Source organism: Pseudomonas sp. 05N432, from assembly GCF_056396945.1.
The window spans coordinates 1-56,661 of record NZ_JBFTMM010000021.1 but is presented as its reverse complement, the minus strand read 5'-3'; the positions used below and the strand labels follow the sequence as shown (position 1 = coordinate 56,661).

General features: G+C 59.6%; 57 protein-coding genes (1 of these 57 only partly in view). 36 read left to right on the top strand and 21 right to left on the bottom strand.

From position 1 onward, the window contains the following. From AC1DHT_RS24265 to AC1DHT_RS24245, 5 genes are all read left to right on the top strand, one after another. Nucleotides 1-685 carry the 3' portion of an MFS transporter gene (locus AC1DHT_RS24265; RefSeq protein WP_427528996.1) on the top strand. Its footprint begins 608 nt before the window's first position, so the window shows 685 of its 1,293 coding nt (coding positions 609-1,293); its start codon lies off the left edge, out of view; it ends in the stop codon at nt 683-685. A 13-nt stretch (nt 686-698) separates the two neighbouring features. Further along, nucleotides 699-2,174, top strand: coding sequence for a glycoside hydrolase family 32 protein (locus AC1DHT_RS24260; protein ID WP_427544885.1), 1,476 nt, complete (start codon nt 699-701; stop codon nt 2,172-2,174). Nucleotides 2,175-2,279: 105 nt separating this feature from the next. Further along, a complete protein-coding gene (locus tag AC1DHT_RS24255) occupies nt 2,280-3,278 on the top strand; it encodes a LacI family DNA-binding transcriptional regulator (RefSeq protein ID WP_427544883.1) in 999 nt (332 codons plus the stop codon). 64 nt (nt 3,279-3,342) lie between these two features. Continuing rightward, nucleotides 3,343-3,732 (top strand): c-type cytochrome, encoded by a 390-nt coding sequence (locus AC1DHT_RS24250; protein ID WP_427544882.1) that lies wholly within the window; start codon nt 3,343-3,345, stop codon nt 3,730-3,732. A gap of 111 nt (nt 3,733-3,843) precedes the next feature. Further along, nucleotides 3,844-4,179, top strand: coding sequence for a hypothetical protein (locus AC1DHT_RS24245; RefSeq protein ID WP_429538690.1), 336 nt, complete (start codon nt 3,844-3,846; stop codon nt 4,177-4,179). A gap of 14 nt (nt 4,180-4,193) precedes the next feature. Here the strand turns inward: AC1DHT_RS24245 and AC1DHT_RS24240 are convergent, their stop codons facing one another. Beyond that, complete coding sequence (locus tag AC1DHT_RS24240; RefSeq protein WP_427544878.1) at nt 4,194-5,561, bottom strand: hypothetical protein; 1,368 nt, start codon at nt 5,559-5,561, stop codon at nt 4,194-4,196. Between the two features lie 281 nt (nt 5,562-5,842). On the opposite strand from AC1DHT_RS24240, the gene fabV reads away from it, so the two are divergent. Beyond that, nucleotides 5,843-7,039 (top strand): enoyl-ACP reductase FabV, encoded by a 1,197-nt coding sequence (gene fabV / locus AC1DHT_RS24235; RefSeq protein WP_427544876.1) that lies wholly within the window; start codon nt 5,843-5,845, stop codon nt 7,037-7,039. Between the two features lie 59 nt (nt 7,040-7,098). On the opposite strand, the gene AC1DHT_RS24230 is transcribed toward fabV, so the two are convergent. From AC1DHT_RS24230 to AC1DHT_RS24220, 3 genes are all read right to left on the bottom strand, one after another. Continuing rightward, entirely contained in the window at nt 7,099-7,764 is a 666-nt protein-coding gene (locus AC1DHT_RS24230; RefSeq protein ID WP_427544874.1) for a helix-turn-helix transcriptional regulator, read from the bottom strand. Between the two features lie 19 nt (nt 7,765-7,783). Continuing rightward, nucleotides 7,784-8,413 (bottom strand): hypothetical protein, encoded by a 630-nt coding sequence (locus AC1DHT_RS24225; RefSeq protein ID WP_477761495.1) that lies wholly within the window; start codon nt 8,411-8,413, stop codon nt 7,784-7,786. A gap of 142 nt (nt 8,414-8,555) precedes the next feature. Then, a complete protein-coding gene (locus AC1DHT_RS24220) occupies nt 8,556-8,885 on the bottom strand; it encodes a DHCW motif cupin fold protein (protein WP_427544870.1) in 330 nt (109 codons plus the stop codon). 194 nt (nt 8,886-9,079) lie between these two features. Between AC1DHT_RS24220 and AC1DHT_RS24215 the strand changes: the two genes are divergently transcribed. Further along, nucleotides 9,080-9,280: a hypothetical protein gene (locus tag AC1DHT_RS24215; RefSeq protein ID WP_427544868.1), complete on the top strand. Its 201-nt coding sequence runs from the start codon at nt 9,080-9,082 to the stop codon at nt 9,278-9,280. Between the two features lie 69 nt (nt 9,281-9,349). Here the strand turns inward: AC1DHT_RS24215 and AC1DHT_RS24210 are convergent, their stop codons facing one another. Then, entirely contained in the window at nt 9,350-9,634 is a 285-nt protein-coding gene (locus AC1DHT_RS24210; RefSeq protein ID WP_427544866.1) for a hypothetical protein, read from the bottom strand. Nucleotides 9,635-9,912: 278 nt separating this feature from the next. Here AC1DHT_RS24210 and AC1DHT_RS24205 point away from each other — a divergent pair, with 278 nt between their 5' ends. Beyond that, nucleotides 9,913-10,500: a LysE family translocator gene (locus tag AC1DHT_RS24205; protein ID WP_054597111.1), complete on the top strand. Its 588-nt coding sequence runs from the start codon at nt 9,913-9,915 to the stop codon at nt 10,498-10,500. Between the two features lie 10 nt (nt 10,501-10,510). Here AC1DHT_RS24205 and AC1DHT_RS24200 read toward each other — a convergent pair whose 3' ends face one another. Together AC1DHT_RS24200 and AC1DHT_RS24195 are read right to left on the bottom strand one after the other, a co-directional pair. Continuing rightward, on the bottom strand, nt 10,511-11,344 hold the full coding sequence (locus AC1DHT_RS24200) for an AraC family ligand binding domain-containing protein (RefSeq protein WP_427544864.1): 834 nt from the start codon (nt 11,342-11,344) through the stop codon (nt 10,511-10,513). A 37-nt stretch (nt 11,345-11,381) separates the two neighbouring features. Continuing rightward, nucleotides 11,382-11,885 carry a VOC family protein gene (locus AC1DHT_RS24195; protein WP_427544862.1) on the bottom strand — a complete coding sequence of 168 codons (504 nt, stop codon included), beginning with the start codon at nt 11,883-11,885 and terminating at the stop codon, nt 11,382-11,384. Between the two features lie 340 nt (nt 11,886-12,225). Here AC1DHT_RS24195 and AC1DHT_RS24190 point away from each other — a divergent pair, with 340 nt between their 5' ends. The 4 genes from AC1DHT_RS24190 (at nt 12,226) to AC1DHT_RS24175 (ending at nt 16,779) form a co-directional block, all read left to right on the top strand. Beyond that, entirely contained in the window at nt 12,226-13,380 is a 1,155-nt protein-coding gene (locus AC1DHT_RS24190; protein WP_427544860.1) for an NnrS family protein, read from the top strand. Nucleotides 13,381-13,566: 186 nt separating this feature from the next. After that, nucleotides 13,567-14,028 (top strand): (2Fe-2S)-binding protein, encoded by a 462-nt coding sequence (locus AC1DHT_RS24185; RefSeq protein ID WP_427544934.1) that lies wholly within the window; start codon nt 13,567-13,569, stop codon nt 14,026-14,028. A 2-nt stretch (nt 14,029-14,030) separates the two neighbouring features. Further along, nucleotides 14,031-16,199, top strand: a complete 2,169-nt coding sequence (locus AC1DHT_RS24180; RefSeq protein WP_427544858.1) for a xanthine dehydrogenase family protein molybdopterin-binding subunit — start codon at nt 14,031-14,033, stop codon at nt 16,197-16,199. A gap of 1 nt (nt 16,200) precedes the next feature. Continuing rightward, nucleotides 16,201-16,779: a hypothetical protein gene (locus AC1DHT_RS24175; protein ID WP_427544856.1), complete on the top strand. Its 579-nt coding sequence runs from the start codon at nt 16,201-16,203 to the stop codon at nt 16,777-16,779. A 36-nt stretch (nt 16,780-16,815) separates the two neighbouring features. Here the strand turns inward: AC1DHT_RS24175 and AC1DHT_RS24170 are convergent, their stop codons facing one another. Next, nucleotides 16,816-17,241, bottom strand: coding sequence for a VOC family protein (locus tag AC1DHT_RS24170; RefSeq protein ID WP_427544854.1), 426 nt, complete (start codon nt 17,239-17,241; stop codon nt 16,816-16,818). 114 nt (nt 17,242-17,355) lie between these two features. Here AC1DHT_RS24170 and AC1DHT_RS24165 point away from each other — a divergent pair, with 114 nt between their 5' ends. Then, a complete protein-coding gene (locus tag AC1DHT_RS24165) occupies nt 17,356-18,222 on the top strand; it encodes a LysR family transcriptional regulator (RefSeq protein WP_427544852.1) in 867 nt (288 codons plus the stop codon). A gap of 176 nt (nt 18,223-18,398) precedes the next feature. On the opposite strand, the gene fabI is transcribed toward AC1DHT_RS24165, so the two are convergent. The 8 genes from fabI to gloB form a co-directional block, all read right to left on the bottom strand. After that, the gene (gene fabI / locus AC1DHT_RS24160; RefSeq protein ID WP_135845057.1) at nt 18,399-19,193 is read right to left on the bottom strand and encodes an enoyl-ACP reductase FabI; all 795 of its coding nucleotides are present in this window, start codon (nt 19,191-19,193) and stop codon (nt 18,399-18,401) included. Nucleotides 19,194-19,212: 19 nt separating this feature from the next. Beyond that, entirely contained in the window at nt 19,213-20,823 is a 1,611-nt protein-coding gene (locus AC1DHT_RS24155) for an ABC transporter ATP-binding protein (RefSeq protein WP_429538696.1), read from the bottom strand. A 1-nt stretch (nt 20,824) separates the two neighbouring features. After that, on the bottom strand, nt 20,825-21,844 hold the full coding sequence (locus AC1DHT_RS24150; RefSeq protein ID WP_054597120.1) for an ABC transporter permease: 1,020 nt from the start codon (nt 21,842-21,844) through the stop codon (nt 20,825-20,827). A 1-nt stretch (nt 21,845) separates the two neighbouring features. Next, entirely contained in the window at nt 21,846-22,919 is a 1,074-nt protein-coding gene (locus AC1DHT_RS24145) for a microcin C ABC transporter permease YejB (RefSeq protein ID WP_477761494.1), read from the bottom strand. A 1-nt stretch (nt 22,920) separates the two neighbouring features. After that, nucleotides 22,921-24,762, bottom strand: a complete 1,842-nt coding sequence (locus tag AC1DHT_RS24140; protein WP_427537600.1) for an extracellular solute-binding protein — start codon at nt 24,760-24,762, stop codon at nt 22,921-22,923. Further along, nucleotides 24,759-26,585, bottom strand: coding sequence for an extracellular solute-binding protein (locus tag AC1DHT_RS24135; protein ID WP_477761496.1), 1,827 nt, complete (start codon nt 26,583-26,585; stop codon nt 24,759-24,761). The genes AC1DHT_RS24140 and AC1DHT_RS24135 overlap by 4 nt, the downstream gene beginning before the upstream one ends. Nucleotides 26,586-26,853: 268 nt before the next feature. Beyond that, a complete protein-coding gene (locus AC1DHT_RS24130; RefSeq protein ID WP_427537594.1) occupies nt 26,854-28,287 on the bottom strand; it encodes a transglycosylase SLT domain-containing protein in 1,434 nt (477 codons plus the stop codon). A gap of 99 nt (nt 28,288-28,386) precedes the next feature. Further along, nucleotides 28,387-29,154, bottom strand: coding sequence for a hydroxyacylglutathione hydrolase (gloB, locus tag AC1DHT_RS24125; protein ID WP_427537591.1), 768 nt, complete (start codon nt 29,152-29,154; stop codon nt 28,387-28,389). Between the two features lie 65 nt (nt 29,155-29,219). Between gloB and AC1DHT_RS24120 the strand changes: the two genes are divergently transcribed. Both AC1DHT_RS24120 and rnhA read left to right on the top strand, forming a co-directional pair. After that, on the top strand, nt 29,220-29,978 hold the full coding sequence (locus AC1DHT_RS24120; RefSeq protein WP_123580423.1) for a class I SAM-dependent methyltransferase: 759 nt from the start codon (nt 29,220-29,222) through the stop codon (nt 29,976-29,978). Nucleotides 29,979-30,070: 92 nt separating this feature from the next. Then, nucleotides 30,071-30,523 carry a ribonuclease HI gene (gene rnhA / locus AC1DHT_RS24115; RefSeq protein ID WP_019690633.1) on the top strand — a complete coding sequence of 151 codons (453 nt, stop codon included), beginning with the start codon at nt 30,071-30,073 and terminating at the stop codon, nt 30,521-30,523. A 33-nt stretch (nt 30,524-30,556) separates the two neighbouring features. On the opposite strand, the gene AC1DHT_RS24110 is transcribed toward rnhA, so the two are convergent. Further along, nucleotides 30,557-30,871, bottom strand: a complete 315-nt coding sequence (locus tag AC1DHT_RS24110; protein WP_427537588.1) for a DUF2388 domain-containing protein — start codon at nt 30,869-30,871, stop codon at nt 30,557-30,559. A gap of 107 nt (nt 30,872-30,978) precedes the next feature. After that, nucleotides 30,979-31,869, bottom strand: coding sequence for a LysR family transcriptional regulator (locus tag AC1DHT_RS24105; RefSeq protein WP_427537585.1), 891 nt, complete (start codon nt 31,867-31,869; stop codon nt 30,979-30,981). Nucleotides 31,870-31,996: 127 nt separating this feature from the next. Between AC1DHT_RS24105 and AC1DHT_RS24100 the strand changes: the two genes are divergently transcribed. The 11 genes from AC1DHT_RS24100 (at nt 31,997) to AC1DHT_RS24050 (ending at nt 43,593) form a co-directional block, all read left to right on the top strand. Next, the gene (locus AC1DHT_RS24100; protein WP_427537582.1) at nt 31,997-33,145 is read left to right on the top strand and encodes a muconate cycloisomerase family protein; all 1,149 of its coding nucleotides are present in this window, start codon (nt 31,997-31,999) and stop codon (nt 33,143-33,145) included. A 10-nt stretch (nt 33,146-33,155) separates the two neighbouring features. Next, nucleotides 33,156-33,446 (top strand): muconolactone Delta-isomerase, encoded by a 291-nt coding sequence (catC, locus tag AC1DHT_RS24095; RefSeq protein WP_054597129.1) that lies wholly within the window; start codon nt 33,156-33,158, stop codon nt 33,444-33,446. A 51-nt stretch (nt 33,447-33,497) separates the two neighbouring features. After that, entirely contained in the window at nt 33,498-34,427 is a 930-nt protein-coding gene (gene catA / locus AC1DHT_RS24090) for a catechol 1,2-dioxygenase (protein WP_427537579.1), read from the top strand. Between the two features lie 155 nt (nt 34,428-34,582). Further along, complete coding sequence (locus tag AC1DHT_RS24085; RefSeq protein WP_427537576.1) at nt 34,583-35,539, top strand: AraC family transcriptional regulator; 957 nt, start codon at nt 34,583-34,585, stop codon at nt 35,537-35,539. Between the two features lie 233 nt (nt 35,540-35,772). Continuing rightward, complete coding sequence (gene benA / locus AC1DHT_RS24080; protein ID WP_054597132.1) at nt 35,773-37,137, top strand: benzoate 1,2-dioxygenase large subunit; 1,365 nt, start codon at nt 35,773-35,775, stop codon at nt 37,135-37,137. Further along, nucleotides 37,134-37,622 carry a benzoate 1,2-dioxygenase small subunit gene (gene benB / locus AC1DHT_RS24075; RefSeq protein WP_427537570.1) on the top strand — a complete coding sequence of 163 codons (489 nt, stop codon included), beginning with the start codon at nt 37,134-37,136 and terminating at the stop codon, nt 37,620-37,622. The genes benA and benB overlap by 4 nt, the downstream gene beginning before the upstream one ends. Nucleotides 37,623-37,632: 10 nt before the next feature. Then, nucleotides 37,633-38,646 carry a benzoate 1,2-dioxygenase electron transfer component BenC gene (gene benC, locus AC1DHT_RS24070; RefSeq protein ID WP_427537567.1) on the top strand — a complete coding sequence of 338 codons (1,014 nt, stop codon included), beginning with the start codon at nt 37,633-37,635 and terminating at the stop codon, nt 38,644-38,646. Nucleotides 38,647-38,793: 147 nt separating this feature from the next. Then, nucleotides 38,794-39,567, top strand: coding sequence for a 1,6-dihydroxycyclohexa-2,4-diene-1-carboxylate dehydrogenase (locus AC1DHT_RS24065; RefSeq protein WP_427537564.1), 774 nt, complete (start codon nt 38,794-38,796; stop codon nt 39,565-39,567). Between the two features lie 111 nt (nt 39,568-39,678). Beyond that, complete coding sequence (gene dnaQ, locus AC1DHT_RS24060; protein ID WP_427537561.1) at nt 39,679-40,437, top strand: DNA polymerase III subunit epsilon; 759 nt, start codon at nt 39,679-39,681, stop codon at nt 40,435-40,437. A 271-nt stretch (nt 40,438-40,708) separates the two neighbouring features. Beyond that, nucleotides 40,709-42,964 carry an Orn/Lys/Arg family decarboxylase gene (locus AC1DHT_RS24055; RefSeq protein WP_477761493.1) on the top strand — a complete coding sequence of 752 codons (2,256 nt, stop codon included), beginning with the start codon at nt 40,709-40,711 and terminating at the stop codon, nt 42,962-42,964. Between the two features lie 14 nt (nt 42,965-42,978). Then, nucleotides 42,979-43,593, top strand: coding sequence for a GNAT family N-acetyltransferase (locus AC1DHT_RS24050; RefSeq protein ID WP_427537555.1), 615 nt, complete (start codon nt 42,979-42,981; stop codon nt 43,591-43,593). Here AC1DHT_RS24050 and AC1DHT_RS24045 read toward each other — a convergent pair. Together AC1DHT_RS24045 and AC1DHT_RS24040 are read right to left on the bottom strand one after the other, a co-directional pair. After that, complete coding sequence (locus tag AC1DHT_RS24045) at nt 43,559-44,452, bottom strand: LysR substrate-binding domain-containing protein (protein WP_427537552.1); 894 nt, start codon at nt 44,450-44,452, stop codon at nt 43,559-43,561. The two genes, AC1DHT_RS24050 and AC1DHT_RS24045, sit on opposite strands and share 35 nt — an antisense overlap. A gap of 88 nt (nt 44,453-44,540) precedes the next feature. Continuing rightward, nucleotides 44,541-44,777, bottom strand: coding sequence for a hypothetical protein (locus tag AC1DHT_RS24040; RefSeq protein WP_427537549.1), 237 nt, complete (start codon nt 44,775-44,777; stop codon nt 44,541-44,543). 184 nt (nt 44,778-44,961) lie between these two features. Here AC1DHT_RS24040 and AC1DHT_RS24035 point away from each other — a divergent pair, with 184 nt between their 5' ends. From AC1DHT_RS24035 to AC1DHT_RS24020, 4 genes are all read left to right on the top strand, one after another. Further along, entirely contained in the window at nt 44,962-45,519 is a 558-nt protein-coding gene (locus AC1DHT_RS24035; RefSeq protein WP_427533675.1) for an NADPH-dependent FMN reductase, read from the top strand. A 99-nt stretch (nt 45,520-45,618) separates the two neighbouring features. Then, the gene (locus AC1DHT_RS24030) at nt 45,619-46,722 is read left to right on the top strand and encodes a DUF2855 family protein (RefSeq protein WP_427537546.1); all 1,104 of its coding nucleotides are present in this window, start codon (nt 45,619-45,621) and stop codon (nt 46,720-46,722) included. Nucleotides 46,723-46,853: 131 nt separating this feature from the next. Then, the gene (locus AC1DHT_RS24025) at nt 46,854-47,201 is read left to right on the top strand and encodes a metalloregulator ArsR/SmtB family transcription factor (protein ID WP_427537543.1); all 348 of its coding nucleotides are present in this window, start codon (nt 46,854-46,856) and stop codon (nt 47,199-47,201) included. Nucleotides 47,202-47,235: 34 nt separating this feature from the next. After that, nucleotides 47,236-48,519, top strand: a complete 1,284-nt coding sequence (locus AC1DHT_RS24020; protein ID WP_427537540.1) for an arsenic transporter — start codon at nt 47,236-47,238, stop codon at nt 48,517-48,519. A gap of 105 nt (nt 48,520-48,624) precedes the next feature. Here the strand turns inward: AC1DHT_RS24020 and AC1DHT_RS24015 are convergent, their stop codons facing one another. Next, on the bottom strand, nt 48,625-49,575 hold the full coding sequence (locus AC1DHT_RS24015; RefSeq protein ID WP_427537537.1) for a DUF1853 family protein: 951 nt from the start codon (nt 49,573-49,575) through the stop codon (nt 48,625-48,627). Between the two features lie 120 nt (nt 49,576-49,695). Between AC1DHT_RS24015 and AC1DHT_RS24010 the strand changes: the two genes are divergently transcribed. The 6 genes from AC1DHT_RS24010 to pepN are packed head-to-tail and all read left to right on the top strand — an operon-like array spanning nt 49,696 to nt 56,231. Further along, nucleotides 49,696-50,586 carry an NAD(+) kinase gene (locus tag AC1DHT_RS24010; RefSeq protein ID WP_019690613.1) on the top strand — a complete coding sequence of 297 codons (891 nt, stop codon included), beginning with the start codon at nt 49,696-49,698 and terminating at the stop codon, nt 50,584-50,586. Continuing rightward, nucleotides 50,583-51,557 (top strand): metallophosphoesterase, encoded by a 975-nt coding sequence (locus tag AC1DHT_RS24005; protein ID WP_427537615.1) that lies wholly within the window; start codon nt 50,583-50,585, stop codon nt 51,555-51,557. Before AC1DHT_RS24010 ends, AC1DHT_RS24005 begins: the two co-directional genes overlap by 4 nt. Continuing rightward, a complete protein-coding gene (locus tag AC1DHT_RS24000; RefSeq protein WP_427537534.1) occupies nt 51,554-52,429 on the top strand; it encodes a rhomboid family intramembrane serine protease in 876 nt (291 codons plus the stop codon). Before AC1DHT_RS24005 ends, AC1DHT_RS24000 begins: the two co-directional genes overlap by 4 nt. Before the next feature lie 44 nt (nt 52,430-52,473). Beyond that, nucleotides 52,474-52,734, top strand: a complete 261-nt coding sequence (locus tag AC1DHT_RS23995) for a YeaC family protein (RefSeq protein WP_019690610.1) — start codon at nt 52,474-52,476, stop codon at nt 52,732-52,734. Continuing rightward, nucleotides 52,731-53,561, top strand: a complete 831-nt coding sequence (locus tag AC1DHT_RS23990) for a DUF2797 domain-containing protein (protein WP_054597149.1) — start codon at nt 52,731-52,733, stop codon at nt 53,559-53,561. Before AC1DHT_RS23995 ends, AC1DHT_RS23990 begins: the two co-directional genes overlap by 4 nt. 12 nt (nt 53,562-53,573) lie before the next feature. After that, on the top strand, nt 53,574-56,231 hold the full coding sequence (gene pepN, locus AC1DHT_RS23985; protein ID WP_427537530.1) for an aminopeptidase N: 2,658 nt from the start codon (nt 53,574-53,576) through the stop codon (nt 56,229-56,231). Nucleotides 56,232-56,661: the final 430 nt, after the last annotated feature.

Below are 56,661 nucleotides of genomic sequence, written 5' to 3'. Positions count from 1 at the left end.
CGGCAAACCAGTGCGGCTTAACGATCTTTGGAAGTTGCTGACACTGCCGCGCTTCTGGGCGTTCAGCTTGTACCTGACCGGGGTTTGTGGAATCTACATGATCTACGAACAGCAGTTTCCGGTGTATTTCTCCTCGTTTTTCTCAAGCCCGGAGGAGGGCACGCGAGCCTATGGCTACCTGAATTCATCCCAGGTTCTGCTCGAGGCGGTCTTGATGTTGTTCGCGCCATGGGTGGTCGGTCGTACTGGCGCCAAGTATGGATTGATCCTGGCTGGCAGCATCATGTTCGTCCGCATTCTTGGCTCCGGATTGGCAACGGATGCCTGGACCATCGCTGCTTGCAAGATGTTGCACGCCCTTGAAGTCCCGATCCTGCTGGTCTCGGTATTCAAATACATTTCGCTCAACTTCGATTCGCGGCTGTCGGCCTCGATTTATCTGGTGGGATTCCAGTTTGCCCAGCAATTGACCGCCATGCTGCTGTCGCCACTTGTGGGATACGGCTACGACCATGTTGGCTTCTCGAGCGTTTACGTAGCGATGGCTGGCCTGGTAGGCAGTTGCCTGCTGCTGTCATGGTCATTGCTACGTGCGGATCCCGCCCGCCAATCCTCCCGGGCAAGCGCTCTTGATTCGATAGAGCTTCCTGCCATGGCGCAATCAGCCAACCGTTACGAACCCTAGTAAGGACCAAGCCATGCACGCTGCACTGCTGGACAAAGCGCATCGCGCCATCGAAAAAAAACTGCCCGAACGTGGCAACGACTATCGCCTCGGCTATCACCTGTCGCCCCCGGTCGGATGGATGAATGACCCAAATGGGCTGGTCTATTTTCAAGGCGAATACCACGTGTTCTATCAGCATCACCCTTACTCGGCGCAGTGGGGGCCGATGTACTGGGGGCACGCCAAGAGCCGTGATCTGGTGCATTGGGAGCATTTGCCCATCGCGCTGGCGCCCAGCGATCCCTACGATCGAGACGGTTGTTTTTCAGGGTCGGCTGTTGTTTTCGGCGATACGCTTTATCTGATCTACACCGGGCACACCTGGTTAGGGGCGCCGGGTGATGATCAGAACATTCACCAGGTCCAATGCCTGGCCAGCAGTACGAATGGCCTCACGTTCACCAAACATGGGCCGGTGATCGAAACGCCACCGCATCCAGACATCATGCATTTTCGCGACCCGAAGGTCTGGAAGCGCGCAGACCAATGGTGGATGGCGCTTGGCGCTCGTCAGGGGGACGACCCGCAGCTTTTGCTCTATCGCTCCGAGGATTTGCATCAGTGGGAGTACCTCGGCTGTGCCCTGGATGGCGAACGCGAGTCCGACGGTTACATGTGGGAGTGCCCGGACGTATTCGAAGTGGATGGATGCGACGTTTTTCTGTACTCGCCGCAAGGCCTGAAGCCCAGCGGGTACGACAACTGGAATAAATTCCAGAACAGCTATCGATTGGGCCTGCTGGATGACTCCGGCTATTTCACTGAGAGAGGCGAACTCCACGAACTCGATCACGGTCACGATTTTTATGCCGCGCAGACCCTGCTGGCACCGGACGGACGCCGTCTGCTCTGGGCATGGATGGACATGTGGGACAGCCCTATGCCGAGCCAGGCGCAACACTGGTGCGGTGCGCTGTCGTTGCCACGTGAGTTGAGCCGCGACGGCGAGCGGCTGCGTATGCGTCCGGCCCGTGAGCTGACAGCGCTACGGCAATCACGACAAATGCTGCAGGTCGGCGCGGTCGAATCCCGGAGCCGCACACTTGATGTGCGTGGCGCCCTGCTGGAGTTTGAGCTTGAACTGGATCTGGCAGGCAGCACCGCCGAGCGCTTTGGCCTGGCGCTGCGCTGTAGTGAAGACCAACAGGAACGGACATTGCTGTATTTCGATGCCATGTCCCGACGTTTGGTCCTCGACAGGCAACACTCGGGTGCTGGCGTAAGCGGTGTTCGTAGCGTTCCGGTGAAAGCGGAGCAAACGCGGATTGCGCTGCGGATTTTTCTCGATCGCTCGTCCATCGAGGTGTTTGTCGACGATGGCGTCTATAGCTTGAGCAGTCGGATTTATCCGCGGCCCGACAGCCTGGGTGTCAGCGCTTTTGCGGTCAACGGGGCGGGGGTGTTCGGGGAGATTTCTGTCTGGAACCTGGCCGATCTCAAGCTCTGAGTACCCCTGGCAGACCATTCGTGCCGCCTGCTGCCGGGCATCGTGTTGTCATGCTTTTGCCAAGCATGACATGATGCCCGGCCAGACAAGCAATGGCACCCGCGAATGGCTTCAGTTAAAGATGTCGCACGGCTGGCGGGGGTTTCCCTCATGACCGTATCCAGGGCGCTCAACACCCCGGAAAAGCTGAACCAGGAAACGCTGGCGAAAGTTCGTCAAGCGGTCGAGTCCCTCGGATACGTTCCCAGTCTTTCTGCGCGCAAGATCCGTGGCGGTCACTCCAGCGGCAAGACTATTGGCGTCTTTGCGCTGGATACCGCGACAACACCCTTCGCTGTAGAAATGCTGCTTTCAATGGAGCGCACGGCACGAGAAAACGGCTGGAACGTCTTTATTCTCAACGTGTTCGAGACTCCGCCGAGTCAGCAAACCATCGACCTGATGCTGTCGCATCAGCCCGACGGGATCATCTTCAGCGCCATGCAGCTTCGTACCGTCGAGATTCCCCAGGTGCTCCGCAGCCTGCCGCTGGTACTCAGCAACTGCATGAGTTCAGAGCCAGGCGTGGCCTGTTACGTACCCGACGACGAAGACGGTCAGTACCAGGCCGTGCGGCAAGCGCTGAAGCGTGGCTACCAGCATCCGTTGTGCATCAACCTGCCGCAAAGCAGCCTCGCCTGGGAGCTGCGCCAGCAGGGATTGGTTCGCGCCCTGGCAGAGGGCGGTGTGTCCCTGAACAGTGTTCCCCAATACAACCTGTCGACCGATGACGCCTATGAGGAAACGGTTGTAGCGCTGGAGCAGCAATTGCGTGAGTCGGATGGAAAGCCGACCTTCGATCTGCTTATTTGTGGCAACGACCGCATTGCGTTGGTCGCTTATCAATACCTGCTCAGTCGTGGCCTGCGTATTCCCGCCGAGGTGGCCGTACTTGGCTACGACAATATGATCGGCGTTGCCGAGTTGTTCTATCCACCGCTGAGCACCGTGCAACTCCCGTATTACGAAATGGGCCGGCGAGCCGCTCAGCACTTGATCGAAAGCAGGAATGAGCCCTCTATTCATAGGGTTTCATGTCCCCTCGTGGAGCGTAAATCCTGGTGATCGCTGCCACAGAGCACGCTGTAGATCTTCAAAGCGGTAAGTAACACCTGATGAGGAGCAGAACTTGAAGAAAGCCGCAGTACTAACCGTCGCCTTGATACTCAATGCAGGCATATTCAGCACACCAGCAGACGCTGCCGGCGATGCTGAAGCGGGCGGGAAACTCTTTAATCGAATTTGCGGTGGCTGCCATCAAGTGGGCGATTCAGCCCGGGGTTCTTTTGGTCCGCAGCTCAATGGCATTTTTGGGCGCCATGCCGGCAGCACGACGGACTACCAGTACTCTACCGCGATGAAATCATCAGGCGTGGTCTGGACCCGCGAAACGCTGGCTGCCTACATCGAAGCGCCAAAAAAAGTAGTCCCCGGGACCCGCATGATTTTCTGGGGTATCAGCGATCCGGAAAAAATCGAAAACCTGTTGGCCTACCTTCAGACATTTCAGCCGCAATAAACCGTAGTTCCGCAAAAATCATCCAAGTAAAGCCGGACAGAAGGCATTTTGCTGGCCCCGAAGCCTCAAAATCACCGCCAAAATCACTTTATTTTCAGGTGGTTAGGCGGAATGCAAATGCGCAATGTATTGATCATGCCGATCTCGCTGGTACTGGCGAGCATTGCGGTCTCTGTCCAGGCAAGAGAGTTGATGCCCAATGATCGGTTTATGTGCAGTTGGGGCGCGGGTACCGCGGCAAGGGCCCAGGAACTCAAGCTGTCCGGGGTCTCGCTGTATGCCGCTCGCCAGAAGATCCAGGCGTACAAGTTCAGCAAGGGCTGGATGCGAATGATGGCCATGGGCATCACCGAGCAAACCTACGACAGTCAATCGAAGTTCAAGCCCGAGGCTGTCCGGCAGAGTTTCTATGACGAGTGCGTCAAGTATAAGTTGGCGCGTAAATAACGTTTGTCCTGCAGTTACAACCCGGTATCGGGTGGCGTTATCCGTGCCAGCATCACCGTATATTCTTCGGCTGCAATTTGACGAAATTTCATTCGGGTGATGGCCTGGCGTTGCAGGTCATTGTCATCGGGGAAAAGGCGGTTGGCCGCGTTCTGGACGACCGCATCGGGTGTCTCGATCCGCGGAAACGGCCCGTCGTACTTGTCGGGGGAATCCCCGGTTGGCACCGCCGGGGTATCGAGTGCCCGCACCAGCAGGAAAACCGGGACGACATCAGCCAGCCCCACTGGAAGCAGCCTGGCCGCGTTTTCCCCCAGATGGCGCCGCACGATAGCCTGGGAACCCAGGCGCAAGGTGAACCGGAAGGGGAATCCGGTGCGGATTGAAAGCAATACCGGGTCCGCCGCAGCCACCTGCTCGATCGAGTTGATGCCCTCCGATTCCAGCGTCGCAACCACAGGCAATGTCACGCCTTCAAGGACCAGCAACTTGTCTGAACTGCCGTCCCGCTTGTCCTGGTCGGTGAGTTGGGGAAAGCCCAGTCTTCGCACGATTTTCATCAGCGGATCGATCGGCAAGGTACCCAAGGCAAAGGCGGTGACGATATGCGGGCCATCTCCAGCGCCGGCATTCATGATCACCATTGCAAGGGGAATGGCCAGGAACAGGCGCAGGGAGTACCAATACACATCGGAAATGTTCAGTGATTTGCGGCGGATACTGAGGACGGAGTCGCTCACGATAAACATGAAAGCCCCCGCCAGCGAGCTGACCAGCAGTGGAACTCCGAGCTTGTACACGCACGCCACTTGCAGCGTGTTGTCGCAGTTGGGGATGACATAGTTGGAGGCGACCAAGGCTGCCGCGGCATACGCCACCAACAAGAGAATGATGAACGGCACTATGAATGGCACCAATCCATATTGCTCATGGTAGATCCGCGCAAACAAACGCTCGCACAGTTCCGGGTTCTTGTCGGAGCAGGTTCGCCAATCATCCACGGAACCGCTCTGACCCAGCTTTCCTTCGTCCTGCAGTGAATGGATGAGGCTGGTCGACCAGAAGCGTTGCAGATAGGCCGCCAGGGCGCCGCCCTTCAAACTGTTCTGGAATTCGCTGTAGCGGGTGAACCAGCCCATGCTCAGGAACATGATGAGTGGGGCGCCGCAGATCACCGTGGCGAAGGCGGTGAGGACCACTACAAGGTGGAGGATTGCGCCATCCAGTCCGACCACTTCCACCATGAACAACTGACCGACACCGTTGATGAGCAACAGAATCAGTGCAAGGAGCAGGGCCCGTTGCCGTGGTCTCAGGTGCGACTCATTGAATAGATAGGTCCTGCGTCTGCCGCCATAACGCTCTTCCATGGGCTTGTTCACCGGACTGCTCCTGACGACCTGAGGTGTTTCTACCGATAACGCTAGCAATGGAAACGGGTTCGTCCAGAATGTCATCACCGCGTGTTAGGTTGTTTTTGAATAACGCCACTCTCGGACTGGAAACAGCGGCTCAAATCATCGAGGGTATGCGCTGGATTTGCGACAGGCCCGGACAGTGAAGCCAATGAATCGGCCCGCCACCGTGACGCTTCCGTTTTCCCAGCGTCTATGACTTTTATAGCCAGTATTGGCTCTCGGCATCTTGGAAGAGGGAGATATTTATGATCGTTAAACCGCGCGTTCGTGGTTTTGTTTGTGTGACTACCCACCCCACTGGCTGCAAAGCCAACGTCAAGAATCAGATCGACTACGTCCGTGCGCAAGGACAGATCACCGATGGGCCAAAGAATGTCCTGGTGCTCGGCGCATCGACCGGTTACGGACTGGCTGCGCGCATCACCGCGGCCTTTGGTTGCGGCGCCAAGACGCTGGGTGTGTTCTTCGAACGTGAAAGCGTCGAGGGCAAACTCGGCACCGCCGGCTGGTACAACACCGCGGCCTTCCATACGTTCGCCGAAGCGGAAGGTCTCTACGCCAAGAGCATCAACGGTGATGCGTTCTCCGATGAAGTCAAGCGCCTGACCATCGAGACCATCAAGCGCGACCTGGGCAAGATCGACCTGGTGGTCTACAGCCTCGCCGCACCGCGTCGTACCGATCCGAAAACCGGTGAAGTCTACAGCTCGACGCTCAAGCCGGTCGGCAAGTCGGTTACCCAGCGCGGCCTGAACACCGACAAGGAAGAGGTCAACGTGACCACCCTGGCCGAAGCGACCCAGGAAGAAATCGACGGTACCGTCAAGGTCATGGGTGGCGAAGACTGGCAGATGTGGATCGATGCCCTGCACGAAGCGGGCGTTCTGGCCGAGGGGGCGAAAACCACTGCCTTCACTTACCTGGGCGAAAAGCTGACCCACGACATTTACTGGAATGGCTCCATTGGCGCGGCGAAGAAAGACCTGGACCAGAAAGTCCTGAGCATTCGCGAGCGCTTGGCGGACCTGGGCGGCGATGCACGGGTTTCGGTATTGAAAGCGGTAGTGACCCAGGCAAGCTCGGCAATCCCGATCATGCCGCTGTACCTGTCCTTGCTGTTCAAGGTCATGAAAGAGCAGGGCACACACGAAGGCTGCATCGAGCAGGTCTACGCGCTCTACAAGGACAGCTTGTTCGGTCATCCTCCGGTCATGGACGAAGAAGGGCGCCTGCGAGCGGATTACAAGGAGCTGGCGCCTGAAGTCCAGGAGCGCGTCAAGCTACTCTGGGATCAGGTCAGCAATGAAAACCTTTACGAACTCACCGACTTTGCCGGTTACAAGGCGGAGTTCCTGCGTCTGTTCGGCTTCGGGATCGAAGGCGTGGACTACGAGGCTGACGTCGATCCGGACGTCAAGATCTCCAACCTGGTCCAGGCTTAAGTCTCAAGGGTAAACAGCTGCCTCGACGTCGTGAACGCGAGGCAGCTGCTGTTTGCCGATCATCGAGCCGTGGCTGGATCGGGAGGTGCATCCTTTCCAGCCTCTGCTTGATGCTCGATCGGCCGAAGTTTGAATCGGCAGACATTACCGCCCCGTACCATGCACTCCGTATGGTCGACTTCGGCTCCCCCCAACGTCCCGATCAACGCCAGATCCAGCTCACACACCACCGGATAGGCCGCGGCCAAGCGGTGGAAGACGCAGTTGTGCGCGACGATTTCCTTGTCGTCGGATGAGCGAAAGAACACCTCCGCTTCGTATCCCGCCTGGTTCATGTGCTGCACGATTTTTGTTTCGTCAACCACCTGACGTTCACGCTCCAGCGCCAGTTTGCGGCCCATACGGCGCATCAGCGAAGCCAGTTCGACGGGGCCGATGATGTCGGCCACTTCTTCAATCAGCACACTGGCCAGTAACTGATAGTGGCGAGGGAACTGCTCCCGCGCATGGTCGGTGAGCTGATACAGCTGCTCCGGTCGCCGGCCTGTCGGACGGGTTTCGCCGCGCAGCACCAGTCCGTCACGCTCAAGAGCCGCCAGATGCTGGCGAATCGCGGTGCGTGTGACAGCCAGTTGCTCAGCCAACTCGTCAATGCTCATACCGCCCGCGTCGTGCAGTAGCGCATTGAGCAGGTCCTGCTGTGTACGGCCCAATCCTTCAAACATGGTCTGCGCTCGCTCGGTATCAGAACTTGTCCGGGAACTGTTTGACCAGTGCCGCCGTCAGCGTGTCGGCCAGCGCCAGTATATGGATGCGCATCATCTGCCAGGTCTTCGCTTCGCCGGCATAGTCGTGCGCGGCGAGCTGGTCGATCTGGGCGACATGGTGGCCGCCGTGAGCTGCCAGCATCGTCACCAGCGTGCTTTCAGGTAGGTTGGGATTGGCGCTGGCGAGAAATGCCGCAATGGCCTTGGCATTGCTCGTCAGTTCTGCGACAGCAGCCTGCTGGCCTTTCTTGTCTTTGGCGACAGTGGCGTCGCTGTAATGTTTGACCGCACCCCAATKACCGGCAAGCAGCTTGAGCAGTTGATCGGCAGCGGGCTGGCCATACAACGGAGCAAGGCTGTTGGCGATGCGGGTTGCGTTGTCTACCACCTGAGCGGCGGCGACCTGGGCTTGTTGATGGTTAGCACTCTGGTTGGCTATCGCGTAATTTCTGGTCCAGAAAATATGCTCGATCCACAGGTCGCGCAACGACAGGCGCGTGGTGAGCGCAGCGCTTTCGGCTGGTGCAGGCGATGCGGGGGGAGTTTGACTCCAGGCGGGCTGGGCGCAGAGCGCCAACAGCAGTAAAGCCAAGGTTTTGATATTCATGACGGCACCCTCTTGTCGTGGGATTGTTCAACAATATCAATTGAAGCATATAAATATGTTTTTATTGGGTGTGGGCCGTATTCGCAGATCAACGGTCGTCTTGTGCGTCGTTACCCTGCGTTTACGGCCCCGCGAGGCGCGGTCAATCCACTACGAACAGTTTCGCCCCCGTCACCGTCGACGACCGGTGAGACTCCGCATTATCCGCCACCTGATAGCTCATGCCGGGTTTCAGCACGAACTGGCGCCCATCTTCGAGTTCAGTGTGCAGCTCGCCTTCAAGGCACAGCAGGATGTGGCCCTTCAAGCACCAGTGGTCTGCCAGGTAACCGGCGGTGTATTCGATCATTCGAACGCGAATTGCGCCGAACTGTTGGGTGCGCCAATAGGCGCTGCCGATTTCGCCAGCGTGGACGGTGGGTTCAACGGTCGACCAGTCGGTGGTGCCGAACGGGATGGCTGCTATATCCATGGCGAGTTCTTGAAGTCAGGAGGGAGAACCGATTTACGCAGCTGGTGGCAGGTTGTCAATGGATGGGGTTTCTCCAGAAGCTGAACCCGGGCTGTCAGCCTGCAATGTTTCATTATGTTTCAGCTAATTTGGCAGCGTAGGATGGTCAACTCGAATCGTGCATCGCCTCGTTTCCAGCCAAGGGGAACTGAACAATGAAGTTGAACCTCGTCAAAATCTTTTTGATCACCGGCACGTTGTTGTTGAGCGCGTGCTCTGGCGTGACAACCAGCAGCTGTTTTTCAGAGGATTGCCATCAATTCGACGGCCGTGGCGCCAACAAGATGAGCTTTGGTGGTAGCCCGGTCGGCAACAGCTTTAATCAATACAGCTCGGGGCTGTTGCAGCACGACTGATTCGGCCATTCGCAAACCGCATACGCCGATGGCAATCATCGGCGTACTGATCTCTGTGCTTCCACAATCCTAAACGTACGGCTGGCCGCTGAATCCCCGTGGGAGCCGTTGCTTGCCCGGCATCTCGCTGAGTCTTTTGATCCAGGACGCGCGCCAGTCAATCGCGGCATGTGGGACTTTGGCTCTACGCGCCGCTCGACGTGCAGCGTTGCGAGCGTCTTTTCGGGCGTCCTTGAACGCGTCGGTATTGCGGCAGCTGCGGCATTTGACGCGGGCAAATTCAGTCGTAGACGGAAGATTGCTGCCATGGCGGCCGCAGGCCAGGTGCCCGGCAGTCTTATAGTGAGTCACCATCAGTGGATCTCCTTTGCAAGGATTTCGGCGTAGCGCAAGGGTCACTTGCCACATCCCTGTCGGTGACTCTGCTCTTCTGTCTGGACTCGCTGCCCGCTCAACGGTGTGAGGGTGGTCAGAGGCCGCGATCCCATTACTATTAATGACACCTGGGTGACCGACGCGTTCGATCTGAAATGTCGAGGACTGCACGGGGGTGTTTTTCTTCAATACAGGCCTATCAGCGTTCTCCTACTTTGAGCGCCGGGATGTCCCGAAGTTATTGAAGAAGGTGTGCAATGAGTCTGATCATTTCCATGGCCGCGTTTGCGCTGGCGTCGTCGATCACCCCTGGGCCGGTGAACATCGTTGCACTGAGCTCCGGCGCGCAGTACGGCTTTCGCGCCAGCCAACGGCATGTAGCGGGTGCAACGCTGGGGTTTGTGCTGTTACTGGTGTTGATGGGGTTGGGCCTGCATGAACTGCTAAAACTCTGGCCATCGCTGACACGGGCGGTGCAGTTGTTCGGGGTGGCGTTCCTGTTGTTCATGGCCTGGAAGCTCGCCACTGACGATGGGCGGCTCAGTGCGGGTGATTCAGGGCAAGCGCCGACGATGTTCTACGGCGCGCTGATGCAATGGCTGAACCCGAAAGCCTGGCTGGCCTGTGTCGCGGGGATGGGGGCTTTTGTTGCCGATGGCGAAGCGCAGCTGGTCTGGCAGTTTGCCGCGGTGTATCTGGTGGTCTGCTACCTGTCGGTGGCCTGCTGGGCTTATGCCGGGACCTTTCTGCGACAGTACCTGAGCAATGCCGGCGGCATGCGGTTGTTTAACCGGTTCATGGCGTCGTTGCTGGCGGTGAGTGCGGGTTACTTGCTGTTGCCATAAATCTTGGGCTTCAACCGCGATACTGCCCCGGCGTCGCGGCCAAATGCTGTTTGAACGCTCGCTGAAAATGCGCCTGATCCGAGAACCCGGCTTCCAGTGCCACGTCGGCAATCAACTTGCCTCGACGCAGTTGGCTGCGGGCGAACTGGATGCGATGGTTGACCAGAAACGCGTGGGGCGTCATGCCGTAATGCTGCTTGAAAGTGCGGATCAGGTACGACGCCGACAGATCTGCCGCCTCGCAGATGTCTTCGAGTTTCAGCGACAGGGTGCAGTTGTCGCGGATGTACTCGGCCGCTCGCTCCAGCTTGAGGTTGGGTTCGCGAACGCTCAATTCAGCCGGATTGAGCGTTTGCTGCACTTCAGTAAAAAACGCTACGGCGGCACTGTGTTTTTGCAGCGTCTCCAGCTGTTCGTCGAGCAGTACGTCATACAGATGATTGAGCCCGCTAAACAGTCCGGCGTCGTTGCAGTGGGTGGTTGAAAAGCGCCGAAAGTCCAGCTCTTTGCTGAATCCCAGTTGATGCTGAAGGTCGTTCAACCACGGCGTATCGACATACAGCATGCGATAAGACCAGGGCTGATCGTCAATCGGGTTACAGGCATGGACATCGCCGGGGTTCATCAGCACCACGGTGCCGCTGCCGACTTCAAACGCGGCGTGTTCATGGAGATAGGTGCTGCGCCCGGCGGTGATCGCACCGATGGAAAAAAACTCGTGGGAATGTCGGGCATAACAGACTTCGCGGCCATCGGCGATGGAGCGTGCTTCGATGAAGGGCAGTGCGTCATCGCGCCAGAAGCGAGGGGCTTTGTCGGCATTTTTGGCGATGGCGTGTTTCATCCGCAAGCGTCCTTTGGCAGTTCAGTGGGGGAGTGTATTAGCTCTCGCCATTAAAGGCTCGCTCGAGTGTGGCGACGTCGAGTTTCTTCATCTGCAACATCGCCTGCATGACGCGCTGGGATTTGGCGGTATCCCTGTCGGTCATCATGTCCATCATCACCACGGGCACGATTTGCCAGGACAGGCCGAACTTGTCCTTGAGCCAGCCGCATTGCTGGGCCTGTTTGTCACCACCGGCAGACAGCGCATTCCAGAAGTGGTCGATTTCATACTGGGTATGGCAGTTGACCTGGAACGAGATCGCCTCGTTAAAGCGAAACACCGGGCCGCCATTGAGGGCGGTGAAGGTCTGGCCGTCGAGCACGAAGCTGACGGTCATCACTGAACCCTCGGGCCGGCCATGGAGCTCGAAACCGGCCTTGCCATAGTGAGTGATGGCGGTAATGGTCGAGTGTTCGAACACTGAACAGTAGAACTGTGCAGCGGCTTCGGCCTGATCGTCGAACCACAGGCAGGGCGTGAGTTTTTGAATGCGCGACATGAAGGTTCTCCTCCAGGAATGATCAGGCTGGACTATTAGCGTAGTCAGCCGGTGGTCGTCAGGCGTAACCGTCAATCGACAAGATCAGGGCGTCCATGTATTGGAAGTAGTCATAATGACAATTAATAGGGTCATTTAGACCTGTCGACACTTGAGTCATATTGACCATATAGGCTGCAAAGTACTGTTTTATGGGGCTTTGAAAGCTGGCACGCGACTTGATAGTCGATACGTACAACTGAACCGCTTCAGGAGTACGCCAAAATGTTCGAATTCTTCAGTAACCCTCAGAATGTTCTGCACCTGTCGAGCAAAGGTCCGATCGGCACGGAGGTCTGAGATGCCATCGATCAAGCACGTACCTCTCTGGAGCCTGGGGTTCCGACCGTTCTTCCTCGCAGGCAGCGCCTTTGCCTGTATCGCGCTGGCGGTCTGGGGCTTATGGCTTTACGGACGCTTGCCCGGTGCGCAACCGATGGGCGGGATGTTGGCGTGGCATCGGCATGAAATGCCGTTCGGGTTTGCCGCGGCGATCATTGGTGGTTTCCTGCTGACCGCGGTACCCAACTGGACCGGCCGCCCCGGTTTGTCCGGCTGGCCGCTGCTGGGGTTGCTGTTGGTGTGGCTGGTGGCTCGCCTGGCCTGGCTGATGCCGCTTTCCGCAGCGTGGCTGCTGGCGTTGCAAGTGCCTTTTCTGCCGCTGCTGGCTGTGGGGCTGGGACGCAATCTGATCGCCGCACGCAAGCGTGAGAACTACCCGATTCTGCTGATGATCGGTGTGCTGGCCGGGTGTCAGTTGCTGACCTTGTGGGGCATGGCTCAAGACGACATCGCATTGCAGCGGCGCGGCGTGCTGGCGGCGTTGTGGCTGGTTGCTGCGTTGATGAGCGTGATTGGCGGGCGAGTGATTCCATTCTTCATCCAGCGTGGTTTGAATCGCCCTCAAGGAGCCATTGCGCAGCCACTGCAAACCAAAGTGCTGTTGATCGCCAGCCTGTTGGTGGTGGTGATGATCGGCGCAGGGTTCAACGACACACCGAGGCCTTGGCTGGCGGCGTTGTTTGTGTTGATCAGCGGTTTGCACCTGATTCGTCTGTGGCGCTGGTATGACAACGGCATTTGGCGCGTGCCGCTGCTGTGGTCGTTGTACCTGGCGTATGCCTGGCTGTTGATTGCCGCGTTGGCCATGGCGCAGTGGCAACTGGGCATGATGCCGCAACAAAGCCTCGCCACCCATTCATTGGCAGTCGGTGGTGTTGGCGGGTTGGTGCTGGCGATGATTGCGCGAGTCAGTCTCGGCCATACCGGGCGCCTGTTGCAGCCGCCAAAAGCCGTAGTGCTCGGATTTGGTTTGGTGTTGCTGGCCGGGATCTGTCGGGTCTTTGTCGTGCCTTTCAGCACTCATGGATTGGCCATTTCGGCGTTGTTCTGGTGCGCCGCGTTTGCACTGTTTTTATGGCGCTATACGCGGATCCTGCTGGGGCCGAGGGTGTAAGTCGGTTGATGGTTTGAAACACAGGGCTGCTTCCCAGGAAGTGGCCCTTTTTTGTGACCGGTGGTCGCGCAATTCAAGGCTTCGGGAAAATTGCGCTTAGCTCAATGGATAAACCGAGGCGCGCGTAGGCAGTCGTTGCCACAGTGACGCCATGAAAGGACATCGTGAGTGACTGAGGAGATCGCCGTGCTGACACTCAATATCAATGGCAAAGATCAATCCCTGGACGTGCCCGGTGACATGCCGCTGTTGTGGGTATTGCGCGATGTCGCGCACTTGACCGGTACCAAGTTCGGCTGCGGCATGGCCCAGTGCGGTGCCTGCACGGTGCATGTCGACGGCGCGCCGTTACGCTCCTGCATCACTCCGGCGGCAGCCGTCGCCAGCGGGCAAAAGATCCTCACTATCGAAGGCCTGTCGAGCGACGGTTCGCACCCGGTGCAGCGCGCCTGGGCCGAGATCGACGTGGTGCAATGCGGTTACTGTCAGTCGGGGCAGATCATGTCGGCGGCGGCTTTATTGGCAAAAATCCCGTCGCCGAGCGACAGCGATATCGATCAGGCGCTGTCGGGCAATATCTGTCGGTGCGGGACCTACCCGCGTATTCGTGCGGCGGTCAAACGTGCTGCGCAAATCGGGGAGGCATGACGATGAGCGCGAAGATCGAGACTTCTCGACGGGACTTTTTGAAAAGCAGTGCGGTACTCGGTGCAGGGCTGGTGGTGGCGTTTGTCATTCCGGGAGCCAATCGCTTTGCGCAGGCGGCTTCGACGCCGGACGCGGTGTTCGCCCCCAACGCCTTTTTGCGCATTGCGCCCGATGGCAGCGTGACCATTCTGTTGGGGCACTCCGAAATGGGGCAGGGGATCTGGACCGGCCTGAGCATGTTGATCGCCGAAGAACTGGACGCCGACTGGACGAAGATCCGCGTCGAGCATGCACCGGCATCGGCAGCCGATTATGGTCTGCCAGCCTTTGGCGGCATGCAGATCACCGGCGGCTCGACCTCGACCTGGATGGAATTCGACCGCTACCGTCAGGCCGGTGCGGCTGCGCGCTTGATGTTGATCGAGGCCGCCGCCAAGCGCTTCAACGTCGCACCCTCGAAGGTCCGAACCGAACCGGGCGTGGTGATCGCCGGCGATCAGCGCGCCACTTATGGTGAGCTGGCCAATGATGCTGGCCAACTGCCGGCGCCCGATCCGGCGTCGATCAAGCTCAAGGACGCCAAGGACTGGAAGATCATCGGCAAACCGACCAAGCGCCTGGATACCCCGGAAAAAATCACCGGCCAGGCGAAGTTCGGCATGGATGTGCAGTTCGACGGATTGCTCACGGCCATGGTCGCGCGCTCGCCGGTGTTTGGTGGCAGTGTCAAATCATTCGATGGCGCAGCGGCATTGGCGCTGCCGGGCGTGCATAAAGTCGTGCAGGTGCCGACAGGTATAGCCGTGGTGGCCGATCATTATTGGGCCGCCAAACTCGGTCGTGATGCGCTGAAAATCGACTGGGACCTGGGGCCCAACGCCGCTCTGGATAGCGACACCTTGCTGCAAAACTTCCGCAAACTGGCCGCGATCCCCGGTACCCCGGCCAGCCAGGCGGGCGACATCAGCGCCGCGTTGAGCAAGGCAGTGAAGACGATTGATGTTGAATACAGCGTTCCCTACCTGGCGCATGCGCCGATGGAGCCGCTCAACTGCACGGTGAAAATCACCCCGGACAAATGCGAGATCTGGACCGGCACCCAATTCCAGACGCTGGACCAAATGATTGCGGCGAAAATCACCGGGCTCAAACCCGAGCAGGTCGAGATTCATACCGAATTCCTTGGAGGCGGTTTTGGTCGTCGAGCCAATCCGACCTCGGACTTTGTCAGTGAAGCGGTGCAAGTCGCCAAGGCGGCCGGCGCGCCAGTGAAAACCGTCTGGTCGCGGGAGGATGACATACGCGGTGGTTACTACCGCTCGGCGTTCCTCCATAAGGCGCGCATTGGCCTGGACGCCAAGGGCATGCCCCAGGCCTGGCAGCACGTGCTGGTCGGGCAGTCGATCATGGACGGCACCTCGTTCGAAGCGACGATGGTCAAGAATGGCGTCGACGCCACCTCGGTCGAAGGCGTGGCCGACAGCCCCTACATCAAGGGCCTGGCCGACCATCTGGTCGATCTGCATTCGCCGAAAACCGGCATCAGCGTGCTGTGGATGCGTTCTGTGGGGCACACGCACACGGCGTTTGTCGTCGAGTCATTGATCGATGAACTGGCCACGGCGGCCGGCAAGGACCCGGTGGAATACCGACGGACCTTGCTCAAGGAGTATCCGCGTCATCTGGGCGTACTGAACCTGGCGGTGGAGAAGGCTAACTGGAAGGCGCCGCTGCCTGCCGGGCACGCATTGGGCGTGGCGGTGCATGAGTCTTTTGGCAGTTACGTCGCGCAGGTGGCCGAGGTGTCCCAGGACAACCTGAAGATCCGCGTGCACCGCGTGGTCTGTGCGGTTGATTGCGGTGTTGTGGTGAACCCGGCGAGCATCGCCGCGCAGATGGAGTCGGGCATTACCTTTGGCCTGGGGTTCACCTTGCACAGCAAGCTGACCTTCAAGGACGGGAAAGTGGTGCAGTCCAATTACCATGACTTTCAGGTGTTGCGCCTGAATGAGATGCCGGTGGTCGAGGTGCACATCGTCCCCAGCACTGAAAAACCGGGCGGCATCGGCGAGACCGGGGTGCCACCGACGGCGCCGGCGGTGGCCAATGCGGTGTTTGCCCTGACCGGGCAACGCTTGCGTGAACTGCCGTTGCAACTGGCGGGGGTGTGAGATGAGGCGGCATCTGTTTCTGGGCGCGCTGCTGTTGCTCGGGGGCGGCGGTTACACCTCTGAGCTGTTTGCCGACGATCAAGCCGCGCTGGCGGCGTTTGCCACGGTGCAGAAGGTGTTCCAGAGCCCGCGTTGCCAGAACTGCCATATCCCCGGTGACGCGCCCTTGCAGTTCGACGCCGGGAAACCGCATGGCATGAACGTGGTTCGCGGCACTGACGGCAAGGGGGCGGCGGGCCTGCCTTGTGCAACCTGCCACGCCGACAGCAATCCGCCAGACAGCTACGGCCCCCACGCGCCACCCGGTGCCCCGCATTGGGGGCTGCCATCGGCTGCACACAAAATGGCCTGGATCGGCTTGCCGGCCGACCGGCTGTGCCAGATGATCAAGGACCGTTCGAGCAACGGCGACCGTGATTTTGCCGCGCTGATCACCCATGTCAGCGACGACAAGCTGGTGCTCTGGGGCTGGAATCCCGGAGGTAACAGGACGCCGGTGCCGGTACCTCACGATATTTTTGTCACCCAGTTCAAACTGTGGGCAGAAGCGGGTGGGCCATGTCCGGTGGCGGGGAGCTAGACGGGATCCGCTTGCAGGCCGGTATGACGCTGAAGGTTACTTGGCGAACAACTGTTCGATGTCCTTGAACGCCTTGAACTCCAGCGCGTTGCCGCACGGGTCGAACAGAAACATCGTCGCCTGTTCGCCCACCAGTCCTTTGAAGCGAATGCCGGGCTCGATCACGAAACGCGTGCCCAGTGATGTGAGCCGTTCGGCCAGGGACTCCCATTCCTCCATCGACAGCACTACGCCGAAATGCGGGACCGGTACGTCGTGACCGTCCACGGCATTGGTGTGGGCGGACTCCTGCGTGGCGGTTTTCGGGTGTTCGTGGATAACCAATTGGTGGCCGAAAAAGTTGAAGTCCACCCAGTGCTCGCTTGAGCGTCCTTCCTCCAGGCCGAACACCTGGCCATAGAAAAGCCGTGCGGCAGCAAGGTCATACACCGGAATGGCCAGATGAAAAGGGGAGAGACGCATGGTGTTCAAGCCTCGATGACAGGGAAGTTGAGCTGATTCTAGTCTTGTGATTTTTGATTAAAAGACGATAATTTTTGCCTCCAGCTCAAATAAAATCGATCAATCGAGGCGCTCATGCTGCGTGAACTGAAAACCTTCATCGCAGTGACTCGCTATGGCACGTTCGCCGCAGCCGGCATGCACATTGGCCTCACGCAATCGGCCGTCAGCGCGCAAATGCGCAACCTGGAGCAGGCGTTGGGTATTCGCCTGTTTGACCGCACCGGGCGTCAGGCCATCCTCAACGCGGCGGGGCAGCGGGCGTTGCCGATGGCCCGGGAAATCCTCGAAACCTTTCAGCGCATGGCCGTCAGTGACGACGTTAGCGAGTTTCGCGGCGAATTGAGGGTCGGCGCTGTGGCGACCGCCCAAACCGGTTTGCTGCCTCAGGCGTTGCTACGTTTGCGGCAGCAGGCGCCGTTGCTCGAGCCAAAACTGGTGCCCGGCGTGTCACTCAACCTGTTGAGTCAGGTTGACGCTGGTGAGCTTGATCTGGCGATCCTGATCAAGCCACCCTTTGAGTTGCCCAAGGAACTGTCGGCCCAGGTGATCCGGCAGGAGCCTTTTGTGTTGATCGTGCCGCCGGACCTTGAAGGCGAGGATCCGTTGCAGATACTCAGCACGCATCCGCAGGTGCGTTATGACCGCAACTCGTTCGGTGGCCGGCTGGTGACAGGCTTTCTGCGCGAGCAGCAGATCGAGGTCAAAGTCGCGCTGGAGCTGGATGAGCTGGAGGCGATCGTGAAAATGGTCGAGTGCGGGCTTGGGGTGGCGTTGATTCCCCGGGCGGGGCTTTGGCTGGACTATGGCGCAAAGGTCAGGATCATCTCGCTGGGTGAACTGACGTTCTATCGGGAGATCGTGCTGTTGCAGCGCTACAGCCAGCGTACACAACCGATCCAGCAATTGTTTGCGCGATGTCTGACACAGATCGAAGATTGAACACAAATCCCTGTGGGAGCGAGCCTGCTCGCGATGAGGCCGTAACATTCAACATCAATGTCGCCTGTCAGTACGCTATCGCGAGCAGGCTCGCTCCCACAGTGGTTCGTGGTGGGGCTGAAATGACCGGCACAAAAAACCCGCCAATCGGCGGGTTTCTTGTTAACGCGCGAAGATCACTCTTCGATGTTGCCCATGGCGGTGGTGTTGAAGCCGCCGTCCACATACATGATTTCGCCGCTGATGCCGGACGCCAGGTCCGAGCACAGGAAGGCGCCGGCATTGCCGACTTCGTCGATGGTGACATTGCGACGCAGCGGCGTTTGCGCTTCGTTGGCGGCCAGCATTTTACGGAAGTTCTTGATGCCGGAAGCGGCCAGGGTGCGGATCGGGCCAGCCGATACGGCGTTGACGCGGGTGCCTTCCGGGCCCAGGGAGCCGGCCAGGTAACGCACGCCAGCTTCCAGCGAAGCCTTGGCCATGCCCATCACGTTGTAGTTCGGCATGGTGCGCTCGGCGCCCAGGTACGACAGGGTCAGCAGGCTGCCATTGCGGCCTTTCATCATTTCGCGGCCCGCTTTGGCCAGGGCCACGAAGCTGTAGGCGCTGATGTCGTGAGCGATGCGGAAACCTTCACGGGTGGTGGCTTCGGTGAAGTCGCCGTCCAGTTGGTCGCCCGGAGCGAAGCCAACGGAGTGCACGATGCAGTCCAGGCCGTCCCATTTTTTGCTCAGCTCTTCGAAGACCTTGGCGATTTCTTCATCGCTGGCCACATCGCACGGGAAGCACAGCTCAGGGCTCGAACCCCAGCCTTGTGCGAACTCTTCGACACGACCCTTGAGTTTGTCGTTCTGATAAGTGAAGGCAAGCTCAGCGCCCTCGCGATGCATGGCGGCAGCGATGCCGGATGCGATGGACAGCTTGCTGGCGACACCGACGATCAGTACGCGCTTACCGGCGAGAAAACCCATGTGTTGCTCCTCTTTCAGGTTATTGCGCAGTGGCTGGTGCCAGGAAAGCGGCCTCCAGCAACTGCTGTGTATAAGGATGTTGCGGTGCGGCAAAGATACCTTGCGCATCACCTTGTTCGACCACTTGGCCGTGCTTGATCACCATCAACTGGTGACTCAGTGCTTTAACCACCGCCAGGTCATGGCTGATGAACAGATACGTCAGGTTGTACTTGCTTTGCAGTGAGCGCAGCAGTTCAACCACCTGGCGTTGCACGGTGCGGTCGAGGGCCGAGGTTGGCTCGTCCAGCAAGATCAACGCCGGTTTCAGCACCAGGGCCCGGGCAATGGCGATTCTCTGCCGTTGTCCGCCGGAAAACTCATGGGGATAGCGGTGCCGGGTTGCCGGATCCAGACCGACTTCCTTGAGCACCGCGATAATCGCCAGTTCCTGCTCGGTCTCTGTACCGATCCGGTGTATCCGCAGGCCTTCGCCAACGATCTGGCTCACGCTCATCCGTGGGCTCAGGCTACCGAAGGGGTCCTGAAAGACCACCTGCATTTCCCGCCGCAGCGGCCTTACCTGTTGCTGCGACAGGCAGTCCAACGACTTGCCTTCAAAACGAATCGCGCCTTTGCTGGCAATCAACCGCAAAATCGCCAGCCCCAGTGTGGACTTGCCCGAACCGCTCTCGCCAACGATGCCCAGGGTCTGTCCCTGAGGCAGGCTGAAGTTGATTCCGTCCACCGCTTTGACGTAATCGACGGTATTGCGCAAAAAGCCTTTTTTGATCGGGAACCAGACTTTCAGGTCCTCGACTTGCAGCAATGGCGGGCCGATGACATTGGTTGCCGGGTTGCCACGAGGTTCCGCTGCCAGCAGCTCCCGGGTGTAAGGATGCTGCGGCGCGCGGAACAACTCCTCGCACGACGCCTGTTCGACGATGCACCCCTTTTGCATGACACATACGCGATGCGCGACTCTTTGGACCAGGTTCAAATCGTGGCTGATCAGCAGCAGGGCCATGCCCAGGCGGGCCTGCAGCTCCTTGAGCAGTTCGAGGATTTTCAGCTGAACCGTCACGTCCAGCGCGGTGGTCGGTTCGTCGGCGATCAGCAGTTCCGGTTCGTTGGCCAGGGCCATGGCGATCATCACGCGCTGACGCTGGCCACCGGACAATTCGTGGGGCAGGGCCCTGAGCCGTTTGCGCGGCTCGGGAATCCCCACCAGTTCCAGCAGCTCCAGGGTGCGCTGGGTCGCGACCTTGCCGGTCAGGCCTTTGTGAATCCCCAGCACCTCGTTGATCTGTTTCTCGATCGAGTGCAGCGGGTTCAGCGAGGTCATTGGCTCTTGAAAGATCATTGCAATCCGGTTGCCACGAATGTGCCGGATGGTTTTCTCTTTCAGCGACAGCAGGTCATGCCCTGAGTAGTTGATGGTGCCGGTGGGGTGGCGCGCCAAGGGGTAGGGCAGCAGGCGCAGGATCGAGTGCGCCGTCACCGATTTGCCGGAGCCGCTTTCGCCGACCAGCGCCAGGGTTTCACCGCGCTTGATGTCGAAGCTGACGCCTTCTACCACCCGTTGCGCGTGCTCACCGACCACAAACTCGACAGAGAGGTTGCGCACTTCGATCAGATTGTCCTGATTCATTTCACTTCCTCGGGTCGAAGGCATCGCGAGCGGACTCGCCGATAAACACCAGCAAACTCAACATCAGCGCCAGCACCGCAAAGGCGCTCATGCCCAGCCACGGCGCTTGCAGGTTGGATTTGCCCTGAGCCACCAGTTCACCCAGCGATGCACTGCCTGCCGGCAGGCCGAAGCCGAGGAAGTCCAGCGCGGTCAGGGTGCCGATGGCGCCCGTGAGGATGAACGGCATGAAGGTCATGGTCGAGACCATGGCGTTGGGCAGGATGTGCTGGAACATGATTGCGCCGTTCTGCATCCCCAGCGCCCGGGCGGCGCGCACGTATTCCAGGTTACGCCCACGCAGGAACTCGGCGCGGACCACGTCGACCAGGCTCATCCAGGAAAACAGCAGCATGATCCCCAGCAGCCACCAGAAGTTTGGCTGCACGAAACTGGCGAGGATGATCAACAGGTACAGCACCGGTAAACCCGACCAGATCTCCAAAAAGCGCTGTCCGGCCAGATCGACCCAGCCGCCATAGAAACCCTGCAAGGCGCCGGCAATCACGCCGATGATCGAACTGAGAATGGTCAGCGTCAGCGCAAACAGCACCGACACCCGGAAGCCGTAAATCACCCGCGCCAGCACGTCGCGGCCCTGGTCGTCGGTGCCCAGCAGGTTGTCTGCCGAGGGCGGTGCCGGGGCCGGGACTTTCAGGTCGTAGTTGATGCTTTGGTAACTGAACGGGATTGGCGCCCACAAAGTCCAGGCGTCCTTGGCCTTGAGCAGTTCGCGGATGTACGGGCTCTTGTAGTTGGCTTCCAGCGGGAATTCGCCGCCGAAGGTGGTTTCCGGGTAACGCTTGAGTGCCGGGAAATACCATTGGCCGTCGTAATGCACCGCCAGCGGCTTGTCGTTGGCGATCAGCTCGGCACCGAGGCTCGCGCCAAACAGGATCAAAAACAGCCACAGCGACCACCAGCCGCGCTTGTTGGCCTTGAACCGCTCGAAACGTCGGCGATTGAGAGGGGACAGGTTCATCTCAATGCTCCCRGTGTTCGAAGTCGATCCGTGGATCGACCAGGGTGTAGGTGAGGTCGCCGATCAGCTTCACCACCAGCCCCAGCAGGGTGAAGATGAACAGGGTGCCGAACACCACCGGGTAGTCACGGTTGATCGCCGCTTCAAAACTCATCAAGCCCATGCCGTCGAGCGAGAAGATCACTTCCACCAGCAATGAGCCGGTGAAGAAAATCCCGATGAAGGCCGAAGGGAAGCCGGCGATCACCAGCAGCATGGCGTTGCGAAACACATGGCCATACAGCACGCGGTGCCGGGTCAGGCCCTTGGCCTTGGCGGTGACGACGTACTGTTTGTTGATCTCGTCGAGGAAGCTGTTTTTGGTCAACAGGGTCATGGTTGCGAAGTTACCGATCACCAGTGCCGTCACCGGCAGCGCGATGTGCCAGAAGTAATCGCGGACCTTGCCCATCCAGCTCAATTCACTGAAGTTGTTCGAGGTCAGGCCGCGCAGGGGGAACCAGTCCAGGTAGCTGCCGCCGGCAAACACCACGATCAGCAGGATCGCAAACAGGAACGCCGGGATCGCGTAACCGACGATGATCGCCGAACTGGTCCACACGTCGAAGTGGCTGCCGTGCCGGGTGGCCTTGGCGATCCCCAGCGGGATCGACACCAGGTACATGATCAGCGTGCTCCAGAGCCCGAGGGAGATCGACACCGGCATCTTTTCCTTGATCAGGTCGATGACCTTGGCGTCMCGGAAGAAGCTGTCGCCGAAATCCAGGGTGGCGTAGTTCTTGATCATGATCCACAAGCGTTCCGGCGCCGACTTGTCGAAGCCGTACATGTGCTCGATTTCCTTGACCAGCGCCGGGTCCAGGCCCTGGGCGCCGCGATAGCTGGAACCGGCCACCGACACTTCGGCACCGCCGCCGGCAATGCGGCTGGTAGCGCCTTCGAAGCCTTCGAGCTTGGCGATCATCTGTTCCACCGGGCCACCGGGGGCGGCCTGGATGATCACGAAGTTGATCAGCAGAATGCCGAACAGGGTTGGAATGATCAGCAACAGTCGCCGAAAAATATACGCCAGCATCTTATTGCTCCATGCCCGCAGGATCGGCTTGTTCTTTGGTCAGCACTTCGATCGCAGGTTTAGCATCGGGTTTGACCCACCAGGTGGAAATGCCCACGTCATTGGTCGGAGGGACTTTCGGGTGGCCAATGTGATTCCAGTACGCCACGCGCCAGGTCTTGATGTGCCAGTTGGGGATCACGTAATAGCCCCATTGCAACACCCTGTCGAGCGCCCGGGCATGGGCCACCAGGCTTTTGCGCGAGTCGGCGTTGATCAGCTCTTCGACCAGTTCATCGACTACCGGGTCTTTCAGGCCCATGTAGTTGCGGCTGCCGGGTTTGTCGGCGCTTTCGGACTTCCAGAATTCGCGCTGCTCGTTACCCGGTGAGCTGGACTGCGGGAAGCTGCCAACCACCATGTCGAAGTCGCGCGAGCGCACGCGGTTGATGTACTGCGACACGTCGACCCGACGAATCACCAGGTCAATCCCCAGGTCGCTCATGTTGCGTTTGAACGGCAACAGCACCCGCTCGAATTCGGTCTGCGCCAGCAGGAATTCGATGCTTACCGGTTTGCCATTGGTATCGACCATCTTGTCGTCGACGATTCGCCAGCCGGCTTCTTGCAACAGTTGATAGGCCTTGCGCTGTTGGGCACGGATCATTCCGCTGCCGTCACAGACGGAGTTCTGGAACGCTTCGCTGAAGACCTGATCGGGGATCTTGCCCCGGAATGGATCGAGGATCGCCAGTTGATCCTGGTCCGGCAGGCCGGTGGCGGCCATTTCCGAGTTTTCGAAGTAGCTTCGGGTGCGCGCGTAGGCACCGTTGAACAGCTGCTTGTTGGTCCATTCAAAATCCAGCAACAGGCTCAGGGCCTGACGCACGCGCACGTCCTGGAACACCGGGCGGCGCAGGTTGAAGACGAAGCCCTGCATGCCGGTGGGGTTGCCGTTCGGAATCTGCTCCTTGATCAGGCGACCCTCGGTGACGGACGGCGTGTTGTAGGCGTTGGCCCAGTTTTTTGCACTCATCTCCTGCCAGTAATCGAACTGTCCGGCCTTCAGCGCTTCCAGCGCGACGGTGTTGTCGCGGTAGTAATCGATGGTCATGTTGTCGAAGTTGTAAAAGCCCCGATTGACCGGCAGGTCCTTGCCCCAGTAGTCCTTGACCCGCTCATAGCGGACCGAGCGCCCGGCCTTGACCTCACTGACCTTGTACGGGCCGCTGCCCAGCGGAATCTCCAGATTGCCCTTGCTGAAGTCGCGGTGTTCCCACCAGTGCTTGGGCAATATCGAGAGCTGTCCAAGGATCAGCGGCAGCTCGCGGTTGCTGGTGTGCTTGAAGGTGAACAGCACCCGCAACGGGTCCTCGGCGATCACGTTGTCGACGTCGCTGTAGTAACCGCGAAAGAGCGGCGAACCGCTTTTCATCAGGGTCTGGAAGCTGAACACCACGTCTTCGGCACGCACCGGGTGGCCATCATGAAAACGCGCTTCGGGGCGCAGGTAGAAGCGCACCCAGCTGTTGTCCGGAGCCTTTTCGATTTTGCCGGCGATCAAGCCATATTCGGTAAACGGCTCATCGAGCCCCTGTTTGGCCAGGGTGTCGTAGATCAGGCCAATGTCATCAGCCGGCACGCCCTTGCTGATGAACGGGTTGAGGCTGTCGAAGCCACCGAAGCCGGCCTGACGGAACGTCCCGCCCTTGGGAGCGTCCGGGTTCACGTAGTCGAAATGCTTGAAATCGGCCGGGTATTTCGGCGGCTCGTTGTACAGGGTCAAGGCGTGCTGCGGGGCAGCGTGGGCCGTGCAGGCAAGCCCTGCAAAGACCAGACCCAGCAGGGTACGCAAACGCATCATTGGGCTTTCTCCGAAGTCTTCAGCCACCACGCATTCAGCCCCAGGGTGTAGGGCGGCGTGGTGACGAAGGCGAACCGGTTGCGGTACGCCAGGCGATGATAATTGATATACCAGTTGGGGATGCAGTAGTGCTGCCACAGCAGCACCCGGTCCAGCGCTTTGCCGGCCGCCAGTTGCTCGTCACGGGATTTTGCCGCGAGCAGTTGTTCCAGCAAATGATCGACCACCGGGTTGGCAACACCCGCGTAATTCTTGCTGCCCTTGACCGAGGCCTGGCTCGAGTGGAAGTACTGCCACTGTTCAAGTCCGGGGCTGMGGGTCTGGTCGAGGGTCATCAGGATCATGTCGAAATCGAACTGGTCCAGACGCTGCTTGTATTGGGCTCGGTCGACGGTGCGCAGGTGCGCGTCGATACCGATACTGGCAAGGTTCTCGGCGTAGGGCTGGAGAATGCGCTCCAGGTTCGGATTGACCAGCAGGATCTCGAAACGCAGTGGCTGCCCGGCCGCATTCTGCAGGCGCTGGCCATTGAGCTTCCAGCCAGCCTCGGCGAGCAAACCCAACGCCCGGCGCAGAGTTTCCCGGGGGATGCCATGGCCGTCGGTCTGCGGCAGGCTGAAGGGCTCGGTAAACAGCCTGGCGGGCAACTGATCGCGGTAGGGTGAGAGCATCAGCCATTCATGGCCGACCGGAACGCCTGTGGCTGTGAACTCGCTGTTGGGGTAATAACTCATGGCCCGTTTGTAGGCACCGCTGAACAGGGCGCGGTTGGTCCATTCGAAGTCGAACATCAAGCCCAGGGCTTCACGCACCTTGTCGTCGGCGAACGTGCTGCGCCGGGTGTTCATGAACAGACCCTGGGTCTGGGTTGGAATCTGGTGGTCGATCTGCGCCTTGATCACCTCGCCACGCCGTACGGCCGGGAAGCTGTAGCCGTTGGCCCAGTTCTTGGCCTGGTGCTCGATGTAGATGTCGAACTCGCCGGCCTTGAAGGCCTCGAACGCCACGTCGCTGTCGCGGTAAAACTCGACTTCAACGCGATCATAGTTGTACTTGCCGCGATTGACCGGCAGGTCCTTGCCCCAGTAATCCTTGACCCGCTCGAACACCAGTTGCCGCCCCGGCTGAACCTCGGTGATGCGGTAAGGGCCACTGCCCAGCGGCGGTTCGAAGGTGGTCGCCTTGAAGTCGCGACCTTCCCAGTAATGCTGCGGCAACACCGGCAACTCGCCCAGGCGCTGGATCAGCAACGGATTACCGGCACGCTTGAACACGAAACGGATGCGCTGTGGGTTGAGGATGTCGACCCGCTGCACTTCCTGAAGGTTGGTGCGGTATTGCGGATGACCTTCCTTGAGCAGCAAACGATAGGAAAACGCGACGTCGTAGGCGGTGATCGGCGTGCCGTCGTGAAAGCGTGCTTGCGGGCGCAGGTTGAACACTACCCAGCTGCGGTCTTCGCTGTATTCGACAGACTGGGCGATCAGCCCGTAACTGGAGGCGGGTTCATCGCCGGACGGCGCGTACTGCCCCGTACCGACCATCAACGGTTCGTTCAGCTCGTTGATGCCGTACTGCAGGAAATTCGGGGTCGAGACCGGGCTGGTGCCCTTGAAGGTGTAGGGGTTGAGCGTATCGAAGGTGCCAAACGCCATGACCCGCAATGTACCGCCCTTGGGCGCTTGCGGATTGACCCAGTCGAAGTGGGTGAATTTGGCCGGGTACTTGAGTGTGCCGAACTGCGCATAACCATGGCTTTCGCTGATCGTTGCGCTTGCGGGGAAGCTCAAGGCCAGACTGATTAGGAGCAGGAGGGGACGTATCAAGGCAGAGATCCGGTCCAGGCGGCTTGGGCTTTGTGGGCCGTACAGTAACAGCTTGTATCGACAGGAAAAAGGTAGGGGCTAAGGTAGGGGATTTTGTGGCGAGGGAGCTTGCTCCCGCTGGGCTGCGAAGCGGCCCCAAAACATGCCATCGGGTTCTTTCAGGTACATCGCATACACGGGGTTCACGCCTGCTGCGCCCGAGCGCGGACCGGTCGGCGGGAGCAAGCTCCCTCGCCACAAAAAGCCCCAATGCCTGGGGCGCGACTTAACGCGGGGAAGAAACCGTCAGCACCTGCCCAGGCTTGAGAGCCTGGCCAACACGTGGATTCCAGCGCTTGAGGTGTTGCATCTCAACGTTGAAGCGCTTGGCGACGATGTACAGCGAGTCGCCTTGCTTGACCTTGTATTGGGTCTGCTTCTTGTTCTTGTTGTTGGCCGCAACCACCGTGCTGATGCGTCCACCGGAGCGCTTGCTGGTGTCTCGCATCACCAGGGTCTGGCCAACCTTGAGGTCCTTGCCGTTCAGCTTGTTCCAGTGTTGCAGGTCCTTGACCTCGACTTTGTTCGCCTTGGCGATCTGCGTCAGGTTGTCGCCGCGTTTGACCCGGTAGCTGCGCTTGAGCGTTGCCAGCTCGCGGTCGTCTGCACCTTCGAAAACCGGTTTGAGCGGACGCTGACTGATCAGCTCTTCGGGTTTCATGGTTGACAGGCTGGCAGTCAGCAACTGCGCCTTGGACGTCGGCACCAGCAAGTGCTGGGGACCGTCGATGGTGGTGCGTTGCTTGAAGGCCGGGTTGAGCTGGAACAGTTCGTCTTCGTCGATGTTGGCCACCGCGGCAACCTTGGACAGGTCCATGCGCTGGTTGATTTCGACGACTTCGAAGTAGGGCTGGTTGGCGATCGGGTTGAGGTTCACGCCATAGGCTTCTGGCGACAGCACGACTTGTGACAACGCCAGCAGCTTGGGTACATAGGCCTGGGTTTCCGCCGGCAGTGGCAGGTTCCAGTAGTCGGTTGGCAGGCCGAGCTTTTCGTTACGCTCGATGGCCCGGCTAACCGTGCCTTCACCGGCGTTATAGGCCGCCAGCGCCAGCAGCCAGTCACCGTTGAACATATCGTGCAGGCGGGTCAGGTAGTCCATGGCCGCGATGGTCGACGCGGTAATGTCGCGGCGCCCGTCATAGAAGCGGGTTTGACGCAGGTTGAAGTAACGCCCGGTGGACGGGATGAACTGCCACAGGCCAACCGCATCGGCGCGCGAATAGGCCATTGGGTTGTAGGCGCTTTCAATCACCGGCAACAGCGCCAGTTCCAGCGGCATGTTGCGTTCTTCAAGGCGTTCGACGATGTAGTGAATGTACAGGCTGCCACGTTCGCTGGCGCCTTGCAGAAACGATGGATTGCTGGCGAACCACAGGCGCTGTTGCTCGATGCGCGGGTTGACGCCCAGCCCTTCCTGCAACTGGAAGCCCTGGCGCATGCGCTCCCAGACGTCCTGCGCGGCTTGTGGGCTTGGCTTCTCGTTGAGCCAGATAGGTTTTTGTTTGGTCCGGGTGGAAAGCGTATGTGCCACGTCGGTTTGTGGCACATGACTGGTGCTTTGGCAGCCCGCCAGGGTGGCGGACACAGCCACCGCGATGGCTTGAGCCAAGCGGGTCAATGCGTCTGAATTGATGGATTTACGAATAGATGACGACATTGGCTGGAAGTTAGTTCCGGGCAAAAATGTCGGGCGATTCTAGAAAGCGCAGGGGGTGCGGTCAACCATTCAGAATTTTTGGACCAATAGTGGCCCTGTCTAGAACGTATCTTTCCAAGCCCGAAGAGCCGCAAAAACCTCACTCGGAGCCCGGTTATCCGGGCCATTCCGTTCGTCTACTTTTTCTTTAACGGATGTTTCGCCGGTACGCAGGAAAGGGTTGGTGAGCTTCTCCAGCGCCAGGGTCGACGGCAGCGACATGCCACCGGACTCGCGTAATTGGGCGACTTTCTCGAGACGCTCGGCAATGTCCGGGTTATTCGGCTCGACAGCCGCGGCAAAGCGCAGATTGCTCAGGGTGTACTCGTGGGTGCAGTACACCAGCGTGTCTTCGGGCAACGCGGCCAGGCGGCTGAGGGAGTGGTGCATTTGTGCCGGCGTACCTTCGAACAGGCGCCCGCACCCGGCGGCGAACAGGGTGTCGCCACAGAACAGCAGCCCCTGATGGTAGTAAGCAATATGACCCAGTGTGTGGCCCGGCACCGCATACACGTCGAACTCGCAGCCGAGTACGTTGACGCGATCATTATCGTTCAGGGCGAAGTCGCGTCCGGGGATATTTTCGCTGGCCGGGCCGTAGACCGTGGCGCCCGTCGCTTTTTTGAGTCGCTCGACGCCGCCGACGTGATCATGGTGGTGATGGGTGACCAGAATGTCGCTGAGCTGCCATTGCGGGTGCATGGCCAACCAGGCCTGCACGGGGGCGGCATCACCCGGATCGACCACGGCGCAGCGCTGGCTGCGGTGATCCTGTAACAACCAGATGTAGTTGTCGGTGAAGGCGGGAAGGGCACTGATCTGTATCATCGCAGGATTCGCCAAGCGGAAAACAATGGTGCATCTTAGAGCTTCTTGGCGAGTTGGAGAATGCAATGACCGATAAAGCGTTCGCTCAGGCTGATCCTGACTGGCTGGCATTGATCAGCGCCGCTCGCGAGTGGCTGTCAGGTCCCATCGGCCAATTTTTGTTGAACGAAGAACGCCGGATGCTCGAAGACGAACTGGGGCGTTTCTTTGGCGGCTACCTGGTGCATTACGGCCCTTCGGCCGAAGCACCACCGGCAGCGAAGCAGGTGCAGCGTAATGTCCGTCTGGGCGCGCCTTTGCCGGGGGTGGAAATTGTCTGTGAAGAACAGGCCTGGCCGATCAGTGAACACGCCGCCGACGTGGTGGTGATGCAACACGGGCTGGATTTCTGCCTGTCGCCGCATGGCCTGCTGCGTGAAGCCGCCAGCGCGGTGCGTCCCGGCGGGCACCTGCTGATTGTCGGGATCAACCCCTGGAGCAGTTGGGGGCTGCGCCACGTGTTTGCGAGCGATGCCATGCGCAAGGCACGCTGCATTTCACCGTCGCGGGTCGCCGACTGGCTCAACCTGCTGGGGTTTGCGCTGGAGAAACGCCGCTTCGGGTGCTATCGTCCGCCGCTTGCGTCCCCGGCATGGCAAGCCCGCTTGGCCGGCTGGGAACGCAAGGCCGGTGACTGGCAGCTGTCCGGCGGCGGTTTCTATTTATTGGTGGCGCGCAAGATCGTCGTCGGCTTGCGACCGGTCCGTCAGGTGCGCCGCGAGCCTATGGGCAAATTGATCCCGCTGCCGATGGCCAAGGTCAATCGTCGCCACAGCGAGCCGTAATACACATTTTATTTTCCCGGCCGGGCTTGCCCGGCCTTGGGCGTTGTCGATCATTGATCGGCAAGCCACAGACATTTTCTGGATAGGTTGGCATGAGCGATAGCGTAGAACTCTTCACCGACGGCGCCTGCAAGGGCAACCCTGGCCCCGGCGGCTGGGGCGCACTGCTGGTGTGCAAGGGCGTTGAAAAGGAACTCTGGGGCGGCGAAGCCAATACCACCAACAACCGTATGGAGCTGATGGGCGCGATTCGTGGCCTTGAAGAGCTCAAGCGTTCCTGCGACGTATTGCTGGTCACCGACTCACAATACGTGATGAAAGGCATCAACGAATGGATGGTCAACTGGAAGAAGCGCGGCTGGAAAACCGCGGCGAAAGAACCAGTGAAGAACGCTGATCTGTGGAAGCAGCTCGACGAGCAGGTCAATCGCCACAACGTCACCTGGAAGTGGGTGCGTGGCCACGTCGGGCATCCGGGTAACGAACGCGCGGACCAGTTGGCCAACCGTGGTGTCGACGACGTCCGGGGTTACAAGCAGGACTGATTTACCTGTAAAGATCGCACCCCCTTCGGAAAATCACAGCACCAGAATCGCCGCGGCCAGTTGCTCATCCGAGTAGACCTGGCCAGCGAGCACGCTACGGATCCGTTCAAATGCGGCCTCCAGCTGAACGCCGCGAATGTCGCCACGACTGGCGACAAACGCCGCCGCATCGGATTTCGCGGCCAGCACGATCTTGTCATCCTTGAATGAGCTGCTGGTGCCTTTGGTGGAGCTCATGCTCATGCTCAGGGTGATGTCGGTGCTCATCACAAAACTGGTGGCCCGCACCGCAGTGCTGAACAGGCTGCCGACAATCAGCAGGGTTATAAGGGTGAAGGTTGTCGTCATGACGTGCGCGATTCCTGTGGGAAATACTCGGGGCGCACGCTAACAGGGGGACCGCTCAGCCATCTTTATGAGCTTTGCGAATGATTGTTAAAAACTGCGCAAGTCCGTTACACCGGCTTGCGCATACGCAACGCTTCGATCATTTTCAGGCAGTGACTCAATCCCGGCGAGACGTCGCCGACCCGGCGACTCAGGATGATCGGCGAGGTGGCGTTGGTTTCCAGCACCGGCGTGAAACCAATGTCGTCGCGATGCAGCAACTGCACCGAGGCCGGCACCAGCGTGACGCCGATACCGGCGCCCACCAGGCCAATGGCGGTTTGCAGTTCGTTGGTCCATTGCGCAACCTTGATGCTCACCCCGTAGGACTCGAACAGCGCGATCACATGGTCGGCATAGCTGGGGCGGGGATTGCCGGGATAGAGCACAAATGGTTCATTGGCCAACTCGGTGAGGCTGATGGGGCCGGCCAGGAGTGGATGGCCAGCGGGCAGGGCAGCCACCAGGCGGTCTTCATTCAATACGGTTTGTATGATTGCCGGATCATCGATGCGGATCCGCCCGAAGCCGACGTCGATACGTCCGGCCTTGAGCGCTTGCACCTGTTGCAGCGTGGTCATTTCCGACAGGCCGAGTTCCAGTTCCAGCGACTCGTTGCTGCGCAGTCGGCGAATCAGTTCGGGCAACACGCCATACAGGGTCGAAGGGGCAAAGCCGATACCCAGCCAGGTCTTTTCGCCCAGGCCGATACGTCGGGTGTTGTCGCAGACCTTGCTCAGTTGCTCAAGCAGGGCGCTGGAGTGCTCAAGGAAAAACCGCCCGGCTTCGGTCAGACGCAATGGCCTGCCGCGTTCCAGCAACACCACCCCGAGTTCATCCTCCAGTTGCTGGATTTGCCGGCTCAACGGTGGCTGGGCGATGTGCAGGCGTTCGGCGGCGCGGGTGAAATTCAGGGTTTGACCCAGCACCTGGAAGTAACGCAGATGACGCAGCTCCATGAGCCCTCCACAGTCGACGATGGTGAATACCTTTAAGGTATCGATCCAGACCAATTCTATATTGGAACCCTGAAAAAAGCCGTACGAGAATCCGTCACAGAACTTCAAGAACCTGACGGGTATCGAAATGCTTTCTTCCGCCATAGAATCGATCGAGACGATCATCGTCGATCTGCCGACTATCCGCCCGCACAAGCTGGCGATGCACACCATGCAGAATCAGACGCTGGTGATCATCCGCGTACGTTGTGCCGACGGTATCGAAGGCATCGGTGAATCGACCACCATCGGTGGCCTGGCCTACGGCAACGAAAGCCCGGACAGCATCAAGACCAACATCGACAAGCACTTTGCACCGCTGCTGCTGGGGCAGGATGCGTGCAACATCAACGCAGCGATGTTGCGCCTGGAGCGCAGTATTCGCGGCAATACCTTTGCCAAATCCGGCATCGAAACCGCGTTGCTCGATGCTCACGGCAAACGCCTTGGGCTTCCGGTCAGTGAGCTGCTCGGCGGCCGTGTACGTGACTCGCTGCCAGTGGCCTGGACACTGGCCAGCGGCGATACCGCCAAGGACATTGCCGAAGCGGAACAAATGCTCGACCTGCGTCGTCACCGGATCTTCAAGTTGAAGATCGGTGCCGGCGAAGTCGACCGCGACCTGGCCCACGTCATTGCGATCAAAAAAGCCTTGGGCGACCGCGCAAGCGTGCGCGTCGACGTTAATCAGGCGTGGGACGAAGCAGTCGCACTGCGGGCTTGCAGGATTCTCGGCGGCAACGGCATTGACCTGATCGAACAGCCGATTTCGCGCAACAACCGTGCTGGCATGGTGCGCCTGAACGCCATGAGCCCGGCGCCGATCATGGCGGACGAGTCGATCGAGTGCGTGGAAGATGCGTTCAACCTGGCGCGCGAAGGCGCCGCCTCGGTGTTCGCACTGAAAATCGCCAAGAACGGCGGCCCCCGTGCAGCGCTGCGTACCGCGGCAATTGCCGAAGCGGCAGGAATCGGCCTGTACGGCGGCACCATGCTTGAGGGCGGGATCGGCACGCTGGCCTCGGCTCATGCCTTCCTCACGTTGAACGAGCTGAGTTGGGACACCGAGCTGTTCGGCCCGCTGTTGCTGACCGAAGACATCCTCAGCGAGCCGCCGGTTTACCGCGATTTCCATTTGCATGTTTCGCAGGCCCCCGGCCTTGGCCTGAGCCTGGACGAAGAGCGGCTGGCGTTTTTCCGCCGCGACAAAACCTCCACTGCCATTCATTCCGTCTGAGGAGAACAGCATGTTGTTCCACGTAAAGATGACCGTGAACCTGCCGGTCGATATGGACCCGGAGCGCGCGGCTCGGCTCAAGTCCGACGAAAAGGCCCTGGCCCAGCGCCTGCAGCAACAGGGCAAGTGGCGCCACCTGTGGCGCATTGCCGGGCTTTACGCCAATTACAGCGTGTTCGACGTCGACAGCGTGCAGGAATTGCACGACCTGCTGATGCAACTGCCGCTTTACCCCTACATGGCTATCGAAGTGAACGCTATGTGCAGGCATCCTTCCTCTATTCATGAGGATGATCGCTGAGCCGTTGTCTGCCAGTTCTGTACTCTAATAAATACAAGATGAGGATTAATCATGAACGCAAAAATTTCCCACACTGCCAGCGCACAGAAGTTTCTCGAGGACGCCAGTGGTCTGCTCAACGACGCTGGCAACCCACGTGCCAAAGCGCTCATCTACCGCATTCTGCGTGATACGGTGAATATCATCGAAGACCTCGAAGTGACCCCGGAAGAGTTCTGGAAGGCCGTCAACTACCTGAACGAACTGGGCGCGCGCCAAGAGGCGGGCCTGTTGGTTGCCGGCTTGGGCCTGGAACACTACCTGGACCTGTTGATGGATGCCGAAGACGAGCAGGCCGGTAAAACCGGTGGCACCCCGCGCACCATCGAAGGCCCGCTGTATGTCGCCGGCGCACCGCTGTCCAACGGCGAAGCGCGGCTGGACGACGGCGTTGACCCGGGCGTGGTGCTGTTCATGCAGGGCCAGGTCAAGAACACTGATGGCAAGCCGCTGGCCGGCGCCGTGGTGGATGTCTGGCACGCCAATACCGGCGGCACCTATTCGTACTTCGATGGCAGCCAGTCTGAATTCAACCTGCGTCGGCGGATCGTCACCGATGCCGAAGGTCGCTATCGCTTCCGCAGCATCGTGCCGTCGGGCTACGGCTGCCCACCGGACGGTCCGACCCAGCAACTGCTTGATCAACTGGGTCGCCATGGCCAACGCCCGGCGCACATTCACTTCTTCATCTCGGCGGATGATCATCGCCACCTGACCACCCAGATCAACCTGGACGGTGACAAGTACCTGCACGACGATTTCGCCTACGCCACTCGCGATGAACTGATCGCCAAAATCACCTTCAGTGACGATCAGCAGCGTGCACGCGAGCACGGCGTCAGCGGCCGCTTTGCCGAGATCGAATTCGATTTCACTCTGCAGTCGTCGGCGCAACCGCAAGAGCAACACCGTCACGAGCGAGTGCGCGCGCTGGAAGACTGATCAGCGCTGGCCCAGGCCACGGGATAACAGACCGTTTATCTCGTGGCCTTCCGCTTTGCGGCGGCTCGCATAGAATGGCCAGGCCCGGTTTTTCTGAGGTGCGAGCCCTATAGCACCCGCACCGCAGCCGATAATCACAACCAGAGTGAGCGGTTATGCAAGCGCATCTATTAAGTGAGCGCAGCAGAGTGTTTGAGCAGGCCGACCCCTATGCGGTGTCGGGCTACGTCAATCAGCACGTGGGCAACCATTGCATCCGCTTGCCCGGAAGTGGCAGCCCTCAGGCCAGTCTCAATCACCGTAAATTCGCCAGCCTCGACCTGTGCCGTATCAGCTATGGYGGCAGCGTGCGGGTGACTTCGCCGGCGCTCGAAACCATCTATCACCTGCAAGTGCTGCTACGCGGAAACTGCCTGTGGCGTGGTCATCGGCAGGAACACTACTTTGCGCCCGGCGAGTTGCTGTTGATCAACCCGGACGACCCGGTGGACCTGACGTACTCTGACGATTGCGAAAAATTCATCGTGAAAATGCCCGCCAGCCTGCTGGAGTCGGTGTGCCAGGAGCAACGCTGGTTGCACCCGGGGCAGGGCGTGCGGTTTCTCGAGAACCGCTACCAACTGGAGGAGCTTGAAGGCTTCGTCAATCTGCTGGGCATGGTTTGCCAGGAGGCTGAAGCGACCGAGCGCATGCCGCGTGTTCAGGAGCATTACGCGCACATTGTCGTGAGCAAGATGCTCAGCTTGATGAAAACCAATGTCAGGCGCCTCGGTCTCGGTTCGCAGTCAGCGAACTTCGAGTTGATCGCCGACTACATCGAACGCAACCTCAAGCAGGACATCTGCAGCGAAGAACTGGCGCGTCAGGCCCAGATGAGCCTGCGTTCGCTGTATGGCTTGTTCGAGCGCAATGCGGCGACCACCCCGAAAAACTACATCCGGCAGAAGAAGCTCGAGCGGGTCAACGCCTGTCTCAGTGACCCGACCTGCACGGTGCGCAACGTGACCGAACTGGCCATGGATTACGGCTTTTTGCACTTGGGGCGATTCTCCGAAAGTTACCGCAAGCAGTTCGGCGAATTGCCGTCGGACACCCTCAAGCGCCGGCATTGACCCTGGACCCTATTGATACCAGACCCTGTGGGAGCGAGCCTGCTCGCGATGACGGCAGTACATTCAACATCAATGTCGATTGACCCACCGCAATCGCGAGCAGGCTCGCTCCCACATGGATTGATCGTTCCCTTTGCACAAAACGGATAAAGGTCTGCACCCAGCGGATATTGCCCAATAGCCGCCCGCCCTAGCATGAGCCTGCCTGAATAAAAACAATGGAGGCGGCGGCCATGTCCCTGCGACCCGAATACCTTCACTCCCTGCTTGAAGAAGACAAAGACCAGGGCATCTACCGCTGCAAGCGGGAGATGTTTACCGACCCACGCTTGTTCGATCTCGAGATGCAACACATCTTCGAAGGCAACTGGCTGTACCTCGCCCACGAGAGCCAGATTCCGAACAAGAATGATTTCTACACCACCACCATGGGCCGGCAGTCGATCTTCATTGCGCGCAACAAGGACGGCGAGCTCAACGCGTTCATCAACGCCTGCAGCCACCGTGGCGCGATGCTCTGCCGGCACAAGACCGGCAACAAGTCTTCCTACACCTGCCCGTTTCACGGCTGGACCTTCAACAACTCCGGCAAGCTGCTCAAGGTCAAGGACCCGGCGGCGGCCGGCTATCCGGCGAGCTTCAACTGCGAAGGCTCCCACGACCTGACCAAAGTCGCGCGCTTCGAGTCCTATCGTGGCTTTCTGTTCGGCAGCCTCAAGGCCGATGTGGTGCCGTTGGTCGAGCACCTGGGCGAGTCGGCGAAGATCATCGACATGATCGTCGATCAATCCGCCGATGGCCTTGAAGTACTGCGTGGTTCATCCAGCTACATCTACGAAGGCAACTGGAAACTCACCGCCGAAAATGGCGCCGACGGCTATCACGTCAGTTCCGTGCACTGGAACTATGCCGCCACCCAGAACCAGCGCAAGCAGCGCGAATGCGGTGACGAGAACCCGACCATGAGCGCCGGCACCTGGGCCAAGCAGGGCGGCGGTTTCTACTCCTTCGACAAGGGTCACATGCTGCTCTGGACCCGTTGGTCGAACCCGGAAGACCGGCCGTTGTACGAGCGCCGCGACGAACTGGCCAAGGACTTTGGCCAGGCCCGGGCCGACTGGATGATCGAGAACTCGCGCAACCTCTGCCTGTACCCCAACGTGTACCTGATGGACCAGTTCAGTTCACAGATCCGCATCGCCCGGCCGATCTCGGTCAATCGCACTGAAATCACCATTTACTGCATCGCGCCCAAAGGCGAAAGCGACAGCGCACGTTCGAGCCGGATTCGTCAGTACGAAGACTTTTTCAACGTCAGCGGCATGGCCACTCCGGACGACCTCGAAGAATTCCGCTCCTGCCAGACCGGCTATCAGGGCAGCGTCACCACCTGGAACGACATGTCCCGTGGTGCCGAGCACTGGGTTGAAGGTGCCGATGAAGCAGCCAAGGAGATCGACCTGCACCCGTTGCTCAGCGGTGTGCGCACTGAAGACGAAGGCCTGTTCGTGCTGCAACACAAGTATTGGCAGGAAACCATGCTCAAGGCATTGAGCGAAGAGCAGTCGGAATTGATCAAGGTGGAGGCGCTGTCATGAGCATCACTTACGACGCCGTGCGCGATTTTCTCTACCGCGAAGCGCGCTACCTCGATGACAAGGAATGGGACAACTGGCTGGAGCTGTATGCCGCCGATGCGTCCTTCTGGATGCCGTCCTGGGACGACAACGACGAGTTGACCGAGGACCCACAACGGGAAATCTCGCTGATCTGGTACGGCAACCGCACGGGCCTGGAAGACCGCATCTTCCGGATCAAGACCGAGCGTTCCAGTGCCAGCGTGCCGGACACCCGGACTTCGCACAACATCAGCAACATCGAGCTGCTCGAACAGGTCGACGGGCTGTGCAAGGTGCGTTGCAACTGGCACACCCTGAGCTTTCGCTACAAGACCGTCGACAGCTATTTCGGCAGCAGCTTCTACACCCTCGACGTGCGTGGCGACAGCCCGCTGATCAAGGCCAAGAAAGTGATCCTGAAGAACGATTACGTTCGTCAGGTCATCGATGTCTATCACCTGTGAGGCAGCCGTCATGACTCATTCCATCGCACTCAATTTTGAAGACGGCGTCACCCGTTTCGTTGACGCGAATCCCGGCGAAACCGTGGCTGACGCCGCGTATCGCCAGGGCATCAACATCCCGCTGGACTGCCGCGACGGCGCCTGCGGCACCTGCAAATGCTTCGCCGAGGCCGGGCGTTACGATCTGGGCGAGGAGTACATCGAAGACGCCCTGAGCAGTGACGAGGCCGAAAAAGGCTTTGTGCTGACCTGCCAGATGCGCGCCCTCAGCGACTGCGTGGTGCGCGTGCCGGTGTCCTCGGACGTCTGCCGCACGCAAAAGGCCCACTACAGCGCGGCCATCAGCCAGGTGCGTCAGCTGTCCGACAGCACGATTGCGCTGTCGATCAAGGGTGATGCCCTGAGCAAACTGACGTTCCTGCCGGGGCAATACGTCAACCTAGGTATTCCCGGCAGCGAACAGACCCGCGCCTATTCGTTCAGTTCGTTGCAACGTGACGGTGAAGTCAGCTTCCTGATACGCAATGTGCCAGGCGGGTTGATGAGCAGCTTTCTCACCGGTATCGCCAAGGCCGGTGACAGCATGAGCCTGGCCGGGCCGTTGGGCAGCTTTTACCTGCGCGACATTCAGCGTCCGTTGCTGTTGCTGGCCGGCGGCACGGGGCTGGCGCCGTTCACCGCCATGCTGGAAAAAATTGCCGAGCAGGGCAGTGAGTATCCGTTGCACTTGATCTACGGCGTGACCAATGATTTTGACCTGGTGGAGCTGGACCGGCTGCAAGCCTTGGCCGCGCGGATCCCGAACTTCAGTTTCAGCTGCTGCGTAGCCAACCCGCAAAGCGCACACCCGCTCAAGGGCTATGTGACCCAGCACATCGAACCCAAACACTTGAACGACGGCGATGTCGATGTCTACCTCTGCGGCCCGCCGCCGATGGTCGAGGCGGTCAGCCAGTTCATTCGCGAGCAGGGCGTCTCGCCGAAAAACTTCTACTACGAAAAATTCGCGGCCAGTGCGGCGTAAAAAACTTAGGCGCCGCACGACCTGTGGGAGCGAGCCTGCTCGCGATGACGGCAGTGTATTCAGCATCAATGTTGACTGACCCATCGCTATCGCGAGCAGGCTCGCTCCCACAGGTCCGTGTCGTTACAGGGACATTGAGGTATTGAAATGAACAGATTTCACGAAAAAGTCGCGCTGATTACCGGTGCGGCCCAAGGGATTGGCCGCCGCGTCGCCGAACGCATGGCCGCCGAAGGTGCGCGGCTGATTCTGGTCGACCGCTCCGAGCTGGTGTTTGAGCTGCAAGAACAGCTGGGGCAAACCAGCGAAGTACTGACCCTCACCGCCGACCTCGAACAGTACGCCGAGTGCCAGCGCGTGATGACGGCGGCCATCGAGCGTTTCGGGCGTCTGGATATATTGGTCAACAATGTAGGCGGGACCATCTGGGCCAAGCCTTTCGAGCATTACGAAGAGCAACAGATCGAAGCGGAAGTGCGCCGTTCGCTGTTTCCGACGCTGTGGTGCTGCCATGCCGCGCTGCCATTCATGCTGGAGCAGGGCAGTGGCGCCATCGTCAACGTGTCGTCCGTTGCCACGCGCGGGGTCAATCGCGTGCCTTATGGCGCGGCCAAGGGCGGGGTCAATGCGCTCACCGCGTGCCTGGCGTTTGAAACCGCCGAGCGCGGTGTGCGGGTCAACGCCACGGCCCCTGGCGGCACCGAAGCGCCACCACGGAGGATTCCGCGCAACAGTGCCGAGCAGAGCCCGCAAGAGAAGGTCTGGTATCAGCAGATTGTCGATCAAACCGTCGACAGCAGCCTGATGAAGCGCTACGGCACGATTGACGAACAGGTCGGGGCGATCCTGTTTCTGGCCTCTGACGACGCGGCCTACATCACCGGGTTGGTGATGCCGGTTGGCGGCGGTGATCAAGGCTGAGGTATCCCTTGTGGGAGCGAGCCGGCTTCCACAGGGTTGGGCTGAGCCCTTTCAAGCTCTGTGTTAACATCGCGCCCTTATGTAAACGCTACACAGAAGGGGTGAACAACGATGGCTCAGAGGATGGTGGTGCTCGACACCGAAACCACCGGCATGCCGGTGACCGACGGCCACCGGATTATCGAGATCGGTTGCGTCGAGTTGATCGGTCGACGCCTGACGGGCCGGCATTTCCACGTTTATTTGCAACCGGACCGGGAGAGTGACGAGGGCGCGATTGGCGTCCACGGCATCACCAACGAGTTCCTGGTGGGCAAACCGCGTTTTGCTGAAGTGGCCGATGAGTTCTTCGAGTTCATCAAGGGCGCGCAGCTGATCATCCATAACGCGGCGTTCGACGTTGGCTTCATCAACAACGAATTCGCGCTGATGGGCCAGCAGGATCGGGCGGATATCACCCAGCATTGCTCGATCCTCGATACCCTGATGATGGCGCGCGAGCGTCACCCGGGGCAGCGCAACAGCCTCGATGCCTTGTGCAAACGCTATGGCGTCGACAACTCCGGCCGTGAGCTGCACGGCGCCTTGCTCGACTCCGAGATTCTTGCTGACGTTTACCTGACCATGACCGGCGGCCAGACCAGTCTGTCGCTGGCGGGTAACGCGTCTGACGGCAACGGTTCGGGCGAAGGCTCGGGCAATCAGGCGAGCGAGATCCGTCGTCTGCCAGCGGATCGCACGCCAGCACGGATTATCCGCGCCAGTGAAGCGGAGCTGGCCGAGCACGCCTCGCGCCTTGAAGTGATCGCCAAGTCTGCCGGTGCTCCGGCGCTCTGGACCCAGCTGGCCGAGGCCGAGGCAAGTCAATAATTAAGGTGTTGCACGCTCACCGTAGCAGCTGCCGAACCTGTGAGGCTGCGTTCGGCTGCGGAGCAGTCGCAATAGGTAAACGAGTTCCTTCAGAATAACTGCACATTGCTTGTTTGCGAGGACTTCGTCCTCGAACGCAGCCTCACAGGTTCGGCAGCTGCTACGGTACGGATCGCTGTGCTGGGTAATGCTCGCTCGCCACACGGGCCGCAACCCTCTACCCTGAGTGTATTGGCAGACTACGGTCTGCTGCCTCAGGACGCCGAGCCCCATGTATAAAGACTTGAAGTTCCCGGTCCTTATTGTCCACCGCGACATCAAGGCCGACACGGTCGCCGGTGATCGCGTGCGTGCCATCGCCACGGAGCTTTCACAGGAAGGTTTCAGTGTCCTTTCGGCGGTGGATTACACCGAAGGCCGACTGGTCGCTTCGACTCACCACGGCCTCGCGTGCATGTTGATTGCCGCCGAAGGCGCCGGGGAAAACACCCACCTTTTACAGAACATGGCCGAATTGATTCGTGTGGCCCGCGCCCGTGCGCCGAATTTGCCGATCTTCGCCCTGGGTGAGCAAGTCACTCTGGAAAACGCCCCGGCCGATGCCATGAGCGAACTGAACCAGTTGCGTGGCATCCTTTATTTGTTCGAAGACACTGTGCCGTTTCTGGCACGCCAGGTTGCCCGGGCGGCGCGCAGCTACCTCGATGGCTTGCTGCCACCGTTTTTCAAGGCCTTGGTGCAACACACCGCCGATTCCAACTATTCCTGGCACACCCCGGGGCATGGCGGGGGGGTGGCTTATCACAAAAGCCCGGTAGGGCAGGCGTTCCACCAKTTTTTTGGGGAAAACACCCTGCGTTCGGACCTGTCGGTCTCGGTGCCGGAGCTCGGCTCATTGCTCGACCACACCGGGCCACTGGCGGAAGCCGAGGCCCGTGCAGCACATAATTTTGGCGCCGATCACACGTTTTTCGTGATCAATGGCACCTCGACGGCCAACAAGATCGTCTGGCAAGCCATGGTCGCGCGTGACGACCTGGTGCTGGTGGACCGCAACTGCCACAAATCGGTGTTGCACTCGATCATCATGACCGGGGCGATCCCGCTGTACCTGTGTCCGGAGCGCAACGAACTGGGGATCATCGGGCCGATTCCACTGAGCGAATTCAGCCGTGAATCGATCCAGGCCAAGATCGACGCGAGCCCGTTGACCAAGGGCCGAGAGCCCAAGGTCAAGCTGGCGGTGGTGACCAACTCGACGTACGACGGCCTCTGCTACAACGCCGAACTGATCAAGCAAACGTTGGGCAACAGCGTCGAAGTGTTGCACTTCGACGAAGCCTGGTATGCGTATGCAGCGTTTCACGAGTTCTTTGCCGGGCGTTATGGCATGGGCACTTCGCGCACTGGCGACAGCCCGCTGGTGTTCACCACCCATTCCACGCACAAACTGCTGGCGGCCTTCAGCCAGGCGTCGATGATTCACGTGCAGGATGGTGGCGCTCGTCAACTGGACCGCGACCGTTTCAATGAAGCGTTCATGATGCACATCTCCACCTCGCCGCAATACAGCATCATCGCCTCGCTGGACGTGGCGTCGGCGATGATGGAAGGCCCGGCCGGCCGTTCGCTGTTGCAGGAAATGTTCGATGAAGCCCTGAGTTTCCGCCGGGCGCTGGCCAATCTGCGCCAGCATATCGCCACCGACGACTGGTGGTTCTCGATCTGGCAGCCACCGCTGGTGGAGGGGATCGACAGGGTCACGACCTCCGACTGGCTGTTGCAGCCCGAAGCCGATTGGCACGGCTTTGGCGACATTGCCGAAGATTACGTGCTGCTGGACCCGATCAAAGTGACGCTGGTGATGCCGGGGCTGACGGCCGGTGGCGCGCTGAGCGAGCGGGGGATTCCGGCGGCAGTGGTCAGCAAGTTCCTCTGGGAACGCGGGTTGGTGGTAGAGAAAACCGGTCTGTATTCATTCCTGGTGCTGTTTTCCATGGGCATCACCAAGGGCAAGTGGAGCACCTTGCTTACCGAGTTGCTCGAATTCAAACGCAACTACGACGCCAACGTCAGCCTGGCAGCGTGCCTGCCGTGTGTCGCGCAACGAGACGTGGCGCGTTACCAGGGCATGGGGCTGCGCGACCTGTGTGATCAATTGCATGCCTGCTACCGCAGCAATGCCACCGCCAAGCACCTTAAGCGGATGTACACGGTACTTCCAGAGATCGTCATGAAACCGGCCGACGCCTATGATCAATTGGTCCGTGGCGAGGTCGAGGCGGTGTCAATCGACAATTTGCAGGGGCGAATCGCTGCGGTGATGCTGGTGCCGTACCCGCCGGGGATTCCGCTGATCATGCCCGGCGAACGTTTTACCGAGTCGACGCGCTCGATCATCGATTACCTGGCGTTTGCCCGCACATTCAACAGCAGCTTCCCGGGCTTCGTCGCCGATGTGCACGGCCTGCAGCATGAAGACGAGGGCAATGGGCGGTGTTACACCGTCGATTGCATAAAAACTTGAGGACTTTTCCGAGTATGCAGCCGGTCATCAATCCCAAGTCTCCGGGTTTGGCGGTACGTGTCGCCGATCAGGGATTCGCTGCCTATATCTGGGGCAGTGACTTCAGTTTTGAGGTCCGGGCCTACGCGGCCGCAGAGTTCAATAAGCCGGTGGATCAGTGGCCGCTGGAAACCATCACGCCCTACCGCAAGTGTTATGGGATTGACCCGGAGGAGTTCGCCAGTTACCGGAACGCAGTCGATAGTGCGATTTTCATGGCGTTTCTCGACGATCACCCGGTGGGGCACATCGTGATCAGCACTAACTGGAACGGCTTTGCCCATATCGACGAGCTGGCAGTGCACGCCCCGGCGCGCCGCCACGGAGTGGCGAAGGCGTTGCTGGATGTCGCGCAGTTCTGGAGTCGCAAGAAGAAACTGCCGGGCATCATGCTGGAAACCCAGAATAACAACCTGGGTGCCTGTCGGCTTTATGAGCGTTGCGGCTATGTCATGGGGGGCATCGATCACCTGCGTTATCGCGGCATCGACCCGCAAACCGCTGAGGTGGCGTTGTTCTGGTATCGGCTATTTGATAACCCCCTGGAACAGCCTGTCAGCTCGCCAGCATCACCTCGGCTTGTTCCTTGATGATCTCCAGTAACGCCTGGGCCGCAGGCGCTATCGCGGTATTGTTCAGGGTCAAGGCGTAAAGGCTGATCGGAACGGCCGGCGAGACGGGGCAAACGTCCAGTCCGCTGGCCTTGGCGCCTATCGCGGTAAACGGATCGACAATGGCCAGGCCTTCGCCGGCCTCGACCATGCTGCGCATCATCTGATGGGTCTGAACCCGGGTTTGCACCATCGGTGCCGGGCGCAAGGCCTGTAGTTTGCTCTCGAACATCACGCTGAGCGGGTCGTGGCCTTCGAGCCCGACCATCGACTGACCGGCCAGGTCCTGCACGGAAATGTATTTTTGCTTGGGTTGCAGCCAGCCATGAGGCGCCAGGAGCTGGAGTTTGCCTTGGGCAATGATCTGACACTGAATGTCGGGGTGGTCAGGGTCGTGCAGGCTCAAGCCGAGATCGCTTTCACGCAGCAGCAGGCTTCTGACGATGTCACGCGTGGGCTGGCTGAGCAGCGAGCAGGGCGCATCCGGGAAGCGTCGACGCAGGGTGGCAATGCCCTGTGGCAACAATTGCTGCGCCAAGGGGGGCGTGCAAATGATCCGCAACGGCGGCGCCAGGTATTGTTTGAGGCTGTTGGCCAGCCGCTGCACCGGTTCGAGGGCTTCGTAGACGTGAGCAATCTCGACCTGCAGCTCCCGCGCTTCGCGAGTGGCCTGCAAACGACCGCGCACACTGGCAAACAGCATGAAGCCGAGTTGCTCCTCGGCTTCGCGCAACATCCCCTCGACCCCGGCCACCGGCAATTGCAGCATCTCGGCAGCGGTGCCCAGATGACCGGTTTGCAGGAGTGCCTGGATCACTTCGATATGACGTAAACGCATGCGTGAAGTCCATGTTCAGCAGGTGAGGGGGTCAGTAACTGAATCCTAACCCAAGTCCGTGCCTATGACTTCAGCTCATAACAGAGGCTTATGAGGCGACGTTTGATTCAGGCTCGCGGGTGATGGTAACGCCCGATTGAACCAGTACAAATTCGTTGTCATCGAGTTTGTTGATGCGGTCGCCAATCGCCAGCTTATAGGTGGTGACAGGCGCAGGCCCGGCGATACCCTCCTGCGACGGGGTGGATTCCTGGAACTCATGCACTGAATAAACACGGCCTTCCGCATCTCTTGCATGGAATTGTCCGACGAGTACTGCTGCCATCTGCTTAGAACCTCTGGAGATAAGTCACTCAATTTGCGGTTCTGTAGACCGTCGATAAGCTTGGTAAGTTTTCCTACAGGAAAAAAATAGTATTTAACTGCCATTCCGCGACACGGAGCACGTTAAGTGCTACCGAATCATCTATAACTACAGGCTCCTTTAGCCAGATAGTCGGGAATTACCAATGAGCAAGGTCTATACGATTGCTGTCCTGGTTGGCAGCTTGAGAAAACAGTCGATCAACCGCAAAGTCGCGCTGGCGCTGGCTGAACTGGCTCCGGCAAACCTCAGGCTGAACATCGTCGAGATTGGCGACCTGCCGCTCTACAACGAAGACATCGATGTAACACCGCCGGCAGCCTACAGCACTTTCCGTGAACAGGTGAGGTCATCCGACGCGGTGCTGTTTGTGACACCGGAATATAACCGCTCGGTGCCTGCCCCCCTGAAGAACGCCATTGACGTCGGTTCCCGGCCTTATGGCAAGAGTGCCTGGGGCGGTAAACCGGGCGCAGTGATCAGCGCTTCGCCCGGCGCTATTGGTGGTTTCGGTGCAAACCATCACTTGCGTCAATCCATGGTGTTTCTCAATGTGCCCTGCATGCAGCAACCGGAAGCCTACCTGAGCAACGCCGGTACGGCGTTCGACGAGTCGGGCAAGGTGTCCGAGTCGGTCCGGCCGTTTTTGCAGAGTTTCATCAATGCCTACGCCGAGTGGGTCGAGCAATTCAAAAAGGATTGATCGATCGGGGGCCAGCGCTTGCGCTCAGGAAGCGCTGGCCAGTCGACTGATGATCGAACCATTGGAAAGTGGACAGCCACACGATAGGGAGTCTGAACAATGCAAAGCCTGGGCACGGTCACACGGCTGATCACCCGTAAAAACGCCATCGACCAGAGTCGTGTCGAGCGTGAGCGGCGCAGCCTGATTCCGGCGGCTGGCGACGTGATCCTGAAGATTGATCGCTGCGCGCTGACCACCAATAACGTCACCTACGCAGCCTATGGCGACTCGATGCATTACTGGGAGTTTTTCCCGACGGGGCGGGCGGAGTGGGGCCACATCCCGGTCTGGGGTTTTGCCGATGTGCTTGCCTCTACAGTTGAAGGCATTACGGTCGGTGAGCGCTTTTACGGGTACTTTCCACTGGCCAGCCATCTTTGGGTACATCCAGAGCGGGTGACCGAACGCGGCTTTTATGACGCCGCCCCGCACCGTCAAACACTGAACTCGGTTTACAACCAGTACACCCGTTGCAGTTGGGATCGGTACTACAGCCCAGCGAATGAAAACCTGCAAATGCTGCTTAATCCGCTGTTTTTGACGTCATTGATGTTGGCGGACTTCCTTCAGAACAATCAACTCTTCGGTGCGACGCGCGTGGTGTTCTCCAGCGCTTCGAGCAAAACTGCTTTCGGCACGGCTATTTGTCTGGAGGACCAGTCGAATCTGGAGCGCGTGGCGTTGACGTCGGCCGGAAACAAGGCGTATGTCGAACATCTTGGGTGTTACGAACGCACGCTCGGGTATGCCGAGTTGGCGTCGTTGCCAACTGACCGTCCGACCTTGTACGTGGATTTCTCTGGCCGTCTGGATTTACGCGATCAGGTGCATCAGCATTTCGCCGAGCAATTGGTTTACAGCTGCGCTGTAGGTTCTACACAGAGCACGGATGAGGCGCAGCTGAGCGCTATAACAGGGCCGCAGCCGGCGTTTTTCTTCGCGCCGATCCAGATTCGCAAACGCAACGCCGAATGGGGCGCGCAGCAGCTTGTCGAGTACATCGGTGAGGGCGGGCGGAAGTTTCATCGGCGAGTGACGGCACCGGCCAATCCATTGCTCAGGGTGGTGGAGAGTGATGGGCTTGAAGCGGCGCAAACGGTGATTTCGCGGCTGTCTCACGGGCAAATCGCGCCGATCGAGGGGCATGTGATCCGCTTGTAATACCTGAATCGCACAAGCAACCGTAGCTGGCGTAGCCTGCGTTCGGTTGCGTGCGATGTGGTTTATTCGCTTTACCCTATATTCGAAATTCCATATATTCGCGCTTCGTTTGTTCAGGCGCATTCACTTCCATGTCCGATCCCTGCAATCCCGTCGATGTGTTCAAGGCGTTGGCCGATGACACCCGCAGTCGTATCGCTTTGCTCATCGCCAAAGAGGGTGAGCTGTGCGTGTGCGAACTGACGGCGGCGCTGGACCTGAGCCAACCCAAAATCTCCCGTCACCTGGCGCAATTGCGCAGTCATGGTTTGCTGGCGGACCGTCGTCAGGGGCAATGGGTTTTTTATCGCCTGCACCCGCAATTATCCCCGTGGGTCGTGACGTTGTTGCACGGCGCGCTGGCAGCCAACGGTGCGTGGCTTGGCGCTGATGTCGCGCGACTACAGGCGATGGATGACCGTCCGGTCCGTTGCTGCTGATCTCCCCCCTCCATCTTCTTCAAGGCTGTTTCGCATGCTCGTAGCGTCGTTGATTTTCCTCCAGACCATCACCCTGGTGATCTGGCAACCCAAAGGCCTCGGCGTCGGCTGGAGTGCGGTGCTGGGCGCCGTCTTGGCGTTACTCTGCGGGGTGGTGCAGGTCAGCGACATTCCGCTGGTATGGGACATCATCTGGAACGCCACCGGGACGTTTGTGGCGCTGATCATCATCAGCCTGTTGCTGGATGAAGCGGGTTTCTTTGCCTGGGCAGCGTTGCATGTGGCTCGCTGGGGGCGCGGTAACGGGCGCAAGCTATTCGCTTACATGATTTTGCTCGGGGCGCTGGTATCGGCGCTGTTCGCCAATGATGGCGCGGCATTGATCCTCACGCCCATCGTGATTTCGATGCTGCTGGCCTTGCGGTTTTCTCCGGCGGCAACGCTGGCGTTCGTGATGGGCGCCGGGTTCATCGCCGATACCGCGAGCCTGCCGCTGGTGGTGTCTAACCTGGTGAACATCGTCTCCGCGGACTTCTTCCACATTGGGTTCAACCGTTATGCAGCGGTCATGGTGCCGGTCAACCTGGTGGCCGTTGCGGCGACGCTGGCGGTGTTGCTGTGGTTCTTCCGACGGGATGTTCCTGCCGATTACGACCTGGAACAACTGGAAGACCCGAAGACCGCGATCCACGACAAGGCAACCTTCGTTGCCGGTTGGTGTGTGCTGGTGATTTTGCTGCTCGGCTGTTTTGCCCTGGAGCCGTTGGGGATTCCCATCAGCGCGATCTCCGCGGTGTGCGCGGCATTGCTGCTGGCTATCGCTGCCCGTGGGCACAAGATTTCCACGCGCAAGGTGATGAAAGAAGCACCGTGGCATATCGTGATTTTCTCCTTGGGCATGTACCTGGTGGTTTACGGCTTGCGTAATGCCGGCTTGACCACGTACCTGGCCGGTTGGCTGGACGTGTTCGCGGACTACGGCGTTTGGGGCGCGGCCATGGGTACCGGGCTGCTGACCGCGCTGTTGTCGTCGATGATGAACAACCTGCCGACGGTGTTGATCGGTGCGTTGTCGATCGATGCCAGCCAGGCCACCGGGGTGGTGAAAGAGGCAATGATCTACGCTAACGTGATCGGCAGCGACCTGGGGCCGAAAATCACCCCGATCGGTAGCCTCGCGACCTTGCTTTGGCTGCACGTGCTGGCGCGCAAGAATATTCAAATTGGCTGGGGGTATTACTTCAAGGTCGGGATTGTGCTGACGGTGCCGGTGCTGCTGGTAACCCTGGCGGCGTTGGCGTTGCGCCTGTCTATCTAGACCGAGTCGGCCTCATCGCGAGCAGGCTCGCTCCCACAGGGGGTACGCGTTCCAAATGTGGGAGCGAGCCTGCTCGCGATAGGGCCGATCCAGCCGCCACAAGGCTCAACCCTGGCCCGGCACGTTCGGCCACAAATCCGCCACCAGAAACAACCGCTCGGCTTCTTCCCAGTCACCGTCGTTGTTTTCAGTCAGGCGTACCAGCAACTGCGCAGGCGCCTGCGGGTCGAGTCCGCTCAGCCAGGTCTCCAGTTGCGTGCGGTCCCAGGTATGCTCGGCAGGATAATGGGCGGGCGCGAGCCAGGCGTGCCGTGGTAGCGGTTGCCAGCGGCCTGGCGGGCTCTGGGCGATAAAGTGTGCCCAGTCTCGCTGATGCAGCCAGCGTCCTTTGAGGTGTTGCGGATGGGCGCAGTCGGGTGACTGGGTTTGGCCCGGCCATGGGTACAGCAGATAACCGCCCAGCCACAAGTGTGCGCTGAACCGCAGGATATCCAGCGCGGCCAACGCATCACGGCTTTCGGAGCGCGCGGAGATTGGCAGTTGATGGTGGGTCAGGTGCGCCAGCTTGCGGTCCAGTCGGTCATGGCAGCCCGGTCCGAGCCACTGGGCAGTGTCGTGGCCTTCGCCGTTCTGGGGTCCCAGATACAACTTGATCGCCAGTTCCAGGTGATGCACGCCGTCGCGGTCACGCAGCAGCATGTCCAGCTCGCCCAGCGTGTGGCCGTCGCGGCGGATCGGCAGGTTGGCGGCAATCAGCTCGACCCCCGGCGCATGCTGCACGGCAAACTGCCAGAGGCGTTCGTAATACAGGCCCAGGCGACGAGTCGGGCCGAGCGCCAGCCAACGCTGTAGCTCGCGGCTGTCCTGATCGAGCTGAAGCAGCCAGTGTTGCAGTCGTTCAGGGGCTTGTACCCAATCGCTGCCGGCCAGTGGATGACGTTGTGGCCAGGGTGTTTCACTGAGCATCGGTGGCGCGAGGATGACCCAGGCCAGGTCGCGCACTTCGGGATGGCGCAACTGGCGGGGCAGGGTGAGCAAGCCAGGAAATAAAGTCATCTTGCGAGCATAGCGCTTTGGCTCGCGGCTGAAAGGATTTTGTCTACGGCGCGCTTTCGCCCATAATCGTGTTTTTCGCCGTCGCAGACCAAGCGTCAACCTATCCTGACTAGGAGCCCCATGGAGCAATTTCGCAATATCGGCATCATCGGTCGCCTGGGCAGTTCACAGGTGCTGGATACCGTTCGCCGACTGAAAAGATTCCTGCTTGACCGGCACTTGCACGTGATACTCGAGGACACCATCGCCGAAGTCCTGCCCGGCCATGGCCTGCAAACCTCATCGCGCAAGATGCTCGGCGAAGTCTGTGACATGGTGATTGTGGTGGGCGGTGACGGCAGCCTGCTGGGCGCCGCTCGGGCATTGGCACGGCACAACATTCCGGTGCTGGGGATCAACCGTGGCAACCTGGGCTTTCTGACCGACATCCGCCCGGATGAGCTGGAAGTCAAGGTCGCGGAAGTGCTCGACGGGCACTATCTGGTCGAAAACCGCTTTCTGTTGCAGGCCGAAGTTCGCCGTCACGCCGAGGCCATCGGCCAGGGCGATGCACTGAACGACGTGGTGCTGCACCCCGGCAAGTCGACGCGGATGATCGAGTTCGAGCTGTACATCGACGGCCAGTTCGTCTGCAGCCAAAAGGCCGACGGCCTGATCGTCGCCACACCCACCGGTTCTACAGCCTATGCGCTTTCGGCAGGTGGCCCGATCATGCATCCCAAGCTCGATGCCATTGTGATTGTGCCGATGTACCCCCATACCTTGTCAGGAAGGCCGATTGTGGTCGATGGCAACAGTGAGCTGAAAATCGTCGTGTCGAAGGATATGCAGATTTACCCGCAAGTCTCCTGTGACGGGCAGAACCACTTCACCTGCGCCCCCGGTGACACCATCACCGTGAGCAAGAAGGCGCAGAAACTGCGGTTGATTCATCCGCTGGACCATAACTACTACGAAGTCTGCCGGACCAAGCTGGGCTGGGGCAGCCGGTTGGGCGGTGGAGGCGACTGATGCTCGATCCCGCGCGTAGCTACGACCTGATCGGTGACGTGCACGGTTGCGCTCATACCCTTGAGCATTTGCTGGACCGACTCGGGTATCACAAGCAAGCTGGCGTCTGGCGCCATCCGTCACGCATGGCCGTGTTTCTCGGTGACATCATCGACCGCGGCCCGCGGATTCGCGAAGCGCTGCACATCGTTCACGATATGGTCGAGGCCGGTCAGGCGCTGTGCATCATGGGCAACCATGAATTCAACGCGCTCGGCTGGAGCACGCCGGCACCGCCTGGCAGCGGTAAACAGTATGTGCGTGAACACACGCCTCGGCATGCGCGCCTGCTCGAAGAAACCCTGACTCAATTTGCCGATCACCCGGAGGACTGGCACGACTTTCTTGCCTGGTTCTACGAGATGCCACTGTTCGTCGACGCCGGACGCTTCCGGGTCGTCCACGCCTGCTGGGACGGTGGCCTGATCGACGTGTTGCGTGCGCAGTATTCCGATGGCTGCATCGACGAACACTTCGTCCAGGCGGCAGCGGTTTCCGGCAGTTTTGCCTGCATGGCCTTCGACCGCTTGCTGCGCGGCACCGACATGCGCCTGCCGCACGGCTTGACCATGACCAGCGGCGATGGTCTGACGCGTTCGTTCTTCCGCACCAAATTCTGGGAAGACAACCCGCAAACCTACGGCGACATTGTGTTCCAGCCAGATGCCTTGCCCGAATCCGTGGCTCGCACGCCGCTGTCTCCGGTAGAAAAAGATAACCTGTTGCGCTACGGCATCGACGAACCGCTGTTGTTTGTCGGGCACTACTGGCGCAGTGGCAAACCGGCGCCGATCCGCCCGAACCTGGCCTGCCTGGACTACAGCGCAGTGTTGTACGGCAAGCTGGTTGCCTATCGGCTGGATCAGGAAACCCGTCTCGATCCACACAAGTTTGTCTGGGTCGATGTTGAACGGCCAGAGGTATTGCGATGAGTGTTGTGGCTGTTTTACGTCTGCCGCTGGCGGTGGACCTGAGTGGTTTCGTCAATTTGCTGCAACGCATGCACGTGCCGCATCGGGTCAGCGAAGAAGCCGGTGAACAGGTGCTGTGGGTGCCGGACGCGATCAGCGAAGACGTGCGCTCGCTGTACGAACGGTTTCCTGCGGGCGATCCCGAGCATCAACTGGATATCCCGGCTGCACACGCGAATATCCAGCGTCCTGGATTCGTCGAGCAACTGCGCCACAGCCCGGTGACGGCGCTGATTCTGTTGCTGAGCATGATCGTCGGCGCGGTGACGCTGCTCGGCGAGAACCTCGACACGATGCACTGGCTGACGTTCCTCGAATTTCGCGTGGTGGGCGAATACATCCACTTCACGCCATTGGCCGACAGTCTGGCAGCGGGGCAGTGGTGGCGTCTGGTGACGCCGATGCTGATCCACTTCGGCGTTCTCCACCTGGCCATGAACGGCATGTGGTACTGGGAACTGGGGCGGCGCATCGAGTCGCGTCAGGGCAGTGTCAACCTGCTGGGGTTGACGTTGCTGTTCAGCCTGGTGTCGAACTACGCCCAATATTATTACGGCGGCGCGACCTTGTTCGGCGGCCTGTCCGGGGTGCTTTACGGCCTGCTCGGGCATTGCTGGATCTACCAGTTGCTGTCGCCGAACCCGGCGTATCGCCTGCCTCGCGGGGTATTGGTGATGATGCTGGTGTGGCTGCTGCTGTGTATGTCGGGGCTGATCTCGATGATCGGCTTCGGCGAAATTGCCAATGCGGCGCACGTCGGCGGGTTACTCGTCGGATGCCTCACCGGTTTGTTGGGCGGCTTGTACAGTCGCCGTAGACTCTCTGTCCAATAAACTGCCGTCTAAATTGTGCTGTGAATAACGAGCGCGGAGACCTGATGTCCTCTTTTAACGAAATGATCAAAAACATCACGCCGGAAATCTACCAGAGCCTGAAACTGGCGGTAGAGATCGGCAAGTGGTCCGACGGCGGCAAGCTGACTGCCGAGCAGCGCGAACTGTCGTTGCAGGCGATGATCGCCTGGGAAGTGCAGAACCTGCCCGAGGAACAACGCACCGGCTACATGGGCCCCCAGGAATGCAGTTCGAAGTCGATCACTGTGCCGAATATCCTGTTCAAGTCGGATGCCATCCATTGATCGAGATTGGCCGCGGTGCAATCAGCAAGATGTCGGCGCGCCTCGAAGCGTCGACCGTGCAATACGCTTTTCGCCTGGGCGATACCGAGGTGCCGGTCAATCCTCTGATCGGCAGCACGGTTCGCCTGGAATACCTGGGTGCGATCCACTGCATCCATTGCGGACGCAAAACCAAAACCAGCTTCAGCCAGGGTTACTGCTACCCGTGCATGACCAAACTGGCGCAGTGCGATGTCTGCATCATGAGCCCGGAGCGTTGCCACTATGACGCCGGGACCTGCCGTGAGCCGGCCTGGGGCGAACAGTTCTGCATGACCGACCACGTGGTGTATCTGGCCAACTCGTCGGGCGTCAAGGTCGGGATCACCCGCGCCACCCAGTTGCCGACCCGCTGGCTCGACCAGGGCGCCAGCCAGGCATTGCCGATCATGCGCGTGTCGACCCGTCAGCAATCGGGCTTCGTCGAAGACCTGTTCCGCAGTCAGGTGGCCGACAAGACCAACTGGCGCGCCTTGCTCAAGGGTGATGCCGCACCGGTTGACCTGAAACAGATTCGTGATCAACTGTTCGCAAGCTGTGCCGAGGGCATGCAAGGACTGCAGGAGCGCTTCGGCCTGCAAGCGATTCAACCGGTATTTGATGTCGAGCCGATTGAAATCCGTTACCCGGTCGAGCAGTACCCGGCCAAGATTGTCAGCTTCAATCTGGACAAGAACCCGATTGCCGAAGGCACGCTGTTGGGGATCAAGGGTCAATACCTGATCTTCGATACCGGCGTTATCAATATTCGTAAATACACGGCCTACCAGCTCGCCGTGCATCAGTAAAAGGACTCCAGCATGCGCACCGAACAACCGAAGATGATCTACCTGAAAGACTATCAGGCGCCCGAGTACCTGATCGACGAGACGCACCTGACCTTCGAGTTGTACGAGGACCACAGCCTGGTCCATGCGCAACTGGTGATGCGCCGCAATCCGGCCCGTGGCCCGGGCCTGCCGCCGCTTGTCCTGGATGGCCAGCAACTCGAGCTGCTGTCGGTCAGCCTGGGCGACACCGAGCTGAGTGCCAGTGATTATCAACTGACGGAAAACCACCTGACCCTGCACCCGACCAGCACCAGTTTCACGGTCGACACCAGCGTGCGGATTCACCCGGAAACCAATACCGCGCTGGAAGGCCTGTACAAGTCCAGCGGGATGTTCTGCACCCAGTGCGAGGCCGAGGGCTTTCGCAAGATCACCTATTACCTCGACCGCCCGGATGTGATGAGCAAGTTCACCACCACGGTGGTCGCCGAGCAGCACAGCTATCCGGTACTGCTGTCCAACGGCAACCCGATTGCCTCGGGTCCCGGTGAAGACGGTCGGCACTGGGCGACCTGGGAAGATCCGTTCATGAAACCGGCCTACCTGTTCGCGCTGGTGGCCGGTGACTTGTGGTGCGTCGAAGACACTTTCACCACCATGTCCCAGCGCAGTGTGGCGCTGCGCATTTACGTCGAGCCGGAAAACATCGACAAGTGCCAGCACGCCATGAACAGCCTGAAGAAGTCCATGCGCTGGGACGAAGAAGTCTATGGTCGCGAGTACGACCTGGATATCTTCATGATCGTTGCGGTCAACGACTTCAACATGGGCGCCATGGAAAACAAAGGCCTCAATATCTTCAACTCCAGCTGCGTGCTGGCCCGTGCAGAAACCGCGACCGACGCCGCGCACCAGCGGGTTGAAGCGGTGGTGGCCCACGAATACTTCCACAACTGGTCGGGCAACCGCGTGACCTGCCGCGACTGGTTCCAGCTGTCGCTCAAGGAAGGGTTCACGGTGTTCCGTGACGCCGAGTTCTCCGCCGACATGCACTCGCGTACCGTCAAGCGCATCGAGGACGTGGCCTACCTGCGTACGCACCAATTCGCCGAAGATGCAGGTCCCATGGCCCATGCAGTGCGCCCGGATGCGTTCATCGAGATTTCCAACTTCTACACCTTGACCGTCTACGAGAAAGGTTCGGAAGTGGTGCGCATGATCCGCACCTTGCTCGGCGCCGAAGGTTTCCGCAAAGGCAGCGACCTGTATTTCGAGCGTCACGACGGCCAGGCGGTCACCTGCGACGATTTCATCAAGGCCATGGAAGATGCCAACGGCGTCGACCTGACCCAGTTCAAACGCTGGTATAGCCAGGCCGGTACGCCGCGTCTGGCGGTGAGCGAGTCTTACGATGCGGCGGCGAAAACCTACAGCCTGACCTTCCGTCAGAGCTGCCCGGCGACCCCGGACAAGGTTGAAAAACTGCCGTTCGTGATTCCGGTAGAACTGGGCTTGCTGGATAGCAAAGGTGCGGCGATCGCACTGCGTCTGGCGGGCGAAGCGGCCGCTGACGGGACATCCCGCGTGCTGTCGGTGACCGAGGCTGAGCAGACCTTCACTTTCGTCGATATTGCTGAACAACCGTTGCCCTCGTTGCTGCGCGGTTTCTCGGCGCCGGTGAAACTGAGCTTCCCGTACAACCGCGATCAGCTGATGTTCCTGATGCAACACGACAGCGACGGCTTCAACCGTTGGGAAGCCGGCCAGCAGTTGTCGGTGCAGGTGTTGCAGGAACTGATCACTCAGCATCAAGCGGGTCAGGCATTGGTGCTCGATCAGCGACTGATCAGCGCGTTGCGCTCGGTGCTGGCGGATGAATCCCTGGATCAGGCCATGGTCGCCGAAATGCTCTCGCTGCCAAGCGAGGCTTACCTGACCGAAATCAGCGAAGTGGCGGACGTCGACGCGATTCACGCGGCCCGTGAGTTCGCTCGCAAGCAACTGTCGGACAACCTGTTCGACGCGCTGTGGCTGCGTTATCAGACCAATCGTGAGCTGTCGAAGCAAACCGCTTACGTTGCCGAAGCCGAGCACTTTGCCCGTCGCGGCCTGCAAAATATTGCGTTGTCCTACCTGATGCTCAGTGGCAAGCCAGAAGTGCTGGCAGCGGCCCTTGAACAGTTTGATGCCTGCGACAACATGACTGAGCGCCTGACCTCGTTGGCGGTGCTGGTGAACTCACCGTTCGAAGCCGAGAAGGCCAAGGCACTGGCCAGTTTTGCCGAGCACTTCAAGGACAACCCGTTGGTCATGGACCAATGGTTCAGCGTGCAGGCCGGCAGCACGTTGCCGGGTGGCTTGCAGCGGGTTCGGCAGTTGATGAAGCACCCGGCGTTCAACATCAAGAACCCGAACAAGGTGCGGGCGCTGGTCGGTGCGTTTGCCGGGCAGAACCTGATCAATTTCCATGCGGCCGATGGTTCGGGGTATCGCTTCCTTGCGGATCTGGTGATCGAGCTGAACGGCTTCAACCCGCAGATCGCTTCCCGCCAATTGGCGCCGCTGACGCGCTGGCGTAAATACGACAGCGCTCGCCAGGCGTTGATGAAGGCGGAACTGGAGCGCATTCGCGGCTCGGGTCAGCTGTCCAGCGATGTGTTTGAAGTGGTCAGCAAAAGCCTCGCGTGACCTCATCTCCGCTCCCACAGGTGTTCACCCGAACCCTGTGGGAGCGAGCCTGCTCGCGAAGGCAGCCTTACAGCCAACCAATCTCCCGCAGATGTACCCCAATCCAAACTGTGGGAGCGAGCCTGCTCGCGAAGGCAGCCTTACAGCCAACCAATCTCCCGCAGATGCACTCAATCCATTGTGGGAGCGAGCCTGCTCGCGATGACGGCCTGACAGCCGGCCAACCTCTTGCAGGTGTACATATCCATTCCTGCGGTAACGGCTACTTAGGGTTTCGCCTGACGGCGACTCACTTTTTTTACAAGCGCCTAAAAAAAGTAAGCAAAAAAACGCTCGCCCCAAGCGTACGGCACCTCGCCTAGGCTCGGCGTTCCCTCACTCCGGTGTCCATCAGGGGGCATCGCCTACGGTCTGCTTCGCGACGACCTCC

Coding starts and splice junctions, on each gene's coding strand:
- AC1DHT_RS24260 (WP_427544885.1), top strand. CDS start 699: ATGCACGCTGCACTGCTGGACAAAGCGCATCGCGCCATCGAAAAAAAA.
- AC1DHT_RS24255 (WP_427544883.1), top strand. CDS start 2,280: ATGGCTTCAGTTAAAGATGTCGCACGGCTGGCGGGGGTTTCCCTCATG.
- AC1DHT_RS24245 (WP_429538690.1), top strand. CDS start 3,844: ATGCAAATGCGCAATGTATTGATCATGCCGATCTCGCTGGTACTGGCG.
- fabV (WP_427544876.1), top strand. CDS start 5,843: ATGATCGTTAAACCGCGCGTTCGTGGTTTTGTTTGTGTGACTACCCAC.
- AC1DHT_RS24230 (WP_427544874.1), bottom strand. CDS start 7,764: ATGTTTGAAGGATTGGGCCGTACACAGCAGGACCTGCTCAATGCGCTA.
- AC1DHT_RS24220 (WP_427544870.1), bottom strand. CDS start 8,885: ATGGATATAGCAGCCATCCCGTTCGGCACCACCGACTGGTCGACCGTT.
- AC1DHT_RS24215 (WP_427544868.1), top strand. CDS start 9,080: ATGAAGTTGAACCTCGTCAAAATCTTTTTGATCACCGGCACGTTGTTG.
- AC1DHT_RS24210 (WP_427544866.1), bottom strand. CDS start 9,634: ATGGTGACTCACTATAAGACTGCCGGGCACCTGGCCTGCGGCCGCCAT.
- AC1DHT_RS24205 (WP_054597111.1), top strand. CDS start 9,913: ATGAGTCTGATCATTTCCATGGCCGCGTTTGCGCTGGCGTCGTCGATC.
- AC1DHT_RS24200 (WP_427544864.1), bottom strand. CDS start 11,344: ATGAAACACGCCATCGCCAAAAATGCCGACAAAGCCCCTCGCTTCTGG.
- AC1DHT_RS24195 (WP_427544862.1), bottom strand. CDS start 11,885: ATGTCGCGCATTCAAAAACTCACGCCCTGCCTGTGGTTCGACGATCAG.
- AC1DHT_RS24190 (WP_427544860.1), top strand. CDS start 12,226: ATGCCATCGATCAAGCACGTACCTCTCTGGAGCCTGGGGTTCCGACCG.
- AC1DHT_RS24180 (WP_427544858.1), top strand. CDS start 14,031: ATGAGCGCGAAGATCGAGACTTCTCGACGGGACTTTTTGAAAAGCAGT.
- AC1DHT_RS24175 (WP_427544856.1), top strand. CDS start 16,201: ATGAGGCGGCATCTGTTTCTGGGCGCGCTGCTGTTGCTCGGGGGCGGC.
- AC1DHT_RS24170 (WP_427544854.1), bottom strand. CDS start 17,241: ATGCGTCTCTCCCCTTTTCATCTGGCCATTCCGGTGTATGACCTTGCT.
- AC1DHT_RS24165 (WP_427544852.1), top strand. CDS start 17,356: ATGCTGCGTGAACTGAAAACCTTCATCGCAGTGACTCGCTATGGCACG.
- fabI (WP_135845057.1), bottom strand. CDS start 19,193: ATGGGTTTTCTCGCCGGTAAGCGCGTACTGATCGTCGGTGTCGCCAGC.
- AC1DHT_RS24155 (WP_429538696.1), bottom strand. CDS start 20,823: ATGAATCAGGACAATCTGATCGAAGTGCGCAACCTCTCTGTCGAGTTT.
- AC1DHT_RS24150 (WP_054597120.1), bottom strand. CDS start 21,844: ATGAACCTGTCCCCTCTCAATCGCCGACGTTTCGAGCGGTTCAAGGCC.
- AC1DHT_RS24140 (WP_427537600.1), bottom strand. CDS start 24,762: ATGATGCGTTTGCGTACCCTGCTGGGTCTGGTCTTTGCAGGGCTTGCC.
- AC1DHT_RS24130 (WP_427537594.1), bottom strand. CDS start 28,287: ATGTCGTCATCTATTCGTAAATCCATCAATTCAGACGCATTGACCCGC.
- gloB (WP_427537591.1), bottom strand. CDS start 29,154: ATGATACAGATCAGTGCCCTTCCCGCCTTCACCGACAACTACATCTGG.
- AC1DHT_RS24120 (WP_123580423.1), top strand. CDS start 29,220: ATGACCGATAAAGCGTTCGCTCAGGCTGATCCTGACTGGCTGGCATTG.
- rnhA (WP_019690633.1), top strand. CDS start 30,071: ATGAGCGATAGCGTAGAACTCTTCACCGACGGCGCCTGCAAGGGCAAC.
- AC1DHT_RS24110 (WP_427537588.1), bottom strand. CDS start 30,871: ATGACGACAACCTTCACCCTTATAACCCTGCTGATTGTCGGCAGCCTG.
- AC1DHT_RS24105 (WP_427537585.1), bottom strand. CDS start 31,869: ATGGAGCTGCGTCATCTGCGTTACTTCCAGGTGCTGGGTCAAACCCTG.
- AC1DHT_RS24100 (WP_427537582.1), top strand. CDS start 31,997: ATGCTTTCTTCCGCCATAGAATCGATCGAGACGATCATCGTCGATCTG.
- catC (WP_054597129.1), top strand. CDS start 33,156: ATGTTGTTCCACGTAAAGATGACCGTGAACCTGCCGGTCGATATGGAC.
- catA (WP_427537579.1), top strand. CDS start 33,498: ATGAACGCAAAAATTTCCCACACTGCCAGCGCACAGAAGTTTCTCGAG.
- benA (WP_054597132.1), top strand. CDS start 35,773: ATGTCCCTGCGACCCGAATACCTTCACTCCCTGCTTGAAGAAGACAAA.
- benB (WP_427537570.1), top strand. CDS start 37,134: ATGAGCATCACTTACGACGCCGTGCGCGATTTTCTCTACCGCGAAGCG.
- benC (WP_427537567.1), top strand. CDS start 37,633: ATGACTCATTCCATCGCACTCAATTTTGAAGACGGCGTCACCCGTTTC.
- AC1DHT_RS24065 (WP_427537564.1), top strand. CDS start 38,794: ATGAACAGATTTCACGAAAAAGTCGCGCTGATTACCGGTGCGGCCCAA.
- dnaQ (WP_427537561.1), top strand. CDS start 39,679: ATGGCTCAGAGGATGGTGGTGCTCGACACCGAAACCACCGGCATGCCG.
- AC1DHT_RS24050 (WP_427537555.1), top strand. CDS start 42,979: ATGCAGCCGGTCATCAATCCCAAGTCTCCGGGTTTGGCGGTACGTGTC.
- AC1DHT_RS24045 (WP_427537552.1), bottom strand. CDS start 44,452: ATGCGTTTACGTCATATCGAAGTGATCCAGGCACTCCTGCAAACCGGT.
- AC1DHT_RS24040 (WP_427537549.1), bottom strand. CDS start 44,777: ATGGCAGCAGTACTCGTCGGACAATTCCATGCAAGAGATGCGGAAGGC.
- AC1DHT_RS24035 (WP_427533675.1), top strand. CDS start 44,962: ATGAGCAAGGTCTATACGATTGCTGTCCTGGTTGGCAGCTTGAGAAAA.
- AC1DHT_RS24030 (WP_427537546.1), top strand. CDS start 45,619: ATGCAAAGCCTGGGCACGGTCACACGGCTGATCACCCGTAAAAACGCC.
- AC1DHT_RS24025 (WP_427537543.1), top strand. CDS start 46,854: ATGTCCGATCCCTGCAATCCCGTCGATGTGTTCAAGGCGTTGGCCGAT.
- AC1DHT_RS24020 (WP_427537540.1), top strand. CDS start 47,236: ATGCTCGTAGCGTCGTTGATTTTCCTCCAGACCATCACCCTGGTGATC.
- AC1DHT_RS24015 (WP_427537537.1), bottom strand. CDS start 49,575: ATGACTTTATTTCCTGGCTTGCTCACCCTGCCCCGCCAGTTGCGCCAT.
- AC1DHT_RS24010 (WP_019690613.1), top strand. CDS start 49,696: ATGGAGCAATTTCGCAATATCGGCATCATCGGTCGCCTGGGCAGTTCA.
- AC1DHT_RS24000 (WP_427537534.1), top strand. CDS start 51,554: ATGAGTGTTGTGGCTGTTTTACGTCTGCCGCTGGCGGTGGACCTGAGT.
- AC1DHT_RS23995 (WP_019690610.1), top strand. CDS start 52,474: ATGTCCTCTTTTAACGAAATGATCAAAAACATCACGCCGGAAATCTAC.
- pepN (WP_427537530.1), top strand. CDS start 53,574: ATGCGCACCGAACAACCGAAGATGATCTACCTGAAAGACTATCAGGCG.